This is a genomic window from Candidatus Zixiibacteriota bacterium, from assembly GCA_029860345.1.
Classification (GTDB): domain Bacteria; phylum Zixibacteria; class MSB-5A5; order GN15; family FEB-12; genus JAJRTA01.
Genome location: JAOUBJ010000021.1, coordinates 1 through 52,137, shown reverse-complemented (window position 1 = coordinate 52,137; position 52,137 = coordinate 1). Strand labels below are relative to the sequence as shown.

The window sequence follows — 52,137 nt, the reverse complement described above, 5'->3', positions numbered from 1 at the left end:
CTGATTGACTCATTTAGAGATGAAAAAAGCTGTGAAAGAATAATCTTTACTCAAGTCAAGGAACTTAACCGAAAACTCAAACCAAACCCTAATTCACAATTTACACAATAATCCTTGCACTACCCTGTAAGAATATTCGCCTAAACGCCTGCTGAGAGCGGCAATACGAGGTTCGCCCGAAGGGTATTGTTGCTCCATGGTCGCCCACATCACAGCTATGCGCCATCAGATGTAGACTTGTAGGTCAGTCCCGTAGGGCAAGCCTGCCCTTAGAGACCTGCCGTGACAGGAGCGCAATCCTCCTGACCTACTCCTCCCGGTTGACGAAACGACGAGTCGGGGCCTGTTCCCGCCGCAACCTTTGGTGTGCCTAAGCCCTGATCTTACGACACAGGTCAACAGAAATCGGGATGTTTGCAGAGTTGGCCCTCAGCGGCCAGCGCTTCTAGGTCCGTCACCAGTGTGCAACTATCAATCCTGGGATCAAGCATGGATTGCCACACAAGTTTGATGGACCCAGTCAGTTGCAGAGCCATCTGCAGGTTTTCCATATTAATACTTGGGTAGTGAATCTTGGCCTTCTGGGCTCTACATGACCATATGATTTCCCTGTGCCTTGATGGAGATCGAAACTCAATAAGGGACTAGTATCGAACCCTAACAAGTGCAATATCGCATCGCCAATTGCGACGGTGTGAGTATGAATCGAGTTAAGTGTCTCCTTCCCCTTCCGACGATACACGTTGGACTCGTTCATAGTGCTTGCCGCGCGCTGTTGGCTTTGTGATTCGCCATAGATCTTCCCACTCTTAAATGTGTCTTCGAACCGATCCACGGCGTTCCGAATGAGAAAGTCCGCCTCGACGGCCTCGGTCAACACTCCGAGTTGCTCTTTTTCGCTCAAGTTTTCTTCACAAGAGGATACGATGATCCTCGACAACTCATTGATCTGTTCAACCGGGTCACCGTGGAATCTGGGATTCCCTTCGTTTGTACCCCAAAAGAGCCCTGCAAACCATGCTAGATACCCGCCCACAACATCACCTCCTATGCTAACGTACTCGAAGCGCCGTCCTGATTACCTCGCTTACATCACTAATGAAGCTGCTGATTCCCTGATGGCTAGCCCGGCGCAAAGTCAATGCTGCGACTGTCGGGCGCGGTATTTTTGGTACAGCTCGACGTGCCGCGAGTTCAAGTCGACCTCTTTGCCTTCTATAAACTCGTGCGTTACGGCATTAGTCAACACATCCATGATATCGCCACGCGATACCACCAGCGTGGCTTTCTTGCCGACTTCCAGTGAACCGAGATCGCCCTCCACGCCCAGAATCTCAGCCGGGCTCAATGTCAGAGCACGAAGGGCAACGTCCGGGTCCAGGCCGTACCCGACGGCCTGTCCGCCCTGGAAGGGAAGGTTCATCGTGCCGGTGGCGCCGGAGCCGCTGGAGATACAGAATTCAACGCCTGCGTCTGCCAGCAGGCTGGGCAGACGATACGGTAGGTCATAGTCATCATCTTCGCGCATCGGCGTCGAGTGAAGGTTGGAGAGGATAACAGGTATATCGTTCTCAACCAGCAGGTCGGCCAGGCGGTAAGCCTCGCTACCGCCGACTAACACCACGCGAATGTCCTGTTTCTTGGCGAAAGCTACTGCCTGTTCGATCTGTCTGTATTCACCGGCATGGATGAACACCGGCATCGATTTTGAGAACACCGGCAACATGGCTTCCCAGCGTGTGTCCACCTCAATGTCCGGGTTTGCCTGTTTGGCCAGATAGTAAGATCGGGCAGCGTCAAAAGTATCGCCAAGACGTTTTCGGTTTTTGGCGTTTTCCTTCTTCTGTTCGTCGGCTGTTTTCTCCATCCACCAGGCATTGACGATTCGTTGGCGCGGCCAGTTTACATGCAGGCCGACATTGAGTTTTTCCGAGGCATCCTCTGAGTTCCAGCCGTCCAGGTTCATCAGACTGGATCGTCCGCTTATGATCCCCCCCTGCGGCACAACCAGGGCTGTGGTGATACCATTGGCGCGCACCGTGGGGATAATCTCAGAATCGGTGTTGTAGGCAATATGGGCCATCACTTCGGGATGGACCTGGCCTACTTCTCGCAAGTCGACTGTTGCCCGAACCGCTCCGATCTCCACCAGCCCCAAACCGGACCAGGGTGCGATCAGGCCGGGGTAGACCTGCTGACCGGACACATCGATCACACGACCGCCCGGCGGGAGAGCCAGGTCCTTGCCTATTTCCGTAATACGGCCGGCGGCAAACAACAAGTCAGTCGCTTCCAGAACGCCGTGACTAACTGTATTGAGGTCGCCTCCCTTCAATAGTATCGGCTGCGACTGCGGACGGCCCGGCACATAGTCGTGGGCGGAAGCCGTGGACAACAGCGTCAGAAACAAAACAACAAATAGGGTCCGCATCAGTTGACCTCGCTTTCCAGGCTATATGCTCCTTCGGGGTGATCGTCCCCTTTGCTTTCCGGTGAGTACTTGGATTCCCTGTCCGACAACTTGGTGATCTTCTGAATCAAACCGTTCTTTTCTTCACGAATCCGGGCGCGTAGCAGCCGGTCGACTTCGATATCAAAATACTTCTTACCGTCAATCCACGTCTGATGTGGTTTACTGTACATCGAAAGGGGAGGACCGTTCCAGATGACAAAATCGGCATCCTTGCCCGCCTTGATACTCCCGATCCGATCATCAACGCCCAGGACCCTGGCCGCATTGATCGTGACCATCTTGAGCGCCTCGACCGGATCAATGTCGCCATACCGGATCGTCTTGCCGGCCTCCTGGTTCAAACGCCGCGCCATCTCACGACTGTCGGATTTGATTACAGTCAGTGCGCCCCCTTCATGGAGCAGCGCCGCGCCGTAGGGGATAGCTTCGTAGACTTCAAATTTGTAAGCCCACCAGTCTGAGAAGGTGCACACACCCACGCCCGCTTCGGCCAGTTCGCTTGCAATCTTGTAAGCCTCCAGCCCGTGTTCGAAACTCCGGACCTGAAAACCGTACTCTGCGGCCAGTCGGATTAGCATCAACATTTCCGATTGAACGTAGGCATGGCAGGCCACCGGCATGCGCGAGTTCAAAACCTCAACCAGCGCCTCCAGTTCAAGGTCGCGCCGGGGCGGGACGGTCCGTGACCGGTCCTTTTTCCCGAGTGCATCATATTCTGAAAGCGATGCTTCGTACTCGCGTGCGGCTTGAAAAGCATCGCGAATGATCGCCTCGGCACCCATGCGTGTTTGGGGATACCTTGTGCGGTAGCGTTCACCCCAGTTGCTTTGCTTGACATTCTCTCCGAGGGCGAACTTGATATGGCTCGGCACGTTTCGATACTTCAGTTCTTCGTCGGTGCCGCCCCAGCGCAGTTTGATCAATTGAAGCTGTCCGCCGATAGGATTTGCCGACCCATGCAACAGATGTGACGCCGTCACACCACCGGCCAATTGCTGGTATATGGCTATGTCGTATGGATTGACTACGTCGGCAATCCGCACTTCACTGGTGATCGCCTCGGTCCCCTCGTTGACGTCTCCGGAAATGGCAATATGCGAGTGGGCATCGATTATACCGGGGGTTACGTGCATGCCGGTGGCGTCGATCACCGGCACGTCGTCGGCTGCTTTCAAGTCGACCCCGATTTCTGCAATTGTGCCGCCGCGTACCAGGAGATCAGTTCCCTCGAGCACGCCATCGCTCTCGGCTGTCCACACCGTGGCGTTCTTTACAAGAACATCTTGTTGTTCGGGCGCCTCAACTGGTGCATACGCTTTGTTTGGAAAGGTGAGCTTCGACAAGAGTTGTTCGGGGTCGACGCTTTTGGATGTGTCCCGCTCCGCCACGTACTCGTTTGTTCGGTTGGCCGTCCACTTCTGTCTCGTCCCATCTTCAGAATTCATCCAACCAACCAGCGTTCCGTCCTCAAACCTCCCAGTGAACCGCAGCAAGCCGCCGGAACCCAGGGTGTCGAGCCTGATTGAGAAATTAAGCTTGTTGTCTTCGGAGGAAACGTGTTCCAGTTTGAAGGACTCATCGCCCCGGCCGTATTCACCTTTGAGCTTTGACTCGGTCCCCGTGAACTTCAGCCTGATCGACATGGTGTCCAGCCTGAGCGCATATTCGCCTCGCATGTCTGCGGCCGGAATCGGTTTTAGTTCGTGCTCTTTTCCCTCTATCCAAACCGAGTGGATGGTAGCATCTTTATCAAAGACGTCTCCATCACAAATCAAGAAATTGGCCAGCTTACCCGGTTCCAGGCTGCCGGCCATTTCTCCAATACCACACAGCTCCGCCGGTACCGTGGTCAGCGCGGCCAGTGCCTTTTCTTTAGGTAGGCCACGGTCGATCGCCTTGCGGACATTGGTGAGAAACTCGGATGTTTTCTTCAGCCTGTGGGTACTGAGTGCGAAAGTGATCTGAGCGTCGTTGACCATCGCGGCATTGCTCGGCGCTGTTTCCCAGTGACGCAACTCCGCCAGGCTGAGATCGAGTTCATCTTCGATGGTCCGCACCTTGGGCTGCTTGGGAAAATTGAGGGGCAGAATCAGAGATGCGCCGGTTTGCTTGATCTGCTTCAGAGCGATGTACTCACGACCGCTGCCGACATGTACGATTGGAAGGCCGAACTCTCGCGCCACACGGTCGGCACGCACCAGAGATAGTTCGTCGTTCGTTTCGAAAATCAGTGTCCTGTCCTTGACAGCAGCCAACGCTTCCAGGGCGGCGTTGAACTCCGGTTTGATCTGGTTCGGGTTCAGGCTGTATGCGGCGTGCGCGTCAGTATACCAGTCGACGTCAAGGAACACTTGTCGCAACAGAGCAATACTGCCCATCAGAGAGCCAGGGACCTCTTGCTGAGAATTGCCCTTGTCAAACGATGCGCCATGCCAATGATGCGGCCGTAGAATCAAGTCATTGGGCAGTCCCTCGCCCAGACTGGCCACGAATGACCGCCCTCTCAGGATTCCGTCGTGCTTCGTCGACAGAACGGCCGTGAATCCCTGTTCACGCAGTTCCTTGGCCGCTTTGTCGTCCGGACGAAACTCGTCAACGCAGTTATTCTCGGCATGAATCGCCGCGTTCCAGGCTGAGCCGCCAACTCGATCTCGGGTATACTCTGGTGATGCCTTTGATTTCTTCTTCGCCTTCTTCTTTGTCGGCAGGCCGTAGTCGGTGAAGGCATCGATGAAACCTGGGTAAATAGTGCGACCGCGCAAATCGATTACGGTCGCGCCGGCCGTGTCCTGTATATCACTGCCGACAGCGGCCACCCGCCCGTCCACAATGTAAAGCGAGCCGGAATCAAATGATTGCCGGGGTGACACTACAATCCGAGCATTGACAAGTAAAACCTTGTTGGGGGTCTTGTCTCGGATGCCGTACTCGGGAGTAGTTTGGGCGAATGAGTCGGCTGCAACGGCGATAGAACACAGACATACCACCGCCGCGAGGAACAGTTCGTACACACTTGTGAATCGGAAAACTGACGACGCTCTTTTGGTCAACATGGAAATCCTCTCTGAAGTTGCGCAGGCCCAGTTTGGCGCTAAACATTAGCCCTATAGATAAGTCAGAAAACCGGATCAATCAACGGGTTTTTGAGCGTTTGTCGGCCCGCAGGAAATAACGGTGAGAAACTCGCTGTCGACATTTGACGCATGAAGAAAAGGACAGCACTTGCATGCTGTCCTTTCGCGTTCGTGTTGCGTAAAAGATGTCATTTCAGCAGTAACATCTTTCGAGACTCAGTGAAACCTTCGGATGTCAGACGATAAAAGTAGATTCCACTACTGAAAGAAGATGCATCCCAGGTGACAGAGTGATCCCCGGCTGTATAATCACCGTCGACCAGTGTCGACACCCGTTGCCCCAGAAGGTTGTACACATCCAGACGCACCGATGATGCTACCGGCAAGCCGAAGCGAATCTCGGTGCTGGGATTGAATGGATTGGGATAGTTTTGAGCCAGGCTGGTTGCAGATGGCATTACGCCTGGCTCCGATGGCCGGTAGGAAATACCGGGAGTGCCGGGCGGTATCGATCCGGAGGCCAAAGAACGACCGTAATTCACATCGCGCAGCAGTTCATACGCTTCCAAATCGTTGTCTTCTTCAGAATCGTAAATCAAGCCGCTTGTGTAAACCAAGACCTGACCGACTATGGCGCCATCATCAGCGATCTCGTTGAAGGTCGCCAGTTTGTTTGATACTATATTCAGAAGCGTTGCGGTGAGTTCTCGAATAGCTGCCGCTCGGGGATCGAGTATCACGTTTCCGAGTGTCTGGCTTTCGGGCTCACGATTGTACATCATTATGGAATCATCGTGTACTTTCGGCCGGCTGCCCCCGAGAAGTCTCAAGAGAGCGGCTACTTTGCCTGATGAATTGCCCGGATAATGTTCACCGAAGATCGGGATGGGATAGGCACGATTGTTCTGGAAATGCCCGTACATCAAATCAACCATGAGAGGAAACCGATAGCGCATGGTCAAACTGTCAGGTCCGTTCCCGTACTTGACACGTGAAACGGCGCGTTTCCAATATGCGGACGACCGCTGAGTTGGTACGATTACCATCGGCTCCAGATTGAACACGGCGGTGTCCGCTTCACCCGGAGTGATGATACACTCGAACTCCTCCAAGTCCGGGATGTATCCCAGGGGTGGAATCACCGCAACGGTGTAGCTGCCTGTTTTCACACTGTCGAACGAGCACATTCCTTCGGAGTCAGTACAACCGAGATGCACCAGTGAATCCAGACCATCGTACAGATCGATTGATATTCCCTCCAAACCGGCTCCGTTGTCCGACACGACAAGGCTTCCATAAACAATATATCTGAAATCGATCTGCGTTATTTCGCCGACGTTCGCCTGCAAGGTCAGCCAGGTGCCGGTGCCTACATTTACATCATTGACGTAGATCATCCAGGAATCCGGATCGTATCCTGGGGGAGACTCCATCGAAACGGTGTACGTACCGGCAGTCAGGGCCACCAAAGAGTAATAGCCCTCGGCGTTCGAGTAATCATAATCGCCGCCGCTAATCGATACCAGAAGCCCGGGCAACGGCGTAACTCCCTCGGCAACGTATCCGCACAAAACTACGGCTCCTTCAAATGCGGTATACTCATAGGCAGTGGTGGTATGCGCCTGGGGAATCAAGGCCGCCTGGCTGGGGTCTCCGGTGTGATATACCATCAGGTCCTGTAACTGGTAGGGGCCATCCAGCAAGGTTCCGAAGATGTAGCGACCATCGAAATCCAGGGAAACCGATGTCGGTACTCCGGCTTCAACCGGGGCCCACGCCGACGCCCACAGTATGGTTTCGCCATCCGGCGCCACAAGCTGGGCGTTGGCCACGGCCACGCCGCCATCGGCGCACGTTACCTCCACATCGACAGTGAGCAGGTTGTACAGACCGTTACCGTCGGTATCCACCCCGTAGTCGGAGTAGCTACCGGTCAATGCGATAAGCGGCGCTTCTGGCCGCTCGAATGACATATAGCTGTAGGGATTGGTGGTGTAGGCATCCCTGTAGTCATTCAGTACCGACCCATCAGCTTTTTCCAGCACAATGTAGCTCAGCACGAAGGGGCCATCATTTCCATTCTCGTAAATCTGTGTGCCCTCGAAATCCAGGTTGATGGTGTCGGAGCCTTTGGCCATAGCAAACGCGCTTTCGGTGAAGCCAATCTCGTTGCCGTCACCGTCGGCCAGCCAGGCCGACAGACTATAATCTCCCGCATCTTCAACCGTGACAATACAGCCTACCCTAAGCAGGTCGTACAATCCGTTGCCGTCTATATCCTGCCCACTGTCGAAATAGCCGTCCATCTTGCCCTTCTTAGGCTCGAAGTCGAGGTAGTTGTAGGTTGACGTCATGCACTCATTGCCAAAAAGTGGCGTTCCAAGGCTATCGTAAATGATGGTGTTGATCTGAAAGGGTCCGTCCAGTTGGGCGCTGTTGATTTCTTGCCCGCTGAACCACAATGTGACAAAGTTGACACCAGGAGCGAGAGTTGCGCTGCCCGTCGACTCGGCGATGAAGGTTGTATCCGAGGCGATGAATCCCCCGATTTGACAGCTCATAGCTTTGGATGAGTTTATCGATACTTCTACCGCCAGATAATCATACAAGTCGTTGGCGTTGGTGTCAACAGCGGCGTCGGAGCAGGCGAAACTTCGCGCCGGTATCTCGCCGAAGTTAAGGTGGTTGAGGGGTTGTGTCTCGCAGGTCAGTGTGTCAAGTAGAGAGGAGGAGGAATCCATCAGAAGCAGCTTGATCTGTAAGGGCCCATCATAGGCATGTCTCCAGATATCCTCTCCGCTAAATTCGAACATGACCGTGTTTGTTCCAGCCTCCGCCACAAAACTACCGTTGGCAAACGTCGACAGGTTCATCGACGAGCGGGCACTGACCATCTCATCGCCGTCGTAGAGGGTGGCAATCACGAGAACAGAATCGTCCACCGTCAGTTCGACATCGGTCCACACAACGAGGACATTGGCGACACCATCGCCGTCGGTATCGATGGCTGAATCGGCACAGTTCCCCACGAACCAAGCCGCACCATCACCGCCGGCCCCGCCCGTTGCCAAGCCGCTGAGATCGGCCAGCATTGGTCCCCCCTCGCCGCATATCTCCTGCGGTGGAGATGTATAAGGTCCGTCATAAATATCGGTGAGCCAGGGGTGATTACCCGCCGCCCACTGAACGTAATTGAGGTATGTTAGATAAAGATAATAGAACGTGCCGCCCGGTGCCTCCGCTGAACAGACCTGGACTACTCCCGAGCTTGGATTGTCTACGCATACGGTCTTATTCCACGCCACATAAGTCGAATGTTGCTGGTACCGTTTTCCAAACGTCGGATCGTATAAATAGGACCCACGGCGACCGACCTGATGCATCCCAAAGGACCAACGGTCGCGAGTGCCATACGAGCTCCCTAGTTCGTAAGCGTTGCCGGGTAAACCATCCATCGAGCTGTTACCACTGTGGGTCACGAAGCCGGTGTTGTTCGCACCGTAATGTCGATCACTGGGCTGCGTACCGTTAACCCCCAAAACTTTGCAAAGGAAATCCCACACATTGGCAAAATCCACACAGTTTCCCTCGGATGACTGATCATTGACCAACTCAACCCAGCGCGTTGCCGACCCATTGTCCCGGTACAGCCAACCGCTCTGAGAGTAAATGCCCTCGGCCATTATAAAACATGCCGTAGCGTCGTCAGATGCACCTGCGCCCCAGGAGCAGGCCTTTTCAAGGAAGATTTGCCCCTTGTTATCACTCGGGCCACCGCGCAAGATGACATAGAACTCGCTCAGGTCCACAACCTGTGTTCCAATAATATCAAAGCCGTTCTTGAAAGTAAACTCCAGGTTGACGCTGTATTTCCCAACCGTCGAGGGGACCAACAAATCAACCGTGCCGGTCAGTCCATCAAACCCCTCAATACCCATCGGCCCCAGGCCTCCGGTTTGCCCGTCGATTTTCCACAGGCACTCCGTTCGCAGGTCGGCCGGAGGTACATCCGGATATGATCCGAGGATTACGTGAAGATCGAATTCACGCGGATTCTGCGAACTATTGATGGCGTCGGCGATCGGCTTCTCTGTGGTGTTTCCCATCGGGTTACCGTCGCCGTCGTATGCTTGTTGCCAGACCGGGTTGCCAACAGACGTGATTCCGACATCCTGTGATATGCTGATCTCTCGGACCTTAATCGTACTCGACTCCACCGTCACCGACTGAGTGTGCGCATCGCCCCAGGTCCAGCTATATGCGCACGGATCATTGGGATCATAATCCCAACCCAGGTTGGCACGAAGCATAGTTGTTGCCACCGCCCCGGGGGGAACGGTAACCTGCGCCACGGCCGTCATGGTACCCTGATAGTTAATCCCGACATAGCCGGACAGGGCCACATCCATGACCCGTTCGTGGCTCTCCCAAACCTCATCACCATCCCAATCGATCCAGGCATTGACGTATTCCGGGCTGTTATCGTACTCGGGACAAGGAGACCCGGATGTGCAGCCGGTCGGGTTCGCAATCCAGATGTTGACAGTGATGGTCATCGTCTGATCAGTTTGAATGGTCGTAACACTGGCGATAGATTCATATTGATGGCTGCCCCCATACGATGGGCAGTAGCTTCGGTCAGAGTCGTAGACATCGACAGAGTCAGGTGGACCGACAGGCGGTAGCGATCGACCGCCCCAATCGCCATCATCGGCATGCAAGATGGGGCAAAGAAGAGCACACATGATGAGCGTAACCACCCACTTAGCTGCTGCTGACGGTTTTCGCTTAGACATAGATCCTCCTGAAGTAATCGGTGATAGTTACTCTGTTTGGCATCAACGGTCGTCCACACTTAGCTGGTCGAATTGTGTTTCAAGATTGACGGAATATCAGCCCACAAGTGCGCTCCTGTCAAGCGAAAAGTGGGCCAACAGGGCATGTTTTGCGCACGACTGTAAGAGTTCATTAGTTCGGCAAACGTCGGGCAACACTAATCCAATCCAAACATTGACGACACCGACTTTGTTTGTATATTGGTAATGATGGGAACGCCGTACCAACCGACTGTTCCCGAACTTCTCGTGTCTACAAACTGTAATAAGGAGTGTCCCGGTGAAAGTTGCACGAATATCAAAATCACTCATTATCCTCTGTTGCCTGACAATCCTGACAATTGCTCAATCGGATGTTGCCGACGCCGGTCGAAGAGATCAAGTTCTTCGAGGCAGTTCTCGCGCCTGGTCAATTGTAGCTACCTATCCGGTTCCGGAGGGAGCCTCAGGTTTGGCATGGGATGGGACCTGGCTGTATTGCGGCATCTATGGGTCCAATGGCGGTAACGTATATCAGATCGATCCTGCCGACGGCAGCTACACCCTGGCTTTCACCGGCCCGCAGGATGATGCTTTTGGACTAACCTTCGATGGGACATACTGGTGGACAACCCACCATCCCGGCTCCAGCTCCAATCCGGCCATTGCTCTGCAACTGGACGGCAGTGGCGGGCTGGTGTCGCAGTTCAATCTGCCCGATCACTACATGTCCGGCATTGCAGAAAATGCCGGAAGTTTTTGGGCGTCCACATACTATCCCGACCCGGCCACGATCTACCATCTGGATGGTGCCGGTAGCGTGATCAAGCAATTCACAGCGCCCGACAACCAGCCCTGGGACCTCTGTATGGAAAACGGGAACCTCTGGATGGCCGACTACTGGGGCGATGCTTTGTACAAAATCGACACCGCCACCGGCGCCGTGTTGGAAAGCAACCCCTCCGAAGGGGTCGATCCGGCCGGGATAGTATTCGATGGTCAGTTCCTATGGTATTGCGATAACGGCGTGGGTTCGTCTGAAGACTACTTGTATAAGATCGATCTCTCCGGCGCCGGGACGCCCGTGATAAATCTGCCGCTGGACGCGCACGATTACGGAGTGGTCACGGTTGGTGACACGGTGGGCTGGATCGCTACCATCGAAAACATCGGAACGGCCGATCTCACAATAGACGATATCACTTTTTCTGGCAGCGGTGACGTTTACTGCCCCACCGCTCTGCCGATCGTGGTGGGTCCATCAAGTCAAACGCTTATCGATCTAATATACGCTCCTCAGTCCAACGGTGACCTGGACGCGGTGGCGACCATTGAATCAACCGATCCGGTCAATCCGACCGTCGACATCACTCTCACCGCCAACTCCGTGAACCCCGGTCCCGACATCAGCTTGCCGTCGACCTCTCATGTATACAGTACGGTGCGCGGCAATGCCTTTACGCGCTGGGACATGACAATACTGAATCTGGGCGATGAACCCCTAACTATCAGTAACATTGTTTCCGACGACGGCAGTTTTGCCGTTGATGATCAGGTAGGATGGCCGGTTGTTTTGCCGGTTCTGTCTTCCACAGAGGTTGGGATATGGTTCCATCCGGTCATGGCTATCCCCTACAGTGCAACCTTGGCTGTTGTCAGCGATGACCTGGACGAGGATACTGTCTTCGTATCGCTATCAGGTAGTGGATTGATACAGGATTGGCCAATCGGCGAGTCTCTTTGGGCTCACCAAATCACCGGCGGTACGGACAACACACCCAAAGCAATAGTGTCTATACCGGACGTCACCGGCGACGCTGTGCCGGATGTGATAGTATGCTCCGAGGACTATTACGTGCGTTGCTTCAACGGCAATTCTCACGGCGTCCCCGATCTCATGTGGGAGCATGAGATCTATGGTGGCTCGGTATACTCGCAAAAAGGTGTCGGCACCATGGATGATATCGATGAAGACGGTTACAGCGACGTTGTGGTTGGATCAGCCTGGGGGGGAAGGCTCATCCGAGCGATATCCGGCAAAACCGGCACCGAGATCTGGACGCACGACACCCATGAGTATGGTGACGGCGGATGGGTGTACCAGGTCGACTGTAGTTATGACTACAACAACGACGGTTCCGTTGACGTCCTGGCAGCCGTCGGCAACGACGGCGCCAACACCGGCCCCAAAAGGGTATACTGTCTCAACGGACTATCAGGTGTGCCTATATGGGAATGCCCGTTGGGCGGCACCGGGTTCGCCGTGATCGGAGTCGAGGATTACACCGGCGACAACCGACCGGACGTCGTGGCCGGAGCTTCCAATGCCGATGAGAGCATCGGTAAAGCGTTCGGTATCGACGGCGTTACGGGCACTATCAAGTGGGAGTTCGTGGCGCCGGGAAGCTCGGTGTGGGCGCTGGCTCAGACTGGTGATATCAGTGAAGACGGCGCACCCGACGTTTTGGTGGGTGACTTCAGTTTCTCAGCCGGTCACGTCATCGGAGTGGAGACCAAAGAAGGCTCGGCTGTGTTTACGACCAGTGGTTTCGGAGGAATCACCGGCTTTGCCAGTCTTGACGATGTGAACGGCGACGGCTACCCCGATGTTGTCCCGGCCCATTTCGGTTCAATCGCCCAGGCCGTTGACGGCCTCACCGGCGCCGTAATCTGGTCACAGGTGGTGGCCGACAAACCGGCCACGACGGCGAAGATCACAGATGTCAGCGGTGATGGGATCGATGATGTTCTCATTGGCACGTTGTACACGAGTAACTACTGCTACTTTCTTGACGGCGTCGATGGTGAGGTTTTGCACTCACGCGACTTCTTCACGCCGGTCGATGGTATCGCAGCTATCCCTGACATCGTTGGCGATGGATCGATGGAGATGGTGGTCGGTGGTCGCGACGGAAGTCTTACCTGTTATTCGGGTGGCCTGGATGCGCTCTTGTTTGTTTGCGCAGATATCGACGGAGACGGCTCCGATCCAAACATTGCCGATTTGGTCTACCTGGTTGACTATATGTTCAATGGTGGTCCTGAACCCCCCGTGCTCCAGGCGGCCAACGTAGATGGCTTGAACGGGATCAACATAGCCGATCTGGTTTACATCGTCGACTACATGTTCAACGGCGGTCCCGCCCCAGTCTGCGAGTAGCAGGCCGATCACATCGCATTTTTGATCAATCCGTCCGACGGAAGAAATCGCTTGACAACGTGATTTCGTGGATATATGCTGATCGCAGCATGGGTGACTTTCCTCCACGTTAATCCCTCCTTTGATCTGGAACCTGTGCATGAACCATGTGATGTTCTGGGACGATAGTCTGCTCGACCCATAGTTGTGTTGGGGGTCGAATACTCACTGTCGGACACAGATCGAAAAATGGGCAAAAGCAAAGGAGGTCCCAAGTGTCAACAAGTCGCGACAACCGACAGACAAAGTGGAAACCACCGTCGGTCCCAAGATTCGAACGGGGGAGTGTGAGAAAAGCTTTCATCTGGATACTGCTGGCTCTTCTGATGTGCGCAACGATCTGGTTAGCAGCCTGCCGTCACGAGGACGATGAGGAGCCGAAGCAGGAAATGCGGGCAACAGAAGTGCCCAGCAATGTCTTTACTCTCCGCGATGAAGTTCTGGCTTTTGAGGCGCACGGGGAAGAGGGTGCCAGGTTCGATGCGGAACTGGACATCTCCGAACTAAGAAACCGGGTCGACAACATGGACACCGTGCTCCTGTTACAATACACACCGGATTCCCTCACTGAGCTGGCTCGCCTTCCCGATGGCGCCCGATTATCCGCGTCGTTTGTGGTGGGGCGGACGTATTTGGTTTTCGCGTTGCCTACCGACTTTTGGCCAAACATCTACTATGTATTGTGTCAACTGAATCAACTCCGAGCAGCGCCCTCACGAGTCGACCCCGGTTTTCTTGACCCGATTTGTTTGAGAATTCTTTGTGCGCCGGACCAGTTTTTGGGTAAAGACTTATATACGGAGTTTCCGGACCTGGAGCAGTTTCGTGACGAACTCGACTTTGATAGTATCCCGCTCGGTGGATGGGACCCAACGATGACGGGCGGTAGTATTTGTGACCGCTGCCTTGGCTATCGCCAGCCTGAGCCGGTGTTTCCGACGAAGAAATGCACGAAGCCGCCGCAGGGCACGCCGGCTGTGGTTAAGGTTATCAACATGATTCCAGAGACCTTCAGTAGCGAAACAAACCAGGACAGCGAGCCCTTTCTCACCGTCGATCCGACGGCGACCGATAGAATGGTCGGCTCGGCCTTTACCGTTAATCCGAACGGCTTCGGCACCGGGTTGGCTCCGGTCTTCATTACGACCGATGGCGGCGACACCTGGTGGCTTAACAACATCATTCCAAGTGACGGAGTGACGGGTGATATCACATTAGGAACTGTCGATGTGCCGAGGCGACTCTATGCCGGCATTCTCCGCCGGTCAGCTGATCTGCTGATGGACATACTGCGGACCAATGATTTTACCGGCGCTACTCCGATGGCTGTGCTCAGCACCCGGCCAGATGTCGATCAGCCTTTTCTCCAGGCAAAGAAGGTATCTCTTAACGATCGTGTGTACGTTGGGAACAACGATTTCAGTCAGCCCGGGGGGCGGACAGCGACTGTCGATGTTTCACTCGATGGAGGAGCCACCTTCAATTCGTTTGTGATTGAGTCGCGAGCCACCCTTGGGCAGGATGGTCCCTCGGTGCGACCAACAATCTCCGGCGATGGCACCGTGTATGTTGCCTATTTTGGATGGCGAAGTGTCGCAGCAGGCAATTTGATCACTTCCGATGTGGTGGTTGTCCGCGACGATAACGGCGCTACCGGTGCCACTCCCTTCCAAGACCTCCTAGGGTCAGACGGCCTGTCGGGAGTAAGAATGGCCGCGGGCGTGACCATCCCCTGGTCGAATGCGCAGACATTGGGATTCGAACGGATCGGTTCCACGCTATCGGCGGCTGTCCATCCCACAAACAGTGATATAGTCTACGTGGCATGGTGCGATCGGGTCGGTACCGGCGATATCTACACGGTACATGTGCGCCGATCGACCGATCGAGGCGTCAATTGGACGGGGGACCTGAGAACGATAACCAATGCCACTTGCTGTGCCGTGGCAATTGCCAACAACGGAACCGTCGGCCTCTTGTACCAGCAATACACAGGGAGCGGCTCCAGCAGCCGCTGGATCACCAATCTTGAGCAGACACGGGATGGATTCACCAATATGGAGACCACCAGGTTGGCTAATGTTCCCGGGAACCAACCGGCCCCGCAGTTCCTGCCTTACATAGGGGATTACAATTTCCTGCTTAGTGTGGGTCAGCAATTCCGCGGCATCTTCTCTGCGAATAACACTCCCGACCCGAACAATTTCCCCAGCGGGGTCACGTACCAGCGGTACCATGACTTTTCAACCAAAACACTGAAAGACGGCGGTGGGAATCCCGTGGCTATTTCCATTGATCCCTTTTACTTCAGTGTCCCGACCATGAGATAAGGAGACTGATAATGCGAATACCAATTTTGCCAAAAGTCACGGCTATAGCCTGGTTTGCGCTCCTGGCTCTCAATGTGTGCGTCGTCTTCGTGGCGTATGGCCAGGATATCAAGCCGGAATGGCTGAAGGAGTCAAACCCGGTATTTGTCGGGACCGTTCTGAGGCTCGGCGAATCTTCCGTGGCAGGAGTCAAGGCTTCTCAGAACACTGCGGTGGTGAAAGTCGATGCGCTGCTGTCAACAACACAGGGTGTTTCGATAGCCGAAGGGGATGAGATCACAATCGAATTAATTGATCCTACCCAATTCAGGATCGGCAGCCGCGCCACTTTTTATGCCGAGACCTGGGTTATGAGCAAGTCAGTAGCGGTCAAGGAACTTGGACACGAGCCGATGCAGGCTGCCCTTGTGGCTGCCTCGGTCGGACCTATGAAACAGCGATTACAGCAGGCCCGTCTGAGGAAACGGCTCGACGATGCTGAAACGGTTGCTCTTGGAGAGGTTGTCCAGATTCGGAAAGCCCTGACGGCCACCACCCAACGTCCGAGAATAACGGAGCACGATCCAAACTGGCAGGAGGCTATTATTCGAGTCGATTCCCTGTTTAAGGGAACGGCCGGCGTTGCGCAGTTGGTTGTTCGCTTCCCGGGTTCGCAGGATGTGCAGTTCTTTGGAGCACCCAAGTTCGAGGTGGACCAGACAGGTATTTTCCTGTTGCAAAGGGACGTGGAAACCGGCCTGCCCAAAGCTATGTTGGCCGGTGGCGAGGTGGATGCTTTTCTGGCGCGTCGCTCAGTCAATGTGATTTCTATTGACAGTCTGGCTGCGGTCAGAACAGCGCTGGGAAGACAATAAACTGCCGGCGACTATTCCCGGTTCATTGGAGCCAACATTGTGACTGTGCATTGCTCTGAATAGCCTTTAGTCGATACAAAGCCGGGACTTTGTTCGTCCCGGCTCTCCTGATCTCGGAGTCTAAAGATGGAAGGCAGCAGAGACCAGGCCAAGCCCGGCACAATTCAGGAAACATGGCCTGATCCGGCCAATTACGCTGTAAGCCCCCTGGAGTACGTATCCAGCCGGACATCCTGGGTACACGAACCGTTCAACCTCGCCCGGTCGAAGGCCGATATATTTAAGACTAACACATCCGGTGCCTAAACCGTGGTTGTGGAGTCAGGGCGGGGGTGTCTGGAGAATACCTGGAGAGACGCGATACACTATGAGCATACGTTCAAAACTACTTCTTGGCTTTGGATTGGCGGCTTTAATGTCCGGTTTTGTCGGTTACCAGTCCATCAATAAGGTCAAAGAACTCGCCAAGCCTCTAAGCCGCGAGATTCCGGCTGCGGCCGCAGAGTTGGAGCACGCCTCACACCTATTCAATGAAGCGCAGTTAATCCGATACTACGACGAAGTTCTCACACAATCGGCGAGGAATTTCGCATTTACCCAGGAAGAAAAGTGGGCCGACCGCTACGGCGACATGGAGCCGCTTCTGGATCAGTCAATAAAGCGTGCCATAGGCGTGGGTGATGAAACCGACCGGCAGTTTTTTGCCCAGGTGGACAGCGCCAATCTGGCTTTAGTGGAGATGGAGTACCGTGCCATCTCTCTGGTCGACCAGGGTCGGGCATCAGAAGCCGTGTCCATTCTGGAGAGTGATGAGTATTGGGCTCAAAAGCAATTCTACTGGAACGGCCTCAAAAGTTTCTTTGACAGAGTGGAGGTTCGAGACCATCAGGCCCACGATGTATCCACAAGAACAGTCGAGGCAGCCACGGCTCTGGCGCGATCCGGCGTGGAATCCAGCTTGCGCTCGATATGGATACTTATGGGTGTACTCTCAGTCGCCGCAGTTGTGATTGGCACAGTCATTGGACGGTCGATAATCCGACCGCTCAACCGACTGCGGAAGACGGCCATCGAAATCGCCGAAGGCAACTACAGCGCCAGAACCAACATCGTAGCCGGCGATGAAATCGGAGACCTGGCCGGCTCAATCGATCAAATAGCCATAAGCCTCGACAATGCAAAAGAAGACGGGGCAGCCTCCAAGCGCCAATTGGTTGATCGTCACTGAGTCGATCAACAATTCGCCGCGGTCAACTACGGGCGTGTTGCCAAAGCTCTGGTACGTATTGGTGCTGGGTGACCCCGCCCGACACAGGCAAGGCTACAAGTCGCTTCCTTGCGCTTGGCGCGGTGTCATTCAAGATCACGCTTCGCTATGAAATCCTCGGTTCCAGGTTCGTGACCGTCAGGCGAGTCGCCCGACGGCACCGGCAGTGTAGCGCACGTCAACTGGCGGCTCAGGCGGTCTTTCAACTAGCCCTCACGGGGGGAGTACACCGGCATACTTAATGCCGGTCAACGAGGCAACGTCGCGATTGAAGGTCGTAAGGTCAGTTGGGACGAACTGGCTCAAATGGGTGTGGCCACAGGCTCGGGCCAAAGCACTCATCAGGTGCACCGATGCATCAAGAAAACGGGCGAGACGGGGTGCAGCCTGATCGACCTGCAACCGATCTCGCAACTTCGGGTCCTGCGTGGCAATCCCGGCCGGGCACTTATTGCTGTTGCAGATGCGAGCACCAACACAGCCGATGGCCTGAATGGCCGCGTTGGAAACAGCCACACCATCGGCGCCGAGGGCCAACGCTTTGGCAAAGTCGGCCGGTGTCCGCAAACCGCCGGTGATGATCAGCGTAACGTGGTCGTTGCCTGTTTCATTCAGATGTCTGCGTGCCCGCGCCAGAGCCGGCATGGTTGGCACGGAGATGTTGTCACGGAACAGGAGCGGCGCCGCGCCGGTGCCGCCGCCGCGACCGTCCAGAATGATGTAGTCCGCGCCTGCCTCGATGGCGGCATCAACATCCTCCTCGATGTGCTGGGCCGAAAGTTTGAATCCAACCGGTATCCCACCGGTTCGTTCGCGCACCTGCTCGGCGAACTTCTTGAAATCGTCAAGTGATTCCCATTCCGGAAAACGGGCCGGCGAGATAGCATCTTCACCCGTCTTCAGCCCGCGCACCTGGGCGATTTTTCCGGTGACTTTGTTGCCCGGCAAATGTCCGCCGGTACCGGTTTTGGCCGCCTGGCCGCCCTTGAAGTGAAAGGCCTGCACTTTGTCCAGTTGCTCGAACGAAAAACCGAATCTGGCCGAGGCCAACTCATAGAAATATCGACTGTTGGCCGCCTGTTCCTCCGGCAGCATCCCACCCTCGCCCGAACAGATACCAGTACCGGCCAGTTCGGCGCCGGTAGCCAGGGCGACCTTGGCTTCATAAGAAAGGGCGCCGTAGCTCATGTCGGAAACAAAGATAGGTATCTTCAATCGAAGCGGCTTTTGCGCCCTGGGCCCGATAACCAACTCCGTCCCCACGGTAACATCCTCAAGTTGTGGCAACCAGGCTAACTGAGCCGTAACGAATTGCAGATCGTCCCAGGTCGGCAGTTGATATCGCGGTACGCCCATCGCTGCCATCGGTCCGTGCGAGCCGGTCTTGGTCAAGCCATGTTCGGCCAGGTGATGAATGTACTCGTTGTATGGCTCCTCCGGGTTTTTGAGAGCGGGAGCGCCGGTTGCTGTGGTATCTTCACTGCTGTTCTCTTGCTGCTTTTTGAACGAGGCGATCTCATCGAGCGACACCAACACTTCGTCCTTTTCAACCGATGCTGTGAACCGGTGCAGGCCGCCGCTGTTTGGATCCTTGTTGGCGCCGCTGATACAATCGTATTGCCAGCCGTGCAAGGCGCAGGCTAATGTCTTTTCGATCACGCTGCCATCGGCCATGCTCGCTCCATGATGAGCGCACAGGCCGTGCAGGACTGAGACTTCGTCGTCAAGTCGGACCACGACCAATTCGACGCCATCGACCTCTGCTTTCACCGGCGACCGATCCTTCAACTCGCTGAACACGGCTACACGAATCCGACCGTCATCCCGAAAGCTCGCGTACCAGTGGGAACCGTCACAAAACGGCTTGTTCTTGGACTGTCCGCAGCGACACAGCGCCCGGTGTTCGCACGAAACCCCCTCAAGCGTATCGACATCTTTAAGCTCGACACCGCCCTCAATCCTGAGCGGACCATGCGGTGTAACCCGAGCGGCCGGTTGTCGATCAAGATCACGGTGTTCGACTTCATCGATAGTATAACTGAGAGCGCCCGACGGACACTTCTCTATCGTCTCAATAATCTTGGCAACTTCGGCTCCGTCCGGATCGATCCATGGTTCGGTGCGCATCCGCCAGACCGAGGGAAGACCATCGGTACAAAAACCGGCGTGCGAGCAGATACCGCGATTGTCATGGATAGTGATCTTCTTACCGACGTAACTTTCCCGCCGATCGGGCTGACGATCATCCTTCTTTTCATCGGTCCAGCCAATCCGCTTGTGAGTTCCATCGCAATAAGGACGATTCCCTGTACCGCCACAACGACAGATTGCCATTTTTGGTTTGGCTTCAACCGGCCGGCCGTCCACGCCGACTAACGTCTCGAGATTGGAGACAAACAGCGGACCGTTCTTCTTACATTCGATAGTGGGCTTGGGCTTATTATCATCTGAATTCATAAACTATCCTCATTGATCGATTATGAGGCTATTAACAACCGACCAGAGGGCCAGGTTCCGCAGGCTGTCATGATTGCGTGAAAACTCCTAACCGAAGAAAACCTGCAACCCTGGCCCCGGCTCTTTTGTTATCAGCAATAACGAATCCTGTACCTGTAGGACAACTCATAAAGGAGTCCCAGAAATGGCCGCCAAGAAAAAACACGACTGGAGCCAATTCAGCATGAGGGTGGTTATCAAAGCCGCGCCCTCAAGAGTGTACAAAGCCTGGACGGAGGGCAAAGAGCTGGCGAAATGGTTCCCGGTGAAAGCAGAGTTTGAAGCACGCAAAGGGGGGAGAGTCTACTTTGAGTGGCTTGGTGATGACAAACTGGACACCACGGTTTTGGCCGTCAGAAAAAACAGCCTGGTTAGGTTTCCTTTCGGCAGCAAGGGTGAGAAGGTAGAGGTTAAGATCAACAAACTGGGTCGCGGCTCGATCTGCGAACTGCGCCAGTACGACATGAAGACCACAGAAGAGATGAAGTGGAGCATGCACATGGGTTGTCGCGACGGCTGGACATTCTTTCTGGCCAATCTGAAATGCTACCTTGAGCACGGTATCGATCTTCGCACGACGGACCCTAAACGTTGTTACAAGCAGGGCTATATCAACTGCTGACTCGCGAAAACCATAAAAAAGGGTATTGACATGAAGGTTTTAATCCACTATTCTCGGGCCGAAGACCTAATTGAAAATGAATCTCATTTTCACCAAAGAGAGAGCATTACGTTATGACCAGAAGTAAGTTGTTGTCAGTCAATTTACTAGCCTGTGTGTGTGTCAGCCTGATTACGCCGCTATCGTCGTCAGTTTCTGCGGCTGACGGCTCTGACTCGGCCGAACTGCCGGCGTTTGAAATCGGATTTGACTATACCGCTGATCTGCTATCGATTGTAGATGGCGGCGTGGAGCGGGGCACCCCCTATCTCCATTTGGTAAGGACCGAGTTTTCATCCGACTTGCATCAGCTAATCGGTGTGCCGGGGGGGGCTTTCTTTGTCTCAAGCCACTGGACCAGCGGAGGCAGTCCCTCCGAGTTCGCCGGTGATATGCAGGCGGTTAGCAGCTTAGACGCACATGATACCTGGAAACTGTATGAAGCGTGGGTGCAGCAGGAGATGTTGGATGGCGGGTTTTCATGGCTGCTTGGGCTTTATGATCTAAACTCTGAGTTCGATCTGGTGGACGAGGCCGGCCTGTTTGTACATGCCTCTTTTGGGATAGGTCCGGACCTGGCGCAGTCCGGTGAGAACGGTCCGTCGGTGTTTCCCACGACTTCTGTCGGTCTTCGCCTGAAGACACGGCCGGTCAGTTCTGTTACCGTTTTGTTGACTGCCCTTGACGGTGTTCCGGGCGATCCGGATGAGCACGATGGAACCCACATAACGTTTGAGTCGGGAGACGGTCTGTTTCTCGCCGGAGAAATTCAGTTTTATCGGCAGTCCGATGATATGTTCAAACTTGCCGCTGGAACCTGGTTATATACGAGCCGCACGGCGCACCTGCACGTCGAAGTGGACCATGGAGAAGTTCCCCGCAGTCGCAGTCGTGGCGGATATCTGCTCGGTCAGTTTCCGGTTTGGTCCGGCGGTGACTCGCAGTCAATCGTCGCCTTCTCACGCGTGGGTATGGCTTTGCCCGAGGTTAACAGACTTGGTTGGTACGCCGGAGGCGGCGTAACCTTGAATAACTTGCTGACCAGCCGCATTGGCAACACAGTCGGTCTTGGATATGCTGCCGCCGTCAACGGCAACGATTACAAACGTGTCTCGGAAGACAACGGTTCTCCGGTTAACGACTACGAGCTGGCCCTGGAATTAACAGGTCGGTTCGAGCTTAACCAGTACCTGACGCTTCAACCGGATGTGCAGTACATAGTCAATCCCAACTCCGATCCGTCGATAGACAACGCGCTGGCGGCCGGTCTGCGTTTCTCGCTGGCGTTTTAGTCGACACCTTTTGGTTGAGACAGGTTCGCAGGTCGATACCCCTGCCCCGAATGGCGAGAGCCACAGCTTGACTATGTCGTCCTGAGCGCAGTCGAAGGGCGAGGTATCGACAATCTGTGGGCGGTGTGTGGAGCCTGCCAAGTGGATGGTGTATGTCCTCACGCGCCGCCAGTACTCACAGAATCCAGTTGCAAACGTGGGCCGCTTAGTATAGGTTGCCGCCAACCGGAGGTGTATATGACAGGTTCTCTGAATTCACGGTGCACGTCGACTCGCCGGTCGAGCGGTCACGTTATTGCCCGTACACCATTAGTCTGTATTGTGGTAATACTGGCTTTGTTGACAGGTGCGAGTGGCTCCGATCTGCGCACCTACGAGGATGCCGATAGTGTCGTTTTTAAGGGCGTCTGGGATGGTGACACGTTCTATGCCACAATTCCGGGTTGGACGAAGATAATTGGCGACAGTATCAAGATCAGGGTGCTCGACATAAACTGCTTGAAAACTGCACCCTCGCAGGATTCCACACACCCTGGGAAGCAAGCCAAAGCCTTGACCCAAAAAGTGCTTGATAGGGCGAAGGTGATTTCGCTGAAGGAAACCCAGCGAGGAGAATCCTTTCGGGTGGTCGCCAAGGTTTTAGTGGACGGCGAAGATCTCGGAGGGATGCTGGTCGACAGCGGGTTTGCCATAGAGTGTGATCAAAAGTGTAGCCGGTTCTTTGTCTATGCAACCCCGAATAGCAAGGCATACCATTTAATAAGCTGCTCACAAGGTGGGGAGAGTCAGAACAAGAAACGATTGACCATTGAAGATGCGCGCGGTGGGAATCTGGAATCCTGCTACTACTGCAACCCGGACAGATTTGTGGGCGGCGATTGATCACCCGACCGGTTTCCCGCCTTCTCGGGACTGACAGAGGCGAGGCCGCGCCCGCCCATTGACTCCGCTCTGGGTGACGAGTGCCGCGCGAAGCGCAAAGATGCGATTTATCGCCTGCGACTCCGCTCTGGGTGACGAGCGCCGCGCGAAGCGCGAAAAAGTGGCCTGCCGCCCCGTGGCGAAGCCAAAAGACCCATTTATCGCCCCCGCAAAAAAACTTGCAGAAATGTCTGAATATTCCCCAAATTGTCCGGTATGACCACTGAAGGGAAAGATAAAACGATGGATACCGACATGGCCCTGGTGATGGACATCAGAAAAGGTGATAAACAAGCCCTCGGCAAACTGGTCGAACGGCACAAAAAATCCGCCTTTCGAATCGCCCTTGGACTGGTCGGCAACAAAGATGACGCCTTCGATATCTCACAGGAGGCGTTTCTCCGCGTCTACAAGTCGGCCAAGACCTTCGATACCAAGCAGCCGTTCCAACCCTGGTTCTACACCATAATCGCCAATCTCAGTCGCACCTGGCTGCGTCGTCGGTCACGCCGCGAGAACCGAATGGTCGATGTCGATGACGTCTCCTGGTTGCTGGTGGATAATCGGACGCCCGAGCAGGCCGTTATCAAAAATGAAACAGTGGCAAACCTTCGCCAGGCGCTGAAGGAGTTGTCATTCGATGATAGAGAGATTATCACACTACAGCATTTTCGCTGCATGTCGTATGAAGAGATTTCCGACCTGTTGTCAATCCCAAAGGGGACGGTGATGTCGCGGCTGTATTATGCACGAAAAAAACTGGCTGGTCTGATGAGGCAGAAAAATGGTGAAGAATAGACGGGAACTGCTCGCCGGGTATGTCGACGGCGAATTATCAGACGAAGACAAACAGGCGTTCGAGGCCGAACTGGCGGCTGATGCCGAACTCCGCGAGGAGTTGGAGGAATTCAGAAAACTGCAGGAGGTTACCGGCATGGTGCAATATGCTGATCTTCCCGACGAAGTATGGGATAACTACTGGCACTCGATCTATCGGAAGACAGAGCGTGGATTCGGTTGGATTCTTTTGTCACTGGGCGCAATTGTTCTGCTCTGTTTTGGGCTGTATGAAGCCATGGGCGAACTATACACTGATCCGGAAGCGCCACTTTGGCTGAAGGTCGGGCTGACGGCCGGCGGGGTCGGGTTCATATTTCTACTTGTGTCCTATGCGCGCGAACGGTTATTTGCCTACAATCGAGACCGCTACAAAGAGGTAACCAAATGATTGTCACCAGTTGTGAAAATGTCGCCGGCAAGAGAGTTGTCAAAACTATCGGCTTGTGCAGAGGTAATACGATTCGGGCACGCCACATCGGTCGCGACATCGGTGCGATGTTCCGCACTATCGTGGGGGGAGAGGTCACAGAGTACACCAAACTGATGGCTGAATCCAGAGAGCAGGCTTATGATCGGATGATCGATGATGCCAAAGCGAAAGGGGCTAACGCCATAATCATGGTCCGATACTCGACCTCAGCCGTGATGCAGGGAGCCGCCGAGTTGCTCGCCTACGGCACGGCTGTAGTGGTCGAAGACGAATAACCTGCAGTTCAATGCGGGAGCAAACAGCCACGCAACTCCTGATCGTTGATACAGCCGTCACTTGACTTGCGATCCTCACGCCGTTAATTCCCTGTGTGAATAGAGCCGGCGACAGAACGACCGGCGCCCTGGCGGCGCTGCTTCCCTCGCGATCATTCGTTCAGATTACCCTGTGTTACCTGTTAACGCTGGTTTTCTTTGCTATTCTGCGCCTGATTTTTCTGCTTCACTTCAGCGGGCAAGTAGCCGGGGAGTCGTTGGGGGAAATTCTGGCCGCTTTTATGGTTGGTCTCCGCTTCGACCAGATAATCATCCTGTATTGTCTCTTGCCACTGCTACTGGTGACACCGTGGCTAAATTCATCCAGGCGATGGTTCCGCTTGACCATCGGTAGTTACCTCTGTGTCGTTTTCGGCGTTGTATTCATACTGCTGCTATCCGACATTCGCTTCTACGCGAACTTCGGCTCTCATCTGAATTTTCTCTTCTACGAGTACATTGATGAGGGCGGGATCTTTTGGTCCATGGTGTTTTCAGACTCCGGCTTTACTGCATCGATTTTGATCTGGATAGTTCTAACGGTGCTGTTCGCATATCTAATTATGCTCTTGATGCGCAAGACAGATGGTATGCCCAACCGCCGTTCGTGGGTCGGTCAGGTTGGTTGGACAGTTGTCTTTCTCGCCCTGTTCTTCCTGGGCATCAGAGGGCGTACCGGGTTGGCGCCCATCGATTGGGGTGAGGCGTATTTCAGCCATAACGCTTTTCTGAACCAGTTGGCGCTGAACGGTGTCTATACCCTGGCCCGCAACTACACCGAGCGCGATGGTGATCTAAGGCTCTCCACTATGACCGAGCAGGAGCGGTTCCCCTTTGTGGAGACGGCTGAGGCAGGCAACACGTTGACGGAAATGATGAGGCGACCTAACGAGGTATGGACCGACCGCCGACGGGAATTCAGTCGGTCGACAATATCCGCGCGTGTCACACCCGCACCCCGAGTCAACGTGATTATCGTGTTGCTCGAAAGCTGGGCGGCCAGGAACACAGGTGTTCTTGGTTCAAAACACGATCTGACGCCGCATTTTGATTCAGCGGCCGGACGCGGCACGCTCTTCACACACTTTTTTGCCAACGGTATCCGCACCAGTTTTGGGTTACCCGCCGTGCTCGGTTCATATCCATCGTTGCCGGGACGAAGTATCATGGGACGTTACGATGCACCGCACCCGTTCAGCACAGTTTCGGAGATTCTTCACCAACGTGGGTACTTCAACGCCTTCGTATATGGTGGTGATCTGGCTTTTGACAACATCGAGGGCTTCTTCACCAATAAGCAGTATGATAGATTCGTTGGGGAGAAGAATTTTGCAGGGCAGCAGACTTTCTCCAAGTGGGGTGTGCCGGATCACGTTCTGTTCGAGCGAGCAGCGGCCCTGATAGATTCCTTGCCGCGTCCATTTCAGATGACTGTCTTAACGTCATCGAATCACGAACCGTTTGATCTCCCCGATTCATCGGTGCAGATGTTCTTCGACGACGCCGATAGTTCCAAGCTGTTTAATGCGCAACTCTACGCCGACAAAGCGTTGGGCCTGTTCCTAAAGAGCCTTGAAGAGAAGAGAGTGTTCGACAGCGCTATCGTTGTTCTAACCGCCGACCACGCTCGTTACGACGTCAGTCGTTTGGTGCTGGACCCGGAGACCTTTCGCATTCCGCTGCTGATTCTCGGCCCGCAGGGGATGATTCAGCCCGGTCGCGTGATTGACGCCGCAGGATCGCAGGTTGACATATTGCCGACCATACTCGACCTGCTTGGCGGTAAGTATACACACCGAAGTTGGGGGCGAGACGTACTTAGTCTGGCCGACGATGATCCGGGCTTTGCTATGATCAACGCGGGGGATAGGATCGGATGCGTCACGCGGGATTACTTCTATCTCGAGTGGTTGGGCAGGCAGACCTCCCTTTATATGTACGACTCGCTTGGTGACAACACGGCAGATATCAGCCAAGTCAAACGGGAGCTGTTCGCCAAACTACAAAAGCGCACCAGGGCTTACATGCAGCTTGCCGAACAGCTGTCGCAGGTGGAAACGGCCCCTCCCGCATCGACTGCAGATAGCCCCGACGAAACCAGGTTTTGACAGGTGATACAGTCGAACCAGCCTACTCTACCGATGGAAGCGCAACCATTCGCTCAAGCTCCGCTTCGACACCTCGTTCATCGAGTCGTTTCACACCGATAACATTGCGATCGTCAGAAAGAGTCTTTTCTACGACATAGTGATGGTCGGCCTGACGCGCTATCTGATGCAAGTGCGTAATCACTATCAACTGACGCCCACGGGCCAGCTTCTTGAGCTTCTTGCCAACCTCGTTAGCCACCTGACCACCGATCCCCGAGTCGACTTCGTCAAACACCAACAGCGAAGGTCCCACTCTACTCTTGGTCTGCTCGGCCGATTTCAGAGCCAGTAACACGCGCGACACCTCACCGCCGGAGGCGGTTTTAACCAGCGGTCGCGGCGGCTCGGCCGGATTGGCACTGAACATGAAGCGAGCCTGTTCCAATCCACATTCGGACGGGCGCAGGCATCGGTCTCCCAGGATCACACCTTCGGGGTCATCCTGCACGACGAACTCGATCACAAACAGGGCGTCGGTGACGGCCAGTTCTTTCAGTTCCTTGACACATTGACGTTCCAGTATCCGGGCCGCACGGCGGCGTTTCTTTGAAAGGGAGACGGCCAGATCGCTGAACTTGCACCGAAGTTGTTCGTTCTCGGTTTCAAGTTGAGCGATCAGACTGTCGGTGTCCGGTCGGTTGGAAAGTTGTTCGACAATCTTCTGAAGGGTCATCAGCGTTGCTTCTTCTGAGCCGCCGTACTTCTTCTTGAGATGATAAATCTCATCCAGCCGGGTGTTGATCTCCTCCAGGCGGACCGGATCGTCGGCGATAGACCCACCGTATTGTTCAATAGCCCGGCGGAGCTCTTCGAGCCGAACGTCGAGATCGTACAATTCGGAAACCTGATCGTCCAATTTCGGGTCAATCTGCGTCATCTTGTCCAACTCCGAACGCAGAGCGGTCATGTGACTCTTGATCGATCCACTTTCGCCGTCCATGAGATCGCCAATCAAGGCCGCCGAGGTCATCAGAGTTCTTGCCGAGTCGAGGATTTTTCGCTCGGCCAGCAGTGCCTCTTCTTCACCCACCGACAAGGATGCTTTTTCAATCTCGTCCCTTTGAAACAACAGAAGCTCTCGCTGTTGAATCAGTTGGTCACGACGATTCTTCAGTCTTGAAAGCTCATCATTGACCGTTCGCCACTCGGTAAAGGCCAAGCCCGTAGTCTCAGCCAGTTCGGTCAGCCCGGCGTGTCCGTCAAGAAAGCCAAGATGATTGTCTTCGTTCATGAGCGATTGGTTGGCGTGCTGACTGAGGATTTCGCCAAGGTCGGCGGCCAGCGGCTTCAACCGAGCCAGACCAATCCGTTTCCCATTGACCCAGGATTTAGCTCCGCCGTCATGAGAGATGGACCGACGCAAAGTGAGATGATCGTTCCGGACAAACTCAGCGTAGGTCTTTTTGAACTTCGGAGGTTGACCGGACAGGTCAAAAGTAGCCGTGACCTCAGCCGATTGCGCGCCGTGCCTGAGAAACTCCTTGTCGGCGCGTCCTCCCATGGCCAACGACAGCGCCGTCACGATGACCGATTTTCCGGCGCCGGTCTCGCCGGTCAGGGCCGACATCCCCATGTCGAACGACAGTTCCAGCTTTTGAGCCAGAGCGATGTTCTCTATGCAGAGTTTAGTCAGCATCCTGATCGAAACTCCGGATTTCGCGCAACAACTGATCGGCTCTCGTATTGTCACCAGCCGCTTCCGCCGCCGACAGTTCATCCCGCAGTTGTTTGCGAATGCGTTTTCTCTTCGATGACATGAGAGCGGCCAACGCTTTATGGGCCTGTCCTTCCAGGTCGTCGGGCGGCCAGTCGCGTGCGGCCAGCTGAGTGATAAGTGAGGCGAACTCGGCGTCGCCGGCCTGATCAATCAACCGGCGTGCATCGACTACACCACCTGAGCGGTACTGTTCAATCACGGCCATGTAAAGGCGTGATAGTTGTTTGGAGTCAAAATCATCCGGGGCGACTTTTTCCGCTATGTCATCAATAGCACCCGGGTTGTTGAGCAAGAGTGACAGGAATTCAAACTCGTCCGGGTTGTAAATTCGCTTTGGCCGTTCCGTATTCTGTTCCGTCCGGGAAGGCGTTAGACCCTGTCGCAACAATTGTATGTCGACCTGAAGTTGGTCGGCCGCCTCGGCCAAGAACAGTGAACGACGAGTGGGGTCGGCTATCTTACCGGCCACCGCTGCGAGTTCCTTGACCAGTTTTTCCTTGCCGATAATGCCGACCTCGCTGATGTCCAGTCCTCGTACCCGGAATTCGATGTATCCTATTGCATCCGCCTGCAATTCCTCAAGACGATCGCGACCATACTGCCTGGCCACCGAATCAGGGTCCTCACCGGTCGGTGGTGTCATCACCTTCACTTCCATACCGGCATCGTAAAGCAGGTCCACCGATCTCAGCGCCGCCTGTCGACCGGCCGAGTCGGCATCGAAAAAGAGGTAGACCTCCTCGGCGAACCTGGCCAGCAACCGGGCCTGCTGGGCGCTGAAGGCGGTTCCCGATGAAGCTACAACATTCTTAAAGCCAACTTGCCACAGAGCGATGACATCGAAGTAACCCTCGACAACAATGGCCGCGCCGGAGTTGCGTATGTCGTCGCGGGCCAGATTGAGTCCATACAGAACCTGGCTCTTTTGGTACAGCGGAGTTTCGGGCGAATTCATATACTTGGCCGGTTCACCCTTTTCCAGCGTGCGTCCGCCAAAGGCAATCGGCTTGCGGCTGAGACTGTGGATCGGAATCATCAGACGCTTGCGGAATCGATCAAAGTAGTTCTTCGTTTTTTCAGACAACAAAGTCAACCCGGCCTTGGACAATTCTTCGGCGTTCAGGTCTTTTGATGCGGCATGCTTTATCAAACCGTCCCAGCTATCCCCGGCCAGTCCCATTTGAAAGTGCTCAATGGCTTCGTCTGTGATGTTGCGTTTCCCCTTGAGGTAGTCCTCAAGAACGTTGTGATACTTTGCAAGCCGGAGGACCCTTTGATAATACTCGACGGCCACCTGGTTGGCATATCCAATTCGTTCCAGCACCTCACGTCGGCCGTCGGAAGCACGTTCTTCGCGAATGATAATATTGGCCCGCCCGGCCAGGTGGCGAACGGCCTCGACGAAGGACATGTGTTCATGCTCTATCAAGAATGTATAGAGATTACCGCCCTTGCCACAGCCGAAACAGTAGTATATCTGCTTGTCTTCAGAGACAGAAAACGACGGTGTCTTCTCGGTGTGAAAAGGACACAGGGCCAGGAAGTTCTTTCCCCGTTTTTTCAGCCTGACATACTCACCGATGATCTGAACGATATCGTTGGCTTGACGAACCTGCTCGATAGTTTCCGGAGGGATCATACTATGTGTTCAGTTTTACGACGGTGACTCCCGAGCCACCTTCATTCCAGTCACCCAGCCTGAGCGAGGCCACTTCGGGATGGTTCTTCAGAAACGTGGTCAATCCCTTGCGCAGGGCGCCGGTTCCTTTGCCGTGGATCACGTAGACCTGTTGCAACCCGGCCACCACGGCACGATCCAGGAAACGGTTGAGCGCCTCCATCGCTTCGTCGACCGTCATTCCTCGCAAATGGATCTCCGGGCTGACATCTTCATTGGGGGCGTGACCAACATGCTTGGACTCAAGTGTACGCTCACCGGAACTGTCGAGCAAAGCCAGGTTCCTGAGCGGCACGGTGGTTGTTACATTACCCAGCCGAACTTTGGCTTTATCGTTACCGATCAGCTGCACCACCTCACCATTCTTGTCCAGTGAGAGCACCTGCACGGCATCACCCACAGCTACCATAGCTTTCGGAGTCGGTTTTTCTTTTGGGCCCCGCTGTCTTTGCAGGAGTTGTTTCTGTTTCTTTTTCAGATTGCGGTGGAACTCCTGCACGGATTCTTTGGATGCCTGACTGCCTCGAATATCGGCCACCAGTCGTTCGACTTCGCGCCGCGTGTCGTTGAGAAACTGTTCGGTCTCAATGAGGTAATCATCGATAGCAGAGTCGCCCGATTCTTGCAACTGTTCCGAGCGGGCACGGTTTGAGATTTCAAGAGCCCGGGCTTCTTTAAGTCTCTCCGTTAGTTCTTTTCGATCCTGTTTTATGGTAGCCAGTTCTTTTTCGATAGTTGCGATAAGGTCGGCCAGGGACCTCTCGGAAGTTCCGCAGAATTCGGCTGCTCGTTCACAGATCGACCTCGGCATGCCCAGGCGACCGGCGATCTCGATAGCGTAGGAGGACCCCGGCAGGCCCAGATGCAAGCGGTAGGTGGGAGCAAGCGTCTCGCGATCAAACTCAAGCGATGCGTTTTCGATTTCGGGATGATCCATGGCCAGAGTCTTCAGTTGTGAATAATGGGTCGTTGCCACCAGGCAGGCGCCCTTTTGGACAGCGTAGAGAATGATGGCCTCGGCCAGGGCGGCGCCTTCTTTGGGATCGGTACCGGCGCCTATTTCGTCGAACAACAAAAGCGTTCGGGATGAGGCCGCCTGCAAGCCGCTGATGATGTTCCTGACATGCGATGCAAAAGTGGACAGCGACAGTTCAATCGATTGCTCATCACCTATGTCGGCATGCAAATTGTCAAACAGACCGATGCGCGACTTTTCACCGGCTGAAATGTGCAGCCCGGAGAGTGTCATCAACAGCGACAAGCCGATAGTCTTGAGAGCAATTGTCTTGCCGCCGGTATTGGGACCGGTTACCAGGACCACCTGTCGTCCGTTGCCGAGTGAAAAATCGGTCGGCACCACTTTCTTGATGTCGGCAAGTTGTACGATCAGCAGGGGGTGACGTGCCTCGACCAATGATATCTCAGCTTCATCCACGATCTCCGGCCCGTGACCTTTGATCTCGTGGGATACCAGTCCGCAGGCATGAATCCGGTCCAGACGACCTATCATGCGAGTGTTTTCGATTAACGATGCACTACGGCGACCGATCTCGGCTGTCAATTCACGCAGGATACGTTGAACTTCTGCGTACTCTTCCTGCATCAGCAGATTGATCCGGTTGTTCAGTTCCACCGTCTCTTTCGGTTCCACATACAACGTCGCACCCGACTGGCTGCGGTCATGCAAGATTCCCCGATCCGATTGGTAGAGGCTGGAGGGTACCGGGATTACATAGCGGTCGTTGCGCTGCGTGACGACATCATCCTGCCAGCCCGCCTGCTTGGCCCGCCTGGTCAGTATCGTCTCCAGCTTGGCCACTATCTTGCGCCGGCTGTCGGCCAAGTCCAGGCGGATCGTCCGCAGTTTGGGTGAGGCGTTGTCGCGGACATAGCCTTCCTCGTCGATAGCCTTGTTGATCAGGGTTCGCATCTCAGGGAATGCGCGCGTACCCTCCAGGTATTCGCTGAGCAGAGGATACTTCTCACGGTCATCGGCAGCGTATTCGTTGAGGCCGATCGACACGATCACCAGTTCGAGTACTTCCAGAATCTCTTTCCCGTCGAGCGCGTTCCCTTCCACCTCTGATCTTTTGAGAAGTTCGCGGCAGTCGGTTTCCATACGGTAGAGCGGGAAGGCATCTCCGAACTGGATGACATCTTTCATCTCGCTGATCTCGGCCAAGCGTCGTTCGATCAATTCTCGACCACGCAAAGGAGCGATCTGAGCCACTTCTTCGTGTCCGAAGCGCGTCAGGCATTTGCCTGAGACAAGGGCGATAACTTTGGAGAACTCTAATGTCTCTGTCGTGTGTTCATCAATCATGGTTTCCAGATGCCATTAAAAAAGCCGACCCAGGGTCGGCTCTAATATAGAAATCCGTCGAAGAAATCAAAGCCAAATCAGGTCTCATCATCCAATGAGGGTGTGAAGAATCTCTCCATTTGGTAAAGCACACGATGCACCTGTATGCGATGTTCGTCCAGTGCTTTGTTGCTGCGCTTACCTTCGACCGGCGCCACCAACAGAGTCCTCTCCAGCTGTCCCATGAAACTGGGGTTGCCCGGATGCAGGGGAGAAGTCCCTTCGTACATCAGCGGTATCGTCTTGGCCATCACCGGTCCGAACATAGAGGACTCAAAGGCCAGGTAGAACCCATCCGGCATCGGCAACAGAAACGCCATGAAAGTCAAAAACCCAACCGCCACCCAGCCGCGCAAGAAGCCAATCAGCGCACCGCCCATTTGGTCCTTGCGGCCCGACTGTTTAAGGTTGGCTATCCGATAGAACAGCATTCCCAGGAGTTTGAAAGCGGCGTAGCACAGAGCCAGCAGAACTGCAAAGGCCAAAAAGGCTGAGATTACCGGCGACCCGCCCACCTGATCGTAGACCCAAACGGCAAAGTGATCGATGTAGGTCACCGACACGATTACGGCAGCAAAAAAGATCACAAAAGCCATCAGTTCGCGAATAAGCCCCTTCTTGGAACCAACCACCACGGCGGTCAAAAGTAGTATAATCAAAACGGCATCAACCCAATTCATAGACATACTCCCACTTCGGGGTTACGTAATCGGCGAAATATAGGGAGTTTTTTAATCAGTTGGCAAGGATTTCCAGGGCCAATTTACTGACCAGTTTACCGTCGGCCAGTCCCTTGGTCTGCGGCACAACGATCTTCATAACAGCGCCGAGTTGGGCGGGTGACTCGGCCCCGGTCTCGCTGATCGCCTTGGTGATTATTTCGCGTAACTCGCCTTCGGTTAGTTGCTTAGGCAGGTAGGTGGTAATGATCTCAAGTTCGGCCCGCTCTTTTGCAACCAGATCGTCACGTCCGCCTTTCTCAAACTGTTCGATAGAGTCACGGCGTTTTTTGGCCTGGGAAGCGAGCACACCGATGACGTCCTGATCGGTCAGGTCGTCACCTTTGTCAAGCCGAGCGTACTTGAGGTCAGACTTGAGGCCCCGAAGCAGGGTGAGAAGGTCTTTCTCCCCTGCTTTCAGGGCCTCAATCGTGTCTTTATCTATTCTTTCAAAGAGTGACATTAGTAGCGATCATCTTTGAATTTAGAGCGCCTGGATTTCCTTTTGGCAGCCGCCATCTTGCGCTTGCGCGCCTCGGACGGCTTCTCAAAATGCTGATGCTTCTTGATATCTGTAAGAATCCCTGCTTTTTCGCAGAATTTGTTAAAGCGGCGAAGTGCTCTCTCGAAGGACTCATCGTCCCGTACTTTAACTCCGGTCAACCAGTTCCACCTCCTTCACGGCGGTTTGAATTCACGCACACAATTTATCTCTATCGGCAATATGGACTTAAACCGTGAGAAAGTCAAAGGAAATATGGGTAATTCGGCTGTTCGCTCGAATCTCGCGCGAAGCGCGAAGAGCCCATTTATGGGTGTCATTCCGGGCCTAGACCCGGAATCCATCTTTTCCTGTAGGGCGGGTCCGTCTTCGCCTGCGCGCCGTGGCGTGAACCCGCCAATTCATGTCACCCCGAGCGCAGCCGAGGGTCCGCGAAGGCCTCTCTTCGTAGGTCGGAACCCCTGACCCGAAGGGTTCGCGAAGCGAGGTTTCGACAATCTTCCTCTCCGGGTTTCAGGGACAGCTATAGTAGGTTTGGATGGTTATTTGTCAGATGGCAAGGGACCTGTGACGGGCGGCTATACTGTGAAAACAGTATGGATCATTGTGAAACTGCTGGGTGGCTGAGTGCGACATGACCAGGCAACCTCCCATACACTGCTCGCCAAACTCGCAGCCTGAGCAGTTCTTGCCAAGGTCCTTCGGCGAAAAACACCGATTGTAACTGAAGGCGGTATCGTCAAACCAAATACTCCACAAGTCCCGGGTTCGCAGATCGCCCTCGATCATGTCGTCCGGAAGCGAAAGGCATCCTTTGACCTTACCGTCGCTCGTAATGCCACACGACGCCCTGCCGGCAGAACAGCCGGCCCATGGGCGATCCCGAGTGTCGAGATCGGTATAGTAACCAACGCCGTCCGCGGGCATCAGGCTGACAGTATCATTTTTGCCCCCGTTGGAGTTGCGTTTTATGAACCGGGCCATTTCCAGGAACGAGGACTCCGATAGACTCACTCTTCCCTCGTGAGCACGACCTAGCGAAAACGTGGGCTGGACCTGCCAATGCCGAACGCCCAGGCGTTGGAGGAAGGCCAGCAGCGTCGGCAGTTCCGAAACATTCAGATCATTAACAGCCGTGAGTACGGCCGTCGGGATGCCTGCAGCCAGTGACGCTTCTATGCCCGAGATAAGGCGTTTGAATAGTCCCGGCCGTTCGCGGATAAGATCGTGAGTGGATTCCAAACCATCCAGGCTGACACCAACGGTGGCAATCCCGGAATCCAAAAGAGGCGGGATATTCTTCTCCAAGAGTACGCCATTGGTGACCATCCGGACCGATATACCCAACTCGCCGAGACGCGCGGCGATAATCGGCCAGTCGGTGCGTAGCAACGGCTCGCCTCCGGTGAAATCAACCTCTTGAACAAGGAGATCCGGGAGGTCGTCGCAGATATTCAGTATCTCATCCAGTTTTAGCTCTTTAGGGCGAGGTTGCCCGGCTGACGACGCACAGTGTTTGCATTTCAGGTTGCACTCAAGCGTCAACTCCAAACCGATAACGAGCGGAAAACCTTCAAACGTCATTACGACAAAAACTCCTCACATAAACCGAAATCACTATGGGTAAGATTCCGGGAGAAAGGATTTGTCTCTTCCTCCCGGGCTGATGAACATTGTTAGAGCTTTCTCGTCTTCCTCGCGTAGTCCATCAGGCTGATATAGTCACCGGCCCTGAGCACCACATCGCGCCCAGACATCATGTCATCGGCGATATTCAGGATCGCCGCCGCAATCTGCTTCGGGGGCTCGACACCTCTGACCGCATGATCCACAACATGCCCATGCACCATGTCAAAGAACTTGTCGGTGGGCCTGACCTTCATCACGTTGGCCCACTTCTTCAGCATCTTGTCAACGATGACCAAGTACATGATGTGTTCAGGGTGAAACCTCATCTGGACTTTCATCCTTTGCGCCACTCCAACACCTCCTCTCAGGCTTTGCCTACCGGGAAACGGACCCCGGAGGTTGAGTCTCAATCAAATACGGGGTTATCCCTAATTCATCAACAATAAGCTGGGGATTCACGCGGGTGTCAAGAATAAAATGGTGCAATACATCCCTCATCGATTAGGACCTTGTATGTCAGAGGTAAAGGCAGGGTGGCCCAGAACCTGCAGGAGCCTTTGGTGCTCCTGACCTACTATACTAAACCATTGACCTGTCCGTGGGCGATACGTACATTGAGTTGGTTAGCCATGATCCCCGCCCAGGACGCCCTGCAGATTCGGATTTTGAACGGATAAGGTCAAACTCTATCTTTCATTGAGAGGTGTTACAGAGGATGAAAAGAAAAGTGAAATCACCGGTCTTCTACGTCGTTGTTATCTGCACCTTTCACTTGTTGGCCGGCTGTGGTTCTCAATACAGCAAAGTCAGACTGGATTACTATCTGCGGACCCCGCCCAGTTCATCAATCCCCAATGCTGCGCAGGTAAGTGTTTTCGTTGAGAGATTCACTGATCTGAGAACCGGCGTTGCCCATAATGTAATCGGTGAGGCGAAAACCGGCATTGCCGACAAAAAGTCGCCCATCATTATTGACGATAGTCTCGTCGAGCTATCCGCGCTGGCCTTCCGTGGGGCATTCGCCGAGTCGGGATTCAACGTGGTTTTCGACGAAGCCGAAGCCGATTTGGTATTCAAGGGCAGAATAAACGTCTTCTGGGTGCAGGAATTTACGCCAGGTTTGGTTCCTCAGCATTCGGAAGCAGACATAGAATTCGATGTTGTTTTGATCGATAGGATTCATGATGTGAACTTATGGTATGATGTCAAGAAAAGTCATGTTGAATCGATACTCGACGGGATGGATGTAACGGTTCAAAACGAGCAGATCATTAATAGAGCGCTCTACGATGTGATCGCATCCGTTCTTAAAGATGACCAACTGGCTGTGGCTGTGGGTAAGTTTGTTGAGCAAAACAAATGACATCTGCCGACTTCGGTGCACAAGTAGGCAGAGAGTAAGAAGATGAAATACAATTTGACCATAACGATCCTGGGGCTCTTTGCAACTTACATGATCACAGGATGCGGCGTACCGGCCAAACAGTTCAACCTGCTGAAACCGGAGGATACACAACAGATCAAAAAACTGGCCATTGTCACATCAATGAAGGACGAAGAGTTGCAGGTAATTGACCACAGCGGTATGATTAAGAGTCTGAAGGAGGGTCGATATGCTAACACCGGCATTCTGGGGACACTGATCATTGGTGGTGTCATCGATGCAAACTTGAGATCGTCGTTAGGCGGCGACCCGGACATGCTTAGAATGGCCGTCTCGGATCTTCCGATAAAAAAACTTTTCGACGAGGATTTCACCAAGACCTTTGTTATGGGCTTTGAAACTGTCAGCCCTATGGATGTAGACAATTTGGGAGTTGACAAATACCCAAGAAAGAAAGTCGGTAGAAAAACGAAAATCAATGACTATACCGTTCTCAACGATAAGCTCGGTGCCGACTGGGTTTTGGAACTAAACTTCCTATATGGACTTGCGGCCTACGGCGGCGGAGTGAGCCCCAGTGCTGTGATAACTGCTGATGTCTCCGTTATAGACATTCAAGGGAACAAGCTCCTGATGCGGAGGGCCATTTCATCAGATGACTTTTATAGGAAGGGTTACACTGTAGGTGAATTCAGGTCCCGCGGCGGTGACTTATTCAAGAAAGAGATCGTTGAAGCAATACAGGGGCTTGCCCACCTGGTGGCTAAGGAATTCGGTGAGGAGTTATCTCTCAAACAGAAGAGTCGATGGAATACCGAATGAGTTGGCTTGTACAGTGAGTTCAGTAACAGTAGGTCAGGACACCTGTCCCGAAGTAACAGTAGGTCGGAACCCCTGGTCCGAAGGACCGCCACATGCGGGTTCCGACAACTCGCGCTTCGCGGGTTTCTCTTCGGTCTGCCTCGTGCTCCACAAACACCGATTGACCCATGTCTGTCATAACGGCGAAGACCAGTATCCGGTCTTTTATTGCGGCAGTAACAGTAGGTCGGACCCCCTGGTCCGAAACCGGGTGGCCGCCCCTCAGTCATTCCGGGCCTTGACCCGGAATCCAGTCCGCTCCTCGGGTGGCCGTCTCAAACCTTGTTTGGGGCTGGTTTTTGCACGATAGATTCACCCCTCGACTGCGCTCAGGGTGACACTTGTAGCGCGCGTAGCGCGAAGAACCCATTTATGGGCCATTTATCGCTACCACCAGCTTATTAGCTTGGGCTTGAACGGGTGGGGAAGGTTTTGATTCTTGGGGATGATGCGCGCCGTGATTCCAAATCGGCCCGACTCTGAACAGGTCACCTCGCCGGTGAAAGCATAGACGCCGTCCTCGGCTGGCTGACTACCGGCATCGGTCGGCACGGCTGCGGCCGGCTGGAAGTCTTGAATCTTTTCGTGTGAATTCAGTCGACCGGAGATTATTTGCACCTCGACATCATCAGGACTGATGTCACCCAGGAGGACCTCGATGGTGATCGGAAATTTCTGTCCGACAAAGAGGGTCGATTCCAGTTCGGGCACATCGACATTGCGTATACCGATCTTGTTCCAGTTGCTGCCGACTCGGCTGATCCAGGCGGTGGTTTCGCGGGTGAGTCGGTACTGATCCTCACGCATCCGTTGTCCCGATTCGATAGCGGGCAGATAAAACTGCTGCGTGTAATCTTCGAGCATCCGCTGGGTGGAAAAGCGTTCACCAGCCATCTGGATGGTGGCTTTCATCTTGGCCAGCCACTGGGTGGGGAGACCGATTTCGTTGCGCTCATAGTACATAGGAATCACTTCGCGCTCCAGCGTGTTGTACAGCATCTCAGCGTCGAAATGATCCTGCGTTTCAATATTATCGTACTCCTCGCCGTTGCCGATTTTGAAACCGGTGCTGTCATCGTATCCTTCGACCCACCAGCCGTCGAGGATCGACAGATTGAGGGCGCCGTTCAACGCTGCTTTCATGCCGGAGGTGCCGGAAGCTTCCAAAGGACGCCGGGGGTTGTTCAGCCAGACATCGACACCCTGGACAAGGTAACGGGCGACGTTAATGTCGTAGTCCTCAAGGAAGATAACGCGATGCCTGAAGCGTTCCTCGGAAGTATACTCGACCATCTGTTTGATGATTTCTTTGCCGGGCGTGTCCAAAGGATGCGCTTTGCCGGCCACGAGAATCTGCACCGGACAGTCTTCTGAGTTAACGATCTTGGCCAGACGCTCAGGGTCGGAGAAAATCAGGTTACCGCGTTTATAGGTCGAGAAGCGCCGGGCGAAACCGATGGTCAATATCTGCGGGTCGAGCAATTGATCGGCGCGCTGGATAACCAATTGCGAGGCGCCACGGCGCATCAACTGCTGTTTGAGCCGCTTGCGCGCAAAAAACACCAGACGTTCCCGTCGGCGATTATGAATGCGCCACAGTTCAGCGTCGGGGATGCGGTGCACCAGTTTCCAGGTATCCAATTGTCCGGGCTTCTCAACGTAGTCGGGGCCAAAATAACTTTCGTATAATTCGTTTTGATCGTGCGATATCCATGACCCCGGATGCACGCCGTTGGTAATGGCGCCGATAGGTATCTCCTCGGTGGGCAGGTCCGGCCAGATGTTGTGCCACATGTGGCGCGAAACACTACCGTGCAGTTGGGACACACCGTTGGCAAAGGCAGCCAGTTTGAGGGCGGCTACCGTCATGCAGAACGGTTCGGCTTCATCGTTGGGGAAAACGCGCCCCAAAGCCAGGAAATCTTTCCAGCCCAGCCCCAACTCGGAAACGAACTTGCCCAGATACCTGTGTACCAGCACCGGGTCGAATCTCTCGTTGCCGGCCGGGACCGGCGTGTGGGTCGTGAAGACTGTGCTCGACCAGACATACTGCGAGGCTTCAGCAAATGTGAGGTGCTCCTCCTGCATCAGGATGCGGATGCGCTCCAGGGTCAGAAACCAGGAATGCCCTTCGTTGAGATGATAGGCGTCCGCCTGTATCCCCATGGCCCGTAGCGCCCGCACGCCACCGATACCGAGAACTATCTCCTGCCTCATACGGGTGTCTTTGTCGCCGCCGTAAAGTACCGATGTGATTTCGCGACACTTGGTGGGGTTTTCTCCGATGTTCGTGTCCAAGAGATACAGCGGCGTTACACCGACCATGACTTTCCATATTTGAATCTGCACCGGTGTACCATCGATTTCAACGCCGACTCGGAGCGGCTGTTCATCCGGTCCCTTGACCAGTTGTACCGGCATGTGGTACCAGTCGTTTTCTTCATACCGTTCCTGCTGCCAGCCGTCGCTGGAGAGCCATTGACGGAAGTAGCCGTAGCGGTAAAGCAGACCCACGGCCACGACCGGTAATCCCAGGTCCGAGGAAGACTTCAGGGTATCACCGGAAAGCACGCCCAATCCGCCGGAATAAACCGGCAGCCCGGTGTCCAAGCCGTATTCGAGTGAAAAATAGGCCAGCCGTCCGCCGTTGTTATCGGGATAGTTGATTTCGAACCACTTTTTGCGATCGAGATACTCGCGATATTTCTGGTGGACACGATCCAGACTGGCTACGAAGCCATCATCCTTGGCCGCCTTTTCAAGCTTTTCCTGAGGTAATCGTGACAGCATCTTGACCGGGTTTTGGTAGCATGCCTCCCACATTTCCGGGTCAAGTCGGATAAACAGCTTGACCAGGTCCCAGTTCCAGGAATACCAGAGATTCTGAGCCAGTTCCTGAAGTGCATGGATTCGTTTTGGTAGTCGCGGCAGGACCAGGAACTGTTTTACTCGCATCGAATTCCTTTTGTGACGTATTGCTTGGCGCTATAACCCCGTTTGCTACTAACATATATCGTCCAAAACAACAAGAATTTTATGGCCGGCAGGTACGGGTGAGGCTGGGCAGGTGCTGTCAGGCGACTCGCCTGACGGCCGGAGACCTGGAAGATGAGGTGTCGGGCGGGGTCGCCCGACACCACCATCCAACCAGGTCTGTTTCAACAGGCCGCGCACGGTCGGGGCCTGTCATTGGTAAAGCAGGGCATCGATATGCCGAAAACTCAGATATACCTCCCCAAGGGACAAAATGGGGGGAAGTTATTAGTTTCCAAACGTGAACCGAATTGGTAAATTATCACGATGAACAAGGAAATCAGAAGAATCGGCGTTCTCACCGGCGGAGGCGATTGCCCGGGTCTGAATGCTGTCATCAGAGCTATTGTCAAGACGGCTCACAACGATTACGACCTCGAAGTAATCGGCTTTTCCGACGGTTACGAGGGCTTGATTGAGAACCGCTACCGTCGGATCGATCTGGGTGATGCGTCCGGAATCCTGGCCCAAGGGGGCACTATTCTGGGGACATCCAACCGCGCCGACCCCTTCAATTTTCCGGTGCTCCAGGGGGAGGAGTATATTTACCTTGATCGATCCAGCCAGGCCGTGCGCAATTTCGAATCACTGGGTCTTGACGCCCTGATCGCTATCGGCGGCGATGGCACTATGGCCGCCTCGGCCGGTATGATGAAATTGGGGCTCCCTATAGTCGGTGTCCCCAAGACTATCGACAATGATCTCTTTGGCACCGAGGTGACCTTCGGATTCGATTCCGCCTGCGTGACCGCAACCGATGCTATCGACAAAATCCACACCACGGCGCAATCCCACCATCGGGTCATGATCGTCGAAGTTATGGGGCGTTATGCCGGCTGGTTGGCGCTTTGCTCAGGCCTGGCCGGCGGCGGCGACATTGTCCTGTTGCCGGAGTTTCCTTATGACATTGAGGCGGTGTGCGATGCCGTGCGAACACGCAATGCACGCGGTAAGAATTTTTCGATCGTGGTGGTCGGCGAAGGTTCCTCACCGGTCGGCGGCGAGATGACCGTGGCGCGCACCATTGCCACCTCGCCGGATGCCAAGCGGCTCGGCGGTGTATCGCACGGTGTCGCCGCCCAGGTAGAAGGTCTGACCAATATCGAATGCCGGGTTACTATTCTGGGCCATCTGCTTCGGGGTGGTTCGCCCAGCGCTTTTGATCGACTGTTGGCTACGCGCTATGGTGTGGAATCTGTCCACTTGGTTGCTCGCGGCGAGGTTGGTCGGATGGTCGGCCTGCAAAACCAACAGATGATATCGGTGCCGATAGAAGATGTGGCCGGAAAAGTCCGCACCGTGGCGCCCGACCATCCCCTTCTGAAAGTGGCGCAATCACTCGGTATCTGCCTGGGCGTGTCATCGTCGGTACCGCTGGAAGAACATTTCAAGGACCCGGTCGCGTCGTGAACCGCCGCCGGATCGTCAACATTGCATCAGTAGCTCGTCCACACAGGATGAATCAATTGTATGGCTAAAAAGAAACCACCTGATATAGAGAAACTGCAAGCTCGCCTGGAACGCTCACCTGCCTACAAGGTAGCATACTACGATAAGGGTTTCATCTCCGAAGATTATTCGCGTCCGGTTCGGCTACAGATGGAGTTGATGAAACCGGAAATCCTGCTGCAGGACCAGAAGATCAAATCCACCTTGGTAGTCTTCGGCGGAACCAGGATAGTGGAGCCGAAAGATGCCAAAGCCGGGGTCAAAACAGCCGAAGCCAGACTGCGCCGAAAGCCTTCCGACGGTACTCTCAAAAGAAAACTGCACATCGCAAAGAATATTCTGGCCAAGTCGCGATTCTATGATGAAGCGCGCGAGTTCGGACGCCTGGTGTCTGAGGAAAACCGGCCCAACCACGAGAATGAATACGTCATCGTGACCGGCGGCGGACCCGGTGTCATGGAGGCGGCCAACCGGGGCGCCTTCGATGTCGGCGCCAAGACGGTCGGTATGAACATCACCTTACCGGAAGAACAGGAACCGAATCCCTACATCACGCCGGAGCTATGTTTTAAGTTCCACTACTTTGCGATTCGCAAGATGCATTTCATGCTGCGGGCCAAGGCGCTGGTGGCTTTCCCCGGCGGCTACGGCACTCTGGATGAATTGTTCGAAGCGCTGACTTTGGTGCAGACAGAAAAGGTGGCACCGTTGCCGATCGTATTGTTTGGCGAGGAATACTGGCGTTCGTTGATCGACTTCGAGTTCCTGGTGCGGCAGGGTACGATCGCGCCTGAGGATATCGAACTATTTGTCTACGCCGACAAAGCGGTCGATGCCTGGAACTACATTAAAGCCTTCTACAACGTCCCCAACGGCGACGTGTAACAACTACATCACGATGCTGCAATTGTAGGTCAGAACCCTTGCGGTCCTGACGCTGATGTCGGGACCATAAAGGTCCCGACCTACTGGATGCTGACCACAGAACGCGCAGGGTCTCATCCCGCCTTCAGCGGGAAAGGACCCAGCGCAACACCATAAAAGAAGGCAGAACCAGAAGCGGTTCTGCCCTGCAAGACCACAAGACTGTTCGTCCTTTGTCATACTGGCGAAGGCCAGTATCCAGTCTTCGAAACCTGAACTGGATGCCGGATCAGGTCCGGCATGACACGGCCAAGCCGTGTCTCTCGCGCTTTGCGCGCCTAATCCACCGAACTGCAGCGTGCCGGAACTGACTGATGCACGACCATAGCACTACCGCCTTATCACACTCGAACCGTAGTAATGGCTGGCGTTGCTGGCCGCTTCGATCTGGCGAACCACCTCTTTGTAGTGCGCCCGAGACATAGCATTGAGGTTGCCGGCACCGGCCGCGCTTCGCGCCGCTCTACTGAGAATATCCAGGTCGTTGGCGGCCAGGGTGCGCGCATCCGACGGATACTGCGATGGCAGGCTCAAATATATACCGATGATCCGGGTGAGATGGGCAAGCTGTAACTGACGTCGGAAACTGTTGACGTTTGCAGGCCCCGTGACCTCACTCCAGATAGCTCGACGCACCTCGGTGAACATGTCATGCATGGTGTACTTGTCCTCGTCGGCGCCGAACCGGTCGACGTTGTTCAACAGCCGTCCGATGACGGCCGAGCTGTACAATCTGGCCAGGGCTGTGTTCTGAGCCGCCAGCACCCGCTGATGGAAAGGATAGTCCACCGATCTTCCATACACAGAGAAGGCAAAGTCCGGGAAACGCTCCGGCTGCAGTTTGTTCAAAAGTCCATCGGGCAGATCGAATACATTGGCCGCAAACAAATGATCGCGCAACGCGGCCACCGCTCGCCGCTGGTCGGAAGCCGGGACAACTTCAAACGGCGGCTTGCCGGGTGCATCGCCGACGTGGAGATTGTTACGCGTTATGCCGCCCACATACTTGGGTGCGATCAAGGCCAGCTCGCCGTAGGAACGCCATCCGGCCAGGAAGGCGCCGTACAGTTTTTGGTAGCGCGCGCCGGGTTTTTCAAAGGTCGGTATACTGTTGTGCCAGAGTTCACGAGTAAGACTTATCCGGTGCAGAGCGAAACCAAGCGGGTCGTTACCGGCATCATGCAGGTTACAATAGGGGTCCACCGAACGCGTACTCCAGCCAAAAGCATCTTCATCGGTGCCATAGGCCAATTCCGGTTTGGCGGCTTTACCGGCTATCACGGCCAGCATGGGAAGTTCTTCCTTCGGCGTGGCGGCATCGAATTCCGAATAAGCATATTCAACCATCCAGTCGTCGTAGGCGCCCGGTATTGTCGAGTAGAAATCACCCTGTACACGACCCGGCCCGGCGATGTTGGGCGGACCGTAGTCCATTATCGAACAGATGGTGCCGTGCTCACGTGCAAACTCCGTATCGTTGATCTGATCCAGGGTGTAGACACTGGACGCTTTGAAATTGTGCCTGAGTCCCAGAGTGTGGCCTACTTCATGGGCGAGAATCTCTGTGATGTAGGTGCGCACGTACTTCTTGATCGCCTCATCCTTGTCGGCCAGGTCGTCCGTCGCTACACTGAGATAAGCAGACGCAAAGGCCGCCTCTTTGGCCGCCTCGGCGCCGTAGTTGCACATGCGATAGTTGTTAATACCCTCAAGCTCCGGTGCAACCTCGTCGAATCCGGTCTCTCCGGGTGTGGAACCATCAAACGAAACCGGATCGATGAAATACTCCATCCGATTGTACATGTAGCGCACCCAGTCCGAAGAGAACCTGATGTCGGCATCATAGATTTGTCCGGTAAACGGATTGGCGCGGCTGGGACCGACGGCATAGGAACCACCGGGAATGATCATCCAGCGAACGACATTATAGCGAGTGTCGGCGGGGTCCCAGTCGGCCGTGTCCGGCATCTGTTTGGCCACCAGTGCGTTCTTGAAACCGATCTTTTCAAAGGCTGGATTCCAGAATTCAATCGCATCCACCACTGCCGGTCGGTACTCTTCGGGAACAGTGTTCTCTACCCAAAATACAATCGGTTCCACCGGCTCAGAGAGAGCGGCGGTGGGGTCTTTTTTCTTGAGGTGCCAGCGCTCGACATAGCGAACGTAAGGTGTCTCTTCGTCGAGGTTGGTGTAGTCCTGATAGATGGTTTGGAAGTGGCCGATGCGGTCATCGGCCAGACGAGGCATATAATCGGTTTCCGGCAGTGACGACAGCGAATAATGATAGACGTGGAACATGCTGTACGGATTCTGCATAGTTGACGCCGAGATCGGTTTGCTGGTCTTGAAGTGCAACCGCACATCGATCTCGGTATTCTCGGGGAAACCCTTCACTGTCTCGAAATAGCTGTTTCCTTTGTCGAAACTCAGACCTGTCTTAAGTCCCCGATTCATGTAATACCCGATATTGGTGATGTCTTTGAGGAAAAACTCCGCCGGTTTTACTAAGATAGCGCCGGTCGAGTCATCCGGTTTGGAAGCAACCGTGGTCGATGACCGCAGATGGTCGGAAACGGCTCTGTCCAGGGCTCGTTTAAGTGGTGAACTTTCATCGGCTCGAAAACGAAGGTTCTTTTCCATCAGCATGATTTTTTTGCCGACGCGCTTGAAGAAAAAGGGAAAAGTGCTCGACATTGTGCCATTGTCAAAATAGGCGCCTTCCGATGCCGAACGGGTAAGTCCCAGCAGATAGATGGGGCCAAACTGTTCCGGCTTGACAGCCATCAGGTAACTGTTGTCGATCGTGTCATGATAGAACGTGAACAGACCCTCAATAGCCACCTTGTCTTTGATCATCTCGGCAAACGGTTTTTCGTCTGTCTTCTTGGTGTCTTTCTTATTCTTGGTCGTTTCCGATGACTTCTCTTTGTCACCGAAAGTTCGCACGCGGCGCTTGGCATCGACATTGCCGACGAACGCCAGGAGCGTAATTGCGACCAGCGTGATCTCGAAGATTCTCCTCAACTGCATAAACTCTCCTTTAGAGGACCAGGTATCATATACTCGAAACTACTCTCTATTTCACATCCGCCCAATAAGCCGATCCCGCCGCGAATTCGCAAGCGAATCTATTCGGGTCACATGAGATAGTAAACGTCGGAATCCACTCTTTGTTCACTGAAAAGTCAGTCTTCGTAGGTCAGAACCATTGTGGTCCTGACGAATCGGCGGGTCCACGCCGCGGCGCACAGGCGAAGACCGACCCACCCTGCCAGTCGGTGAGGCACCGGACAGGTCGGCCTGATCAGCTTTGATGTCTTCCCCAATAGCCGAGGTACTTATTCCCTTTGGCGGTCAGATCGTAGTAGGTGTGATTGCGGTGTTTGATCCACTTATTGTCGACCACGCCCTTGCGATACTGGATCATCACCGGCTCCACTCGTTTCAGCAGTTTCATGCCGCGCAGTTTGCGATGGCGTTCGAAAACCGTTTGCTTGTCGACACCCACCAGACGAGCCATGGCCAGCGAGTAGTCGACCCCGTATTGGTCGTGGTGGGCCAGGATGCGGAAGTCCAGCTCGTCCAGATCACGGTAGTCGTCTTCTGGTGTGAACGGTTTTTCGGCCAGGATTTCCGGCCAGGCCAGAGAGACCAATCGCGTTTGATCGGCCTTTTGCAAATTGTCGCAATCCGCCCGATGGACTTTCAGCAACTTTCCATCGTGGCTGTAGTATCCGACTATTTCGCAATCCGGCTTTGGCGAACAGCACTTTGAGAGCGCATAGTTTTCTTTGGTTGGTGGAGCATCGGTCATAGCCGGAATATAGCTCGGATCAGGTTGGATCGACAAGTCCCCACTGGCGGGAAGGATCTGTTTTTTGTAGAGGTTTCGCAGGGTCCTGCACCCGGAGTTGGGCGTTCGGTGCTGTCAGGCGACTCGCCTGACAGTCAGTGGGTGAAACGGCAGGTGTCGGGCGGGGTCGCCCTACACCACATTAGATACGGGCGTTTGTCAACAGTCTTGCAGTGTGTTCACCGCGGGCGGATTGGCGGTTCCACCTTGCAGGTTCAGCAGGGTCCTGCACACCAGAGGTGGGTGTGACCCTGCGGTTCCGGCGGCAAAACCAGAAGCGGCTCCGGCCTGCGAATATGGGGAGTTTTTTGTAGAGGCTCGCGTTGAAAGGCGCCGCCGCTCAAGGGGCGGCGGGACAGTTGCCGGGGGGAAGTCCGCCATTGAACATATAGTCAACCAGGTGGACCATGTCGGCAATATCAAGGGTCTCACCGACATCACCATCGACATTTCCCTCTTCCGCACAAGGCGGCTGGGGACCACCCTGGAAGAAATAAGCTACCAGATAGACCAGGTCGGATATGTCGATAACATCTCCTACGTCGAAGTCGATATTGCCCCTCAGCGGTGTCACACAGCATCCGGCATCGCACGCATCGCCCACGCCGTTGCTGTCGGCGTCTGACTGGCTGGGGTTGTAGACCAGCGGGCAATTGTCCAGACCACAGGTGTTGGCCGGGAAACCCGGATCACCGAAACCGTCATCGTCGGTATCCGTGCAGGTATCACAAGAGTCTCCAACCAAATCTTCGTCCGTGTCCTCCTGCGCCGGATTAAAAATGGGCAGACAGTTGTCGCAGGAATCGCCAAATCCATCCCCATCGAAATCGACCTGGGCGGGATTGTAGACGTCCGGACAGTTGTCCGGAGGGCAGGTGTTGGCCGGATAGCCGAGATCGCCTGCGCCGTCGCCATCGATATCGGTGCACACATCACAACTGTCACCGATACCATCGCCGTCGGCATCTTCTTGGTCGGGATTATAGATGGTCGGGCAGTTGTCAGCGGCGCAGGTATTGCCCGGAAAACCAAGATCTCCGAAACCATCACCGTCGGAATCGGTACATGTGTCGCATGGATCGCCAATGCCATCCAGGTCGGTGTCGGTCTGGGCCGGGTTGGAGATATCGAAACAGTTGTCACACGAATCACCTACCAGGTCCCCATCAAGGTCCTCCTGGTCGGGATTAAAGATACTGGGACAGTTGTCATCGGGGCAATGGTTCTCGGGATGTCCTGGATCGCCGAACTCATCGCCGTCGGAATCGATGCAGACATATTCGATCCGGGCCAGTTTGGTGACGAAAGCATCAAAGCCGCCGGAAAGTGAGTCTTGAAACGGATCGAGGGTGGGGAAGTCCACCGACCCGGTATAGCCGCCGACGTATGCATTCAGTCCGGTGTCGACACGGATGCCATAAGGGAAATCATCCCCGCCAATGCCTCCAAGAAAAGTGCAGTATATCAAAGAGTCGCCGTCGTCGCTCAAGGCGGCTATAAAGCCGTCATAGCCGGCACCGTAGGTGGGGTCGAAAGCTTCCACTGTGGGGAAGTTCTGAGAATTGGTGGCGCCGGTTACATAGACCTCCTCGTTCTGATCCACGGCAATCGAAGTGCCGAAGTCGGCATTCCATCCGCCCAAAAAGGTGCTGAAGGCCATCGAATCACCGGCAGGACCCAGCTTGGTGATGAAGACCATCAAGTACCCTTGAAATACTGAGTCGTAGGCATTGAGGACGGGAAAGTTGGAGGACAATGTGTAGCCGGTAATGTAGGCGCTGCCAAGTTGATCGACGGCCAGGGCCAAGGCCAGATCGTCGCTGGTGCCGCCCAGGTAGGTGCTGTAGATCAGACTGTTGCCGGTGGTGTCAAACCGTGCGACAAAGACATCGCCAAAAGTCGTCCCGCTGTTATAAACGGAGTCATAGGCGTTGACCGTCGGGAAGTCACCGGATGATGTATAGCCGGTGATCGTGGCGGCCGAGTCGGGGCTGATGGCCACACCGACACCGTAGTCACTGACCGTGCCGCCCAGATAGGTGCTGACTTCGATTGCGCCGGTGGGGTTGAACCGTGCCATGAAAGCGTCCTGCAAGCCGTCAAGAGCATCATCAAGAGGTGTGGAGGAAAGGTTGAAATCGTCCGACCCGGTGTTGCCGACAATGAAAGCGCGGTCGGACTCGTCGACCGCCACGCCGGAACCGACGTCATCCAGGCTTCCGCCCAGGAAAGTGGAGTAGAGCAAGGCATCGCCGGTCGAGGACAGTTTTGCCAGAAATGCGTCCTGCCCCCCGGCGTTAGCAGCCTGAGCGGCGTTGGCCGTCGGGAAGTCACCGGACTTAGTCACGCCGGTAATGTATGCCTCGCCCTGGCCGTTCACGTCGATTCCAAAGCCGCGATCATCTGCTTCGGCGCCACCGAGGTAGGTGCTGTAAATCAGCGAGTCTCCTGTGGTGGCCAGTTTGAGAACGAATACGTCATGAGCCGACGGCGTGGTATCGTTGTAGGTGCTGTCTATAGCCGCGGCCAATGGAAAGTCAAGCGAGTTGGTATAACCTACGAGATAGGCACAACCGAAAGTGTCGATGGCCGTGCCGCGCCCATAGTCGTTGGCGCCACCACCTACGAATCCGGAATAGGACAAAACAGGATCGATAACCAAAGGGAGGGTAGAGTCATATCCGGGACCCAGGTCAAACCCGAAACTGTTGTCGCTCAATAGGACGTAGTCTACCTCAAGACTAGCCTGGTCTTCACCGTCAAGTTGGTATGTAAACGGTCTCGTTTCCCGCAATTGACCGAATGCGGTGCTGACAATCAAATCACCCGAGCCGTCGATACTCAGCGAGTCGACTCCGTGATACTGCACCTTGATCTGGCTGGGATCGGCCAATGGAGACACTATGAAGTCGTACTCAAGGTGGGCAAAACTACCTTTGAATTTCAGGTCAATCCCGGGATAAACCTGTTGGTAGACAACCTCTCGGTAGTTGGGTACATTTGTCCGCCAGCCTTGGGGATCATCGCCGAAAAAGTAGTTGGTGAACGAGCCAAGCGCCACCTGACCACCGACATTACCGCCGCTCTGCGCACCAAGCAAGCTCATTCTGACTACCAGAGAAGCGAGACGGTCGGATCGTTCAGAACTTTGGCGCCCGGATTCCAGAGGTAGTTCGGCCGTGTCGGCAGTGGGAACCAGCCTGGTGAAATGGTAGAACACGTCGTTCTGCGTCAGCCAGATAACAGCCCCGCCGGCATCGGCACGATACAACACCTGGTCATGATACTGACCATGATTCGCGGTGAATTGTAATCCGCAGTCCGATAGGTTATGAATATCCACGTCACCGGGGTTGGGTTGATCCATGGCGCTTGGATGCTCCAAGGCCACTCCCCCAAAAACAGCCAAAATGGCCAGCCCGGCGGCCGCGAAATAAATTGCTCGCCTCACCAGATTCCTCGGAAGCAGTGTCATCGCATTTCGTAGCCAGGCTTATTTGCAGACATAGCTAAGATACTCAACAGCATAGGATTTGTCAATCGAAAACGGGTTCAAAGGCCGTCTTTCACCGCGTTCAAACATGTCTTTTGCAATGGTTGCACCAATAAGTCAGGCACTTTACAACTATGTCGTAATCCGTTCGTTCATTTTCCACATATTGGCATTGGACCACCGGTAAACATGAAATCCACCAGCCAGACCAAATCAGAAATATCGTTCAGACCATCACCGTTACAGTCGGCCGACATCAGAGCGACCGGCTCAGGTCCACCGGTGAACATCCAGTCGACCAGGTAAACCAAGTCGGAGATGTCAGTGTTTCCCTCGGGGTCATTATTGATATTGCCGCAGGCATAGCCGCCGGTGATGGTTATGGAGCCGTCGAGCACCTGCACCCGGGTAGTATCCAGGACGGCGAAAGTGCGCCAGTATATCTCGGATGAATCATAGGGAGCCCCCGGGTTTACCTCTGTCCATTCCAGGCAGGTGGTTTCATCCTGCCAAAAGGTGCACTCGAAATAGGCAGTGTCCAGCACCGAATCCTGAACCGTTCCGATAACCGTACCACCCGGATCGGAGAAGGCAAACTCCGAGAGGTTGGCGTGGGCGACAATAATGTCCACCGTGCGGTTGGTGGTCGTATCCGGGATATCCTGAATGTCAATGAGCAGTTTGATAAGCGGAAGCCCGCCTTGCTGAGGAGCGATTCCGGGCGTGGTGGGGGGAGGCGGCCAGTTTGCCACCGCTACTACTTTGATGTTGAACGGTTGTCCGCCCAGGTGATTGACCTGCACCAGCTCCCAACTTGAAGACAAAGTCCCCACTGTATCGAAAGTCAGTTGGAACGATGCAATATCAGGTCGGCTGAGAAGGAGCCAAAACGAGTACCCGGCCACCGTATCTTCATAGTTATTCATGTAGACAGAGATGGGTACATTCTGGGCGCCGGAACTGGCCAACGTATCGATTACTTCAAGATCCAACAGCGGTGTTTGGGCAGACGATGCGCCGGGCAGCAGGAGGGAGCCGATAAACAAAAGCAGTATCGTTTTTGCGGCTGAGGCTTTGTGAAATGCCGGCATCCTCGTCCTCTCAGTCAGGCTGCTTTTACCCATAGAACACTGCAAATGTCCCAAGTTTCGGTCACTTTCCCACCCATCGGATAATTGTTTCTGTCGCAATCGGTTGCCGATGCAGACACGATATTCCGCGCATACTTGTATCCTTATGATATAGAATCGACGGCAACTTGTCAAGCTTGACTGCTTTGTTGGACGAAAGACATACTGTCAAGGGTTTTGTGTAAATTCTGTATTTGGCATATCCGTTGGGTTGTTTAGTACGTAAGCTATTAGTCCATATATGATTCTCTCGGCACTGCTTTTGTTATTGAATGATCGCATCGGAAT

At 54.5% G+C, this 52,137-nt stretch carries 34 protein-coding genes and 1 pseudogene; 16 read left to right on the top strand and 19 right to left on the bottom strand.

The window, feature by feature from the left end:
• Positions 1-395 precede the first annotated feature (395 nt).
• From OEV49_16590 to OEV49_16575, 4 genes are all read right to left on the bottom strand, one after another.
• Entirely contained in the window at positions 396-536 is a 141-nt protein-coding gene (locus OEV49_16590) for a hypothetical protein (GenBank protein ID MDH3892683.1), read from the bottom strand.
• 602 nt (positions 537-1,138) lie between these two features.
• Positions 1,139-2,431: an amidohydrolase family protein gene (locus OEV49_16585; protein ID MDH3892682.1), complete on the bottom strand. Its 1,293-nt coding sequence runs from the start codon at positions 2,429-2,431 to the stop codon at positions 1,139-1,141.
• A complete protein-coding gene (locus OEV49_16580; GenBank protein MDH3892681.1) occupies positions 2,431-5,526 on the bottom strand; it encodes an amidohydrolase family protein in 3,096 nt (1,031 codons plus the stop codon). Before OEV49_16580 ends, OEV49_16585 begins: the two co-directional genes overlap by 1 nt.
• 209 nt (positions 5,527-5,735) lie before the next feature.
• On the bottom strand, positions 5,736-10,343 hold the full coding sequence (locus OEV49_16575; protein MDH3892680.1) for a T9SS type A sorting domain-containing protein: 4,608 nt from the start codon (positions 10,341-10,343) through the stop codon (positions 5,736-5,738).
• Between the two features lie 319 nt (positions 10,344-10,662).
• Between OEV49_16575 and OEV49_16570 the strand changes: the two genes are divergently transcribed.
• From OEV49_16570 to OEV49_16550, 5 genes are all read left to right on the top strand, one after another.
• The gene (locus OEV49_16570; GenBank protein MDH3892679.1) at positions 10,663-13,521 is read left to right on the top strand and encodes a choice-of-anchor D domain-containing protein; all 2,859 of its coding nucleotides are present in this window, start codon (positions 10,663-10,665) and stop codon (positions 13,519-13,521) included.
• Between the two features lie 254 nt (positions 13,522-13,775).
• Positions 13,776-15,890: a glycoside hydrolase gene (locus OEV49_16565; protein MDH3892678.1), complete on the top strand. Its 2,115-nt coding sequence runs from the start codon at positions 13,776-13,778 to the stop codon at positions 15,888-15,890.
• A gap of 11 nt (positions 15,891-15,901) precedes the next feature.
• The gene (locus OEV49_16560) at positions 15,902-16,744 is read left to right on the top strand and encodes a hypothetical protein (protein MDH3892677.1); all 843 of its coding nucleotides are present in this window, start codon (positions 15,902-15,904) and stop codon (positions 16,742-16,744) included.
• Positions 16,745-16,870: 126 nt separating this feature from the next.
• Positions 16,871-17,050, top strand: a complete 180-nt coding sequence (locus OEV49_16555; GenBank protein ID MDH3892676.1) for a hypothetical protein — start codon at positions 16,871-16,873, stop codon at positions 17,048-17,050.
• A 61-nt stretch (positions 17,051-17,111) separates the two neighbouring features.
• A complete protein-coding gene (locus tag OEV49_16550; protein MDH3892675.1) occupies positions 17,112-17,972 on the top strand; it encodes a HAMP domain-containing protein in 861 nt (286 codons plus the stop codon).
• A 252-nt stretch (positions 17,973-18,224) separates the two neighbouring features.
• On the opposite strand, the gene OEV49_16545 is transcribed toward OEV49_16550, so the two are convergent.
• The gene (locus OEV49_16545) at positions 18,225-19,811 is read right to left on the bottom strand and encodes a glutamate synthase-related protein (GenBank protein MDH3892674.1); all 1,587 of its coding nucleotides are present in this window, start codon (positions 19,809-19,811) and stop codon (positions 18,225-18,227) included.
• A gap of 54 nt (positions 19,812-19,865) precedes the next feature.
• Positions 19,866-20,468, bottom strand: a pseudogene (locus OEV49_16540) ((4Fe-4S)-binding protein).
• A 184-nt stretch (positions 20,469-20,652) separates the two neighbouring features.
• Here OEV49_16540 and OEV49_16535 point away from each other — a divergent pair.
• The 7 genes from OEV49_16535 (at position 20,653) to OEV49_16505 (ending at position 27,073) form a co-directional block, all read left to right on the top strand.
• Positions 20,653-21,129, top strand: a complete 477-nt coding sequence (locus OEV49_16535; protein MDH3892673.1) for an SRPBCC domain-containing protein — start codon at positions 20,653-20,655, stop codon at positions 21,127-21,129.
• A 113-nt stretch (positions 21,130-21,242) separates the two neighbouring features.
• Entirely contained in the window at positions 21,243-22,460 is a 1,218-nt protein-coding gene (locus OEV49_16530) for a carbohydrate porin (GenBank protein MDH3892672.1), read from the top strand.
• 237 nt (positions 22,461-22,697) lie between these two features.
• Positions 22,698-23,342, top strand: a complete 645-nt coding sequence (locus OEV49_16525) for a thermonuclease family protein (protein MDH3892671.1) — start codon at positions 22,698-22,700, stop codon at positions 23,340-23,342.
• Between the two features lie 282 nt (positions 23,343-23,624).
• Entirely contained in the window at positions 23,625-24,179 is a 555-nt protein-coding gene (locus OEV49_16520; GenBank protein ID MDH3892670.1) for an RNA polymerase sigma factor, read from the top strand.
• Complete coding sequence (locus tag OEV49_16515; GenBank protein ID MDH3892669.1) at positions 24,166-24,609, top strand: zf-HC2 domain-containing protein; 444 nt, start codon at positions 24,166-24,168, stop codon at positions 24,607-24,609. Before OEV49_16520 ends, OEV49_16515 begins: the two co-directional genes overlap by 14 nt.
• Positions 24,606-24,926: a heavy metal-binding domain-containing protein gene (locus OEV49_16510; GenBank protein MDH3892668.1), complete on the top strand. Its 321-nt coding sequence runs from the start codon at positions 24,606-24,608 to the stop codon at positions 24,924-24,926. The genes OEV49_16515 and OEV49_16510 overlap by 4 nt, the downstream gene beginning before the upstream one ends.
• 95 nt (positions 24,927-25,021) lie before the next feature.
• The gene (locus tag OEV49_16505; protein ID MDH3892667.1) at positions 25,022-27,073 is read left to right on the top strand and encodes an LTA synthase family protein; all 2,052 of its coding nucleotides are present in this window, start codon (positions 25,022-25,024) and stop codon (positions 27,071-27,073) included.
• A gap of 22 nt (positions 27,074-27,095) precedes the next feature.
• Here the strand turns inward: OEV49_16505 and recN are convergent, their stop codons facing one another.
• From recN to OEV49_16465, 8 genes are all read right to left on the bottom strand, one after another.
• Complete coding sequence (gene recN / locus OEV49_16500) at positions 27,096-28,751, bottom strand: DNA repair protein RecN (protein ID MDH3892666.1); 1,656 nt, start codon at positions 28,749-28,751, stop codon at positions 27,096-27,098.
• Positions 28,741-30,471 (bottom strand): DNA primase, encoded by a 1,731-nt coding sequence (gene dnaG / locus OEV49_16495; GenBank protein MDH3892665.1) that lies wholly within the window; start codon positions 30,469-30,471, stop codon positions 28,741-28,743. Before dnaG ends, recN begins: the two co-directional genes overlap by 11 nt.
• A gap of 1 nt (position 30,472) precedes the next feature.
• A complete protein-coding gene (locus OEV49_16490; protein MDH3892664.1) occupies positions 30,473-32,833 on the bottom strand; it encodes an endonuclease MutS2 in 2,361 nt (786 codons plus the stop codon).
• A gap of 77 nt (positions 32,834-32,910) precedes the next feature.
• The gene (locus OEV49_16485) at positions 32,911-33,552 is read right to left on the bottom strand and encodes a CvpA family protein (protein ID MDH3892663.1); all 642 of its coding nucleotides are present in this window, start codon (positions 33,550-33,552) and stop codon (positions 32,911-32,913) included.
• 55 nt (positions 33,553-33,607) lie between these two features.
• Positions 33,608-34,054 carry a GatB/YqeY domain-containing protein gene (locus OEV49_16480; GenBank protein ID MDH3892662.1) on the bottom strand — a complete coding sequence of 149 codons (447 nt, stop codon included), beginning with the start codon at positions 34,052-34,054 and terminating at the stop codon, positions 33,608-33,610.
• Complete coding sequence (gene rpsU / locus OEV49_16475) at positions 34,054-34,254, bottom strand: 30S ribosomal protein S21 (GenBank protein MDH3892661.1); 201 nt, start codon at positions 34,252-34,254, stop codon at positions 34,054-34,056. Before rpsU ends, OEV49_16480 begins: the two co-directional genes overlap by 1 nt.
• Before the next feature lie 388 nt (positions 34,255-34,642).
• On the bottom strand, positions 34,643-35,677 hold the full coding sequence (locus OEV49_16470; GenBank protein MDH3892660.1) for a radical SAM protein: 1,035 nt from the start codon (positions 35,675-35,677) through the stop codon (positions 34,643-34,645).
• A gap of 92 nt (positions 35,678-35,769) precedes the next feature.
• The gene (locus tag OEV49_16465) at positions 35,770-36,060 is read right to left on the bottom strand and encodes a hypothetical protein (GenBank protein MDH3892659.1); all 291 of its coding nucleotides are present in this window, start codon (positions 36,058-36,060) and stop codon (positions 35,770-35,772) included.
• A gap of 377 nt (positions 36,061-36,437) precedes the next feature.
• Here OEV49_16465 and OEV49_16460 point away from each other — a divergent pair, with 377 nt between their 5' ends.
• Complete coding sequence (locus OEV49_16460; GenBank protein MDH3892658.1) at positions 36,438-37,085, top strand: hypothetical protein; 648 nt, start codon at positions 36,438-36,440, stop codon at positions 37,083-37,085.
• 42 nt (positions 37,086-37,127) lie between these two features.
• Entirely contained in the window at positions 37,128-37,928 is an 801-nt protein-coding gene (locus tag OEV49_16455) for a hypothetical protein (GenBank protein ID MDH3892657.1), read from the top strand.
• A gap of 426 nt (positions 37,929-38,354) precedes the next feature.
• Here the strand turns inward: OEV49_16455 and glgP are convergent, their stop codons facing one another.
• Positions 38,355-40,922, bottom strand: coding sequence for an alpha-glucan family phosphorylase (glgP, locus tag OEV49_16450; protein MDH3892656.1), 2,568 nt, complete (start codon positions 40,920-40,922; stop codon positions 38,355-38,357).
• 345 nt (positions 40,923-41,267) lie between these two features.
• Between glgP and OEV49_16445 the strand changes: the two genes are divergently transcribed.
• Together OEV49_16445 and OEV49_16440 are read left to right on the top strand one after the other, a co-directional pair.
• On the top strand, positions 41,268-42,410 hold the full coding sequence (locus OEV49_16445; protein MDH3892655.1) for an ATP-dependent 6-phosphofructokinase: 1,143 nt from the start codon (positions 41,268-41,270) through the stop codon (positions 42,408-42,410).
• Positions 42,411-42,470: 60 nt separating this feature from the next.
• Complete coding sequence (locus OEV49_16440; GenBank protein ID MDH3892654.1) at positions 42,471-43,334, top strand: TIGR00730 family Rossman fold protein; 864 nt, start codon at positions 42,471-42,473, stop codon at positions 43,332-43,334.
• Positions 43,335-43,703: 369 nt separating this feature from the next.
• On the opposite strand, the gene OEV49_16435 is transcribed toward OEV49_16440, so the two are convergent.
• The 4 genes from OEV49_16435 to OEV49_16420 all read right to left on the bottom strand — a co-directional run bounded on the left by OEV49_16435 (position 43,704) and on the right by OEV49_16420 (position 51,810).
• Positions 43,704-46,403, bottom strand: coding sequence for a zinc-dependent metalloprotease (locus OEV49_16435; protein ID MDH3892653.1), 2,700 nt, complete (start codon positions 46,401-46,403; stop codon positions 43,704-43,706).
• A 274-nt stretch (positions 46,404-46,677) separates the two neighbouring features.
• Positions 46,678-47,223 carry a DUF2250 domain-containing protein gene (locus tag OEV49_16430; protein ID MDH3892652.1) on the bottom strand — a complete coding sequence of 182 codons (546 nt, stop codon included), beginning with the start codon at positions 47,221-47,223 and terminating at the stop codon, positions 46,678-46,680.
• 343 nt (positions 47,224-47,566) lie between these two features.
• On the bottom strand, positions 47,567-50,677 hold the full coding sequence (locus OEV49_16425) for an SBBP repeat-containing protein (GenBank protein MDH3892651.1): 3,111 nt from the start codon (positions 50,675-50,677) through the stop codon (positions 47,567-47,569).
• 194 nt (positions 50,678-50,871) lie between these two features.
• On the bottom strand, positions 50,872-51,810 hold the full coding sequence (locus tag OEV49_16420; GenBank protein MDH3892650.1) for a hypothetical protein: 939 nt from the start codon (positions 51,808-51,810) through the stop codon (positions 50,872-50,874).
• Between the last annotated feature and the right edge of the window lie 327 nt (positions 51,811-52,137).

Excerpts from the sequence above, each read along its gene's own strand:
- OEV49_16590 (MDH3892683.1), bottom strand. The coding sequence starts at position 536 with ATGGCTCTGCAACTGACTGGGTCCATCAAACTTGTGTGGCAATCCATG.
- OEV49_16585 (MDH3892682.1), bottom strand. The coding sequence starts at position 2,431 with ATGCGGACCCTATTTGTTGTTTTGTTTCTGACGCTGTTGTCCACGGCT.
- OEV49_16580 (MDH3892681.1), bottom strand. The coding sequence starts at position 5,526 with ATGTTGACCAAAAGAGCGTCGTCAGTTTTCCGATTCACAAGTGTGTAC.
- OEV49_16575 (MDH3892680.1), bottom strand. The coding sequence starts at position 10,343 with ATGTCTAAGCGAAAACCGTCAGCAGCAGCTAAGTGGGTGGTTACGCTC.
- OEV49_16560 (MDH3892677.1), top strand. The coding sequence starts at position 15,902 with ATGCGAATACCAATTTTGCCAAAAGTCACGGCTATAGCCTGGTTTGCG.
- OEV49_16555 (MDH3892676.1), top strand. The coding sequence starts at position 16,871 with ATGGAAGGCAGCAGAGACCAGGCCAAGCCCGGCACAATTCAGGAAACA.
- OEV49_16550 (MDH3892675.1), top strand. The coding sequence starts at position 17,112 with ATGAGCATACGTTCAAAACTACTTCTTGGCTTTGGATTGGCGGCTTTA.
- OEV49_16535 (MDH3892673.1), top strand. The coding sequence starts at position 20,653 with ATGGCCGCCAAGAAAAAACACGACTGGAGCCAATTCAGCATGAGGGTG.
- OEV49_16530 (MDH3892672.1), top strand. The coding sequence starts at position 21,243 with ATGACCAGAAGTAAGTTGTTGTCAGTCAATTTACTAGCCTGTGTGTGT.
- OEV49_16525 (MDH3892671.1), top strand. The coding sequence starts at position 22,698 with ATGACAGGTTCTCTGAATTCACGGTGCACGTCGACTCGCCGGTCGAGC.
- OEV49_16520 (MDH3892670.1), top strand. The coding sequence starts at position 23,625 with ATGGATACCGACATGGCCCTGGTGATGGACATCAGAAAAGGTGATAAA.
- OEV49_16515 (MDH3892669.1), top strand. The coding sequence starts at position 24,166 with ATGGTGAAGAATAGACGGGAACTGCTCGCCGGGTATGTCGACGGCGAA.
- OEV49_16510 (MDH3892668.1), top strand. The coding sequence starts at position 24,606 with ATGATTGTCACCAGTTGTGAAAATGTCGCCGGCAAGAGAGTTGTCAAA.
- recN (MDH3892666.1), bottom strand. The coding sequence starts at position 28,751 with ATGCTGACTAAACTCTGCATAGAGAACATCGCTCTGGCTCAAAAGCTG.
- dnaG (MDH3892665.1), bottom strand. The coding sequence starts at position 30,471 with ATGATCCCTCCGGAAACTATCGAGCAGGTTCGTCAAGCCAACGATATC.
- OEV49_16490 (MDH3892664.1), bottom strand. The coding sequence starts at position 32,833 with ATGATTGATGAACACACGACAGAGACATTAGAGTTCTCCAAAGTTATC.
- OEV49_16485 (MDH3892663.1), bottom strand. The coding sequence starts at position 33,552 with ATGAATTGGGTTGATGCCGTTTTGATTATACTACTTTTGACCGCCGTG.
- OEV49_16480 (MDH3892662.1), bottom strand. The coding sequence starts at position 34,054 with ATGTCACTCTTTGAAAGAATAGATAAAGACACGATTGAGGCCCTGAAA.
- OEV49_16470 (MDH3892660.1), bottom strand. The coding sequence starts at position 35,677 with ATGACGTTTGAAGGTTTTCCGCTCGTTATCGGTTTGGAGTTGACGCTT.
- OEV49_16465 (MDH3892659.1), bottom strand. The coding sequence starts at position 36,060 with ATGAAAGTCCAGATGAGGTTTCACCCTGAACACATCATGTACTTGGTC.
- OEV49_16460 (MDH3892658.1), top strand. The coding sequence starts at position 36,438 with ATGAAAAGAAAAGTGAAATCACCGGTCTTCTACGTCGTTGTTATCTGC.
- OEV49_16455 (MDH3892657.1), top strand. The coding sequence starts at position 37,128 with ATGAAATACAATTTGACCATAACGATCCTGGGGCTCTTTGCAACTTAC.
- glgP (MDH3892656.1), bottom strand. The coding sequence starts at position 40,922 with ATGCGAGTAAAACAGTTCCTGGTCCTGCCGCGACTACCAAAACGAATC.
- OEV49_16445 (MDH3892655.1), top strand. The coding sequence starts at position 41,268 with ATGAACAAGGAAATCAGAAGAATCGGCGTTCTCACCGGCGGAGGCGAT.
- OEV49_16440 (MDH3892654.1), top strand. The coding sequence starts at position 42,471 with ATGGCTAAAAAGAAACCACCTGATATAGAGAAACTGCAAGCTCGCCTG.
- OEV49_16435 (MDH3892653.1), bottom strand. The coding sequence starts at position 46,403 with ATGCAGTTGAGGAGAATCTTCGAGATCACGCTGGTCGCAATTACGCTC.
- OEV49_16420 (MDH3892650.1), bottom strand. The coding sequence starts at position 51,810 with ATGCCGGCATTTCACAAAGCCTCAGCCGCAAAAACGATACTGCTTTTG.